The organism is Actinomadura rupiterrae (assembly GCF_024172125.1).
Taxonomy (GTDB): domain Bacteria; phylum Actinomycetota; class Actinomycetes; order Streptosporangiales; family Streptosporangiaceae; genus Spirillospora; species Spirillospora rupiterrae.
In genome coordinates this window covers 111998-168795 of sequence record NZ_JAMZEA010000008.1, presented here as the reverse complement: position 1 = coordinate 168795, position 56798 = coordinate 111998, and the positions used below count along the sequence as shown (strand labels likewise).

48 protein-coding genes and 1 pseudogene are annotated in these 56798 nt (G+C 73.1%); 27 read left to right on the top strand and 22 right to left on the bottom strand.

Annotated elements, in window-relative coordinates:
• Positions 1–129 precede the first annotated feature (129 nt).
• Positions 130–414, bottom strand: a pseudogene (locus FHU30_RS47725) (DEAD/DEAH box helicase); the annotation flags it as partial.
• A 255-nt stretch (positions 415–669) separates the two neighbouring features.
• On the opposite strand from FHU30_RS47725, the gene FHU30_RS28200 reads away from it, so the two are divergent.
• Together FHU30_RS28200 and FHU30_RS28195 are read left to right on the top strand one after the other, a co-directional pair.
• On the top strand, positions 670–1023 hold the full coding sequence (locus tag FHU30_RS28200) for an STAS domain-containing protein (RefSeq protein WP_026412268.1): 354 nt from the start codon (positions 670–672) through the stop codon (positions 1021–1023).
• A gap of 16 nt (positions 1024–1039) precedes the next feature.
• Positions 1040–1486 carry an ATP-binding protein gene (locus FHU30_RS28195; protein WP_253879786.1) on the top strand — a complete coding sequence of 149 codons (447 nt, stop codon included), beginning with the start codon at positions 1040–1042 and terminating at the stop codon, positions 1484–1486.
• 83 nt (positions 1487–1569) lie between these two features.
• On the opposite strand, the gene FHU30_RS28190 is transcribed toward FHU30_RS28195, so the two are convergent.
• From FHU30_RS28190 to FHU30_RS28175, 4 genes are read right to left on the bottom strand one after another with little or no spacing between them, the layout of a single operon-like run.
• Positions 1570–2877: an ABC transporter permease gene (locus FHU30_RS28190; protein ID WP_253879785.1), complete on the bottom strand. Its 1308-nt coding sequence runs from the start codon at positions 2875–2877 to the stop codon at positions 1570–1572.
• Positions 2874–3689: an ABC transporter ATP-binding protein gene (locus tag FHU30_RS28185; protein WP_253879784.1), complete on the bottom strand. Its 816-nt coding sequence runs from the start codon at positions 3687–3689 to the stop codon at positions 2874–2876. The genes FHU30_RS28190 and FHU30_RS28185 overlap by 4 nt, the downstream gene beginning before the upstream one ends.
• Positions 3686–4780, bottom strand: coding sequence for a peptidoglycan-binding domain-containing protein (locus FHU30_RS28180; RefSeq protein WP_253879783.1), 1095 nt, complete (start codon positions 4778–4780; stop codon positions 3686–3688). The genes FHU30_RS28185 and FHU30_RS28180 overlap by 4 nt, the downstream gene beginning before the upstream one ends.
• A 14-nt stretch (positions 4781–4794) precedes the next feature.
• Positions 4795–5343 carry a hypothetical protein gene (locus FHU30_RS28175; RefSeq protein ID WP_253879782.1) on the bottom strand — a complete coding sequence of 183 codons (549 nt, stop codon included), beginning with the start codon at positions 5341–5343 and terminating at the stop codon, positions 4795–4797.
• Between the two features lie 183 nt (positions 5344–5526).
• On the opposite strand from FHU30_RS28175, the gene FHU30_RS28170 reads away from it, so the two are divergent.
• The 4 genes from FHU30_RS28170 (at position 5527) to FHU30_RS28155 (ending at position 11409) form a co-directional block, all read left to right on the top strand.
• On the top strand, positions 5527–6183 hold the full coding sequence (locus FHU30_RS28170) for a response regulator transcription factor (RefSeq protein ID WP_253879781.1): 657 nt from the start codon (positions 5527–5529) through the stop codon (positions 6181–6183).
• Positions 6180–7667, top strand: a complete 1488-nt coding sequence (locus tag FHU30_RS28165; RefSeq protein ID WP_253879780.1) for a sensor histidine kinase — start codon at positions 6180–6182, stop codon at positions 7665–7667. Before FHU30_RS28170 ends, FHU30_RS28165 begins: the two co-directional genes overlap by 4 nt.
• A 490-nt stretch (positions 7668–8157) precedes the next feature.
• Positions 8158–10638, top strand: a complete 2481-nt coding sequence (locus FHU30_RS28160) for a sodium-translocating pyrophosphatase (RefSeq protein ID WP_253879779.1) — start codon at positions 8158–8160, stop codon at positions 10636–10638.
• Positions 10639–10920: 282 nt separating this feature from the next.
• Positions 10921–11409, top strand: coding sequence for a SixA phosphatase family protein (locus tag FHU30_RS28155; protein ID WP_253879778.1), 489 nt, complete (start codon positions 10921–10923; stop codon positions 11407–11409).
• Positions 11410–11426: 17 nt separating this feature from the next.
• Here the strand turns inward: FHU30_RS28155 and FHU30_RS28150 are convergent, their stop codons facing one another.
• From FHU30_RS28150 to FHU30_RS47265, 5 genes are all read right to left on the bottom strand, one after another.
• Positions 11427–13781 (bottom strand): FUSC family protein, encoded by a 2355-nt coding sequence (locus FHU30_RS28150; protein WP_253879777.1) that lies wholly within the window; start codon positions 13779–13781, stop codon positions 11427–11429.
• 229 nt (positions 13782–14010) lie between these two features.
• Entirely contained in the window at positions 14011–15216 is a 1206-nt protein-coding gene (gene serB, locus FHU30_RS28145; RefSeq protein ID WP_253879776.1) for a phosphoserine phosphatase SerB, read from the bottom strand.
• 124 nt (positions 15217–15340) lie between these two features.
• On the bottom strand, positions 15341–16363 hold the full coding sequence (locus FHU30_RS28140) for an S-adenosylmethionine:tRNA ribosyltransferase-isomerase (RefSeq protein WP_253879775.1): 1023 nt from the start codon (positions 16361–16363) through the stop codon (positions 15341–15343).
• A 106-nt stretch (positions 16364–16469) separates the two neighbouring features.
• Positions 16470–18011 carry an MFS transporter gene (locus tag FHU30_RS28135; RefSeq protein ID WP_253879774.1) on the bottom strand — a complete coding sequence of 514 codons (1542 nt, stop codon included), beginning with the start codon at positions 18009–18011 and terminating at the stop codon, positions 16470–16472.
• Positions 18008–19231 carry an SDR family NAD(P)-dependent oxidoreductase gene (locus FHU30_RS47265; protein ID WP_253879773.1) on the bottom strand — a complete coding sequence of 408 codons (1224 nt, stop codon included), beginning with the start codon at positions 19229–19231 and terminating at the stop codon, positions 18008–18010. The genes FHU30_RS28135 and FHU30_RS47265 overlap by 4 nt, the downstream gene beginning before the upstream one ends.
• 189 nt (positions 19232–19420) lie before the next feature.
• Between FHU30_RS47265 and FHU30_RS28125 the strand changes: the two genes are divergently transcribed.
• The 6 genes from FHU30_RS28125 to FHU30_RS47260 all read left to right on the top strand — a co-directional run bounded on the left by FHU30_RS28125 (position 19421) and on the right by FHU30_RS47260 (position 24218).
• Complete coding sequence (locus FHU30_RS28125) at positions 19421–19564, top strand: hypothetical protein (RefSeq protein WP_253879772.1); 144 nt, start codon at positions 19421–19423, stop codon at positions 19562–19564.
• 166 nt (positions 19565–19730) lie between these two features.
• On the top strand, positions 19731–20897 hold the full coding sequence (locus tag FHU30_RS28120; protein ID WP_253879771.1) for a GAF domain-containing sensor histidine kinase: 1167 nt from the start codon (positions 19731–19733) through the stop codon (positions 20895–20897).
• A complete protein-coding gene (locus tag FHU30_RS28115; RefSeq protein ID WP_301323779.1) occupies positions 20894–21577 on the top strand; it encodes a response regulator in 684 nt (227 codons plus the stop codon). The genes FHU30_RS28120 and FHU30_RS28115 overlap by 4 nt, the downstream gene beginning before the upstream one ends.
• 40 nt (positions 21578–21617) lie before the next feature.
• Positions 21618–22409, top strand: a complete 792-nt coding sequence (locus FHU30_RS28110) for a PP2C family protein-serine/threonine phosphatase (protein ID WP_253879770.1) — start codon at positions 21618–21620, stop codon at positions 22407–22409.
• Positions 22410–22979: 570 nt separating this feature from the next.
• Positions 22980–23429 (top strand): DUF2752 domain-containing protein, encoded by a 450-nt coding sequence (locus FHU30_RS28105; RefSeq protein ID WP_253879769.1) that lies wholly within the window; start codon positions 22980–22982, stop codon positions 23427–23429.
• Between the two features lie 90 nt (positions 23430–23519).
• Positions 23520–24218 (top strand): RDD family protein, encoded by a 699-nt coding sequence (locus FHU30_RS47260; protein ID WP_253879768.1) that lies wholly within the window; start codon positions 23520–23522, stop codon positions 24216–24218.
• A gap of 125 nt (positions 24219–24343) precedes the next feature.
• Here FHU30_RS47260 and FHU30_RS28095 read toward each other — a convergent pair whose 3' ends face one another.
• Positions 24344–25213 (bottom strand): Rv1486c family protein, encoded by an 870-nt coding sequence (locus FHU30_RS28095; protein ID WP_253879767.1) that lies wholly within the window; start codon positions 25211–25213, stop codon positions 24344–24346.
• 89 nt (positions 25214–25302) lie between these two features.
• Here FHU30_RS28095 and FHU30_RS28090 point away from each other — a divergent pair, with 89 nt between their 5' ends.
• The 3 genes from FHU30_RS28090 to FHU30_RS28080 all read left to right on the top strand — a co-directional run bounded on the left by FHU30_RS28090 (position 25303) and on the right by FHU30_RS28080 (position 27372).
• A complete protein-coding gene (locus FHU30_RS28090; protein ID WP_253879766.1) occupies positions 25303–26091 on the top strand; it encodes an ABC transporter ATP-binding protein in 789 nt (262 codons plus the stop codon).
• Between the two features lie 196 nt (positions 26092–26287).
• The gene (locus FHU30_RS28085; RefSeq protein ID WP_253879765.1) at positions 26288–27052 is read left to right on the top strand and encodes a sulfite exporter TauE/SafE family protein; all 765 of its coding nucleotides are present in this window, start codon (positions 26288–26290) and stop codon (positions 27050–27052) included.
• A gap of 77 nt (positions 27053–27129) precedes the next feature.
• Complete coding sequence (locus FHU30_RS28080) at positions 27130–27372, top strand: DUF8836 family protein (RefSeq protein WP_253879764.1); 243 nt, start codon at positions 27130–27132, stop codon at positions 27370–27372.
• 269 nt (positions 27373–27641) lie between these two features.
• Here FHU30_RS28080 and FHU30_RS28075 read toward each other — a convergent pair whose 3' ends face one another.
• Positions 27642–28289 (bottom strand): MarR family winged helix-turn-helix transcriptional regulator, encoded by a 648-nt coding sequence (locus tag FHU30_RS28075; protein ID WP_253879763.1) that lies wholly within the window; start codon positions 28287–28289, stop codon positions 27642–27644.
• A gap of 75 nt (positions 28290–28364) precedes the next feature.
• Between FHU30_RS28075 and FHU30_RS28070 the strand changes: the two genes are divergently transcribed.
• On the top strand, positions 28365–29060 hold the full coding sequence (locus FHU30_RS28070; RefSeq protein ID WP_253879762.1) for a hypothetical protein: 696 nt from the start codon (positions 28365–28367) through the stop codon (positions 29058–29060).
• A 106-nt stretch (positions 29061–29166) separates the two neighbouring features.
• On the opposite strand, the gene FHU30_RS28065 is transcribed toward FHU30_RS28070, so the two are convergent.
• Positions 29167–30087 (bottom strand): Rieske (2Fe-2S) protein, encoded by a 921-nt coding sequence (locus FHU30_RS28065; RefSeq protein WP_253879761.1) that lies wholly within the window; start codon positions 30085–30087, stop codon positions 29167–29169.
• Positions 30088–30547: 460 nt separating this feature from the next.
• Positions 30548–33511: a molybdopterin-dependent oxidoreductase gene (locus FHU30_RS28060; protein ID WP_253879760.1), complete on the bottom strand. Its 2964-nt coding sequence runs from the start codon at positions 33509–33511 to the stop codon at positions 30548–30550.
• 713 nt (positions 33512–34224) lie between these two features.
• Between FHU30_RS28060 and FHU30_RS28055 the strand changes: the two genes are divergently transcribed.
• From FHU30_RS28055 to FHU30_RS28045, 3 genes are all read left to right on the top strand, one after another.
• Positions 34225–34683, top strand: a complete 459-nt coding sequence (locus FHU30_RS28055) for an NfeD family protein (protein ID WP_253880350.1) — start codon at positions 34225–34227, stop codon at positions 34681–34683.
• Positions 34680–35759 carry an SPFH domain-containing protein gene (locus FHU30_RS28050; RefSeq protein ID WP_253879759.1) on the top strand — a complete coding sequence of 360 codons (1080 nt, stop codon included), beginning with the start codon at positions 34680–34682 and terminating at the stop codon, positions 35757–35759. The genes FHU30_RS28055 and FHU30_RS28050 overlap by 4 nt, the downstream gene beginning before the upstream one ends.
• Before the next feature lie 429 nt (positions 35760–36188).
• The gene (locus tag FHU30_RS28045; RefSeq protein ID WP_253879758.1) at positions 36189–37166 is read left to right on the top strand and encodes an alpha/beta hydrolase; all 978 of its coding nucleotides are present in this window, start codon (positions 36189–36191) and stop codon (positions 37164–37166) included.
• Between the two features lie 42 nt (positions 37167–37208).
• On the opposite strand, the gene FHU30_RS28040 is transcribed toward FHU30_RS28045, so the two are convergent.
• On the bottom strand, positions 37209–38669 hold the full coding sequence (locus tag FHU30_RS28040; protein WP_253879757.1) for a catalase: 1461 nt from the start codon (positions 38667–38669) through the stop codon (positions 37209–37211).
• Positions 38670–38963: 294 nt separating this feature from the next.
• Here FHU30_RS28040 and FHU30_RS28035 point away from each other — a divergent pair, with 294 nt between their 5' ends.
• The 4 genes from FHU30_RS28035 (at position 38964) to FHU30_RS28020 (ending at position 43908) form a co-directional block, all read left to right on the top strand.
• On the top strand, positions 38964–40103 hold the full coding sequence (locus FHU30_RS28035) for a CapA family protein (RefSeq protein WP_372503966.1): 1140 nt from the start codon (positions 38964–38966) through the stop codon (positions 40101–40103).
• A 52-nt stretch (positions 40104–40155) separates the two neighbouring features.
• On the top strand, positions 40156–40938 hold the full coding sequence (locus FHU30_RS28030) for a MerR family transcriptional regulator (RefSeq protein WP_253879755.1): 783 nt from the start codon (positions 40156–40158) through the stop codon (positions 40936–40938).
• Complete coding sequence (locus tag FHU30_RS28025; RefSeq protein WP_253879754.1) at positions 40935–41477, top strand: GyrI-like domain-containing protein; 543 nt, start codon at positions 40935–40937, stop codon at positions 41475–41477. The genes FHU30_RS28030 and FHU30_RS28025 overlap by 4 nt, the downstream gene beginning before the upstream one ends.
• A 70-nt stretch (positions 41478–41547) precedes the next feature.
• Positions 41548–43908, top strand: a complete 2361-nt coding sequence (locus tag FHU30_RS28020) for an SDR family oxidoreductase (RefSeq protein WP_253879753.1) — start codon at positions 41548–41550, stop codon at positions 43906–43908.
• A 493-nt stretch (positions 43909–44401) separates the two neighbouring features.
• Here the strand turns inward: FHU30_RS28020 and FHU30_RS28015 are convergent, their stop codons facing one another.
• Complete coding sequence (locus tag FHU30_RS28015; protein WP_253879752.1) at positions 44402–44635, bottom strand: hypothetical protein; 234 nt, start codon at positions 44633–44635, stop codon at positions 44402–44404.
• A gap of 1014 nt (positions 44636–45649) precedes the next feature.
• Here FHU30_RS28015 and FHU30_RS28010 point away from each other — a divergent pair.
• Positions 45650–46645, top strand: coding sequence for an LCP family protein (locus FHU30_RS28010; RefSeq protein ID WP_253879751.1), 996 nt, complete (start codon positions 45650–45652; stop codon positions 46643–46645).
• 547 nt (positions 46646–47192) lie between these two features.
• Here FHU30_RS28010 and FHU30_RS28005 read toward each other — a convergent pair.
• A complete protein-coding gene (locus tag FHU30_RS28005; RefSeq protein ID WP_253879750.1) occupies positions 47193–48632 on the bottom strand; it encodes an MFS transporter in 1440 nt (479 codons plus the stop codon).
• 71 nt (positions 48633–48703) lie between these two features.
• On the opposite strand from FHU30_RS28005, the gene FHU30_RS28000 reads away from it, so the two are divergent.
• Together FHU30_RS28000 and FHU30_RS27995 are read left to right on the top strand one after the other, a co-directional pair.
• The gene (locus tag FHU30_RS28000; protein WP_253879749.1) at positions 48704–49699 is read left to right on the top strand and encodes a GlxA family transcriptional regulator; all 996 of its coding nucleotides are present in this window, start codon (positions 48704–48706) and stop codon (positions 49697–49699) included.
• 102 nt (positions 49700–49801) lie between these two features.
• Complete coding sequence (locus FHU30_RS27995; RefSeq protein ID WP_253879748.1) at positions 49802–50425, top strand: TetR/AcrR family transcriptional regulator; 624 nt, start codon at positions 49802–49804, stop codon at positions 50423–50425.
• A 131-nt stretch (positions 50426–50556) separates the two neighbouring features.
• Here the strand turns inward: FHU30_RS27995 and FHU30_RS27990 are convergent, their stop codons facing one another.
• The 5 genes from FHU30_RS27990 to FHU30_RS27970 form a co-directional block, all read right to left on the bottom strand.
• Positions 50557–51663, bottom strand: a complete 1107-nt coding sequence (locus FHU30_RS27990; RefSeq protein WP_253879747.1) for a CE1 family esterase — start codon at positions 51661–51663, stop codon at positions 50557–50559.
• Positions 51654–52259: a response regulator transcription factor gene (locus FHU30_RS27985; protein WP_253879746.1), complete on the bottom strand. Its 606-nt coding sequence runs from the start codon at positions 52257–52259 to the stop codon at positions 51654–51656. The genes FHU30_RS27990 and FHU30_RS27985 overlap by 10 nt, the downstream gene beginning before the upstream one ends.
• Positions 52256–53467: a sensor histidine kinase gene (locus FHU30_RS27980; RefSeq protein ID WP_253879745.1), complete on the bottom strand. Its 1212-nt coding sequence runs from the start codon at positions 53465–53467 to the stop codon at positions 52256–52258. The genes FHU30_RS27985 and FHU30_RS27980 overlap by 4 nt, the downstream gene beginning before the upstream one ends.
• Before the next feature lie 62 nt (positions 53468–53529).
• Positions 53530–54270, bottom strand: a complete 741-nt coding sequence (locus FHU30_RS27975) for an ABC transporter permease (RefSeq protein WP_253879744.1) — start codon at positions 54268–54270, stop codon at positions 53530–53532.
• 20 nt (positions 54271–54290) lie between these two features.
• Positions 54291–55178 carry an ABC transporter ATP-binding protein gene (locus tag FHU30_RS27970; protein ID WP_253879743.1) on the bottom strand — a complete coding sequence of 296 codons (888 nt, stop codon included), beginning with the start codon at positions 55176–55178 and terminating at the stop codon, positions 54291–54293.
• Positions 55179–55405: 227 nt separating this feature from the next.
• On the opposite strand from FHU30_RS27970, the gene FHU30_RS27965 reads away from it, so the two are divergent.
• Positions 55406–56512: a ferritin-like domain-containing protein gene (locus FHU30_RS27965; RefSeq protein ID WP_253879742.1), complete on the top strand. Its 1107-nt coding sequence runs from the start codon at positions 55406–55408 to the stop codon at positions 56510–56512.
• The last annotated feature ends 286 nt before the right edge of the window (positions 56513–56798 follow it).

The following is a 56798-nucleotide window of genomic DNA, read 5'->3' as shown; positions in this document are numbered from 1 at the left end:
GTGGCCGGCGGGGGTGCGCTCGCGTCCGGTTGCGGTGTCCTTGCGGGCGGCGGGGGGGAGTGCGGGCGGGGTGGTGGTTGCGGTGGGGGTGCGGGGGGAGGGGATGGGGGTGGTGGGGTGGAGGGCGGTTAGGGCGGGGAGGAGGTAGGCGAGGGATTTGCCGGAGGCGGTGCCGGTGGCGATGATCACAGAGTGGCCGGAGTGGGCGAGGTCGGCGGCGCGGGCCTGGTGGTGCCAGGGGGCCTCGATGCCGGCGGCGGCGAGGCGGTCGAGCAGGACCTGCGGGGCCCAGGCGGGCCAGGGCGCGCGACGGCCCTGACGTGCGGGGACGCGCTGGACATGGGTGATCCGCCCACGCCGGGTGGGGTCGGCCAGGAGGCGGTCCAGGGGTGATGAAGATCTTTGGCCGGACATGAGGTTTTCAGTGTGCCAGCCGGGGGACAACCATTGGAACGCCCCGCCGCCGGGGGCCGGCTCCGCCGTGCCATGACCGGCAGATCACCAGGTCAGACCCGATGGCGCGAACTTTCGTCCCAGTAGGCGATAACCTGCCTGTAGGGCGGCGGAGCGTGGTTGAATCTCGACGGAGTTCCGCCGTTCCGAAACCGGCCGTCACCGGGGGATCGGGGCGTGCGGAGTGCTAGTTCGCTGCACGGCGCTGGAGGACCTGTGGACCTGAAGGTGAACGACTACACCACCGATGACGGCCTGACCGTCATCACCGTGGAAGGCGAGATCGACGTCTACACGGCCCCCAAGCTTCGCGAGAAGCTGATCGACCTGGTGAACAAGGGCAAGTTCCACCTGCTGGTGGACATGGAGAAGGTGGAGTTCCTCGACTCGACCGGTCTCGGCGTCCTGGTCGGCGGTCTGAAGCGGGTGCGCGCGCACGACGGCTCGCTGGAGCTGGTCTGCACCCAGGAGCGGATCCTCAAGATCTTCCGCATCACCGGGCTGACCAAGGTCTTCGGCATCCACAAGACGATCGCCGAGGCCGAGGAGAAGCGCAAGGGCGCGAAGTAGGCGGCCTGTCAACCCGATGGCGACCGTCGAACTCTCTTTCAGCGCCCTGCCCGTCCACGTCCGGACGGCCCGCCTGATCGTCACCGCCGTCGCCCGCCGCAGCGGGGTCGACGAAGCGATCATGGACGAGGTCCGGCTGGCGGTCGGGGAGGCGTGCTCGCGGGCGGTGGAGGCCCACCGCCTGCACTGTCCCGATGAACCGGTCCAGCTGGAGCTGACCGAAGCGGCCAACCGCTTCCAGGTGATCGTCAGCGACTCGGTCCCGGCCGACGACGCGGCGGGCGAGCCGCCCTCGGCGCCGGGCCCGGACGACGGCCTGGAGCTCGCTCTGGCCGGGGACGCCGACCTCGGTCTCGCCGTCATCGCCGGACTGGCCGATGACGTCGAGTTCTCGAACTCCCCCAAGGGCGTCCAGATCCGGATGAGCTGGCCGGCCGAGCACCCAGCGGCTCCCGCGAACTGACCGGCGGCGACCCCCCGGACCCGGAGAACGCGAAACGTGAAAGGCCCCGTCCCGCAAAGGGACGGGGCCTTCCGCTTCCGCGTTCAGGGGGTGGTCAGGGCTTCGGTTGGGGGGAGGCGGGCGGCTCGGATGGCGGGGTAGAGGCCGGCGATGGCGCCGATGACGAGGGTGGCCGCCAAGCCGCCGACCATGGCCCAGGGCGGGACGACCGTGGGCCAGCCCTGGGCGACCGCGAAGCCGAAGGTGACCAGGGCGCCGAGCGCCACGCCGCCCAGCCCGCCCAGGGCGGCCAGCAGCTGCGACTCGGTCAGGAACTGGAGCCTGATCTGGCCCCGCGTGGCCCCGAGGGACCGACGCAGGCCGATCTCGGCGCGGCGTTCGAGGACCGAGATGACCATGGTGTTCGCGACGCCGACACCGCCGACCAGGAGGGCGACGCCGCCGAGGCCGAGGAGCAGGGCCGTGAAGGTCTGGTTCGCGGCGTGCTCGGCGGCCAGCGCGTCGGACGGCCGGGACACCTCGATCTCGTTCGGCGACTCCGGGTTGGCGGTCGCGGCGAGCAGGCCCTGCGCGCGCTCGACCGATCCCTTGTTGGCCCGGGTGTAGACCGTGGTGGCGTGCCCGTCGAAGCCGAGCCGCGCGACGGCGGCGTCCCAGCCGATGAGGGCGGCCGAGTCCAGTTCGGGGGCGAGCTCGTTGGTGTTGAGGACGCCGACGACGGTGAACCAGCGTCCGCCCAGCCACACCTGGACGCCCGCGCCGGCCACGCCGAGCCGGTCGGCGGCGGCGGAGCCGAGCACGACGGCCGGGTAGCGGCCGGTCGCGGCGTTCAGCCAGGTCCCGGAGCGCAGGGTGAGGCCGATCGTCTGCGGGAGCTTCAGGTCGGCGGCGAGCACGCTGATGCCGCCGGTCTCCTCGGGGTCCATGTGGTCGTTGCGGTAGACGTGGGTGTCGGTCACCTTGCCCGTGGCGGCGGCGGCCGAGACCTCCGGCATCCGCGCGATCATGCCGGGGGCGGCGAGCGGGAGCTGGGCGTTGCTGCCGAAGAAGTCCTTGCCGGGGGTGACGGTCAGCAGGTTGGTGCCGAGCCGGTCCAGGGTGGCCTGGAGCTGCGCCCGGCTGGACGTCGAGATCCCGACGACGCCGATCATCGCGGCGATGCCGATCGCGATGCCCAGCGCGGACAGCACGACCCGCAGCGGCCGCGCGCGCAGCCCCGCCGCCCCGACCCGGACCACGTCGCGGGCGCCGAGCCGGCCGACCCGCTCGACCCGGCGGCCCCGCTCCTGCTTCCGGCGGCCTCCGCCCCGGCTCCGGAGCAGCCGCGCCGGGCGCAGCCGCGCCGGGCGGTCCCGGGCAGGGCGGTCTTGCGGGGGGCGGGTCTCGGTCATGGGCGGGGCTCCGCGGTGTCGTTGACGACGCGGCCGTCCCGCATGGTGATGTTGCGCGGGACGCGGGCGGCGATGTCGCGGTCGTGGGTGATGAGGACGACGGTGGTGCCGCCGCCGGACAGCTCGCGCAGCAGGTCCAGGACGACGGTGCCGGACGCGGTGTCGAGCGCGCCGGTGGGTTCGTCGGCGAGCAGCAGGGCCGGGTCGCCGAGGACGGCGCGGGCGATGGCGACGCGCTGCTTCTCGCCGCCGGACAGCTGGTGCGGGCGGTGCCCGAGCCGGTGCCCGAGGCCGACCCGCTCCAGCGCCTCGCGGGCCTGCTCGCGGCGCCTGGCCGGCGGGACGCCCGCGTAGAGCAGCCCGTCCGCGACGTTGTCCAGCGCGGTGACGCCCGCGGCGAGGTGGAACTGCTGGAACACGAACCCGATCCGGCGGGCGCGCAGCGCCGACAGCCGCCGGTCGGACAGTTTCGACACGTCCCGGCCCTCGAACAGGACCGTCCCGGAGCCCGGGAGGTCGAGGGTGCCGAGCAGGTGCAGCATGGTCGACTTGCCCGAGCCGGACGGTCCGACCACGGCGGCGAACTCGCCGGGCGCGATCGTCAGCGACACCGAGTCGAGCGCGGTCACGCCGCCGGGGTAGGACTTGGTGACCTCGCGGAGCTCCACGACCGCGAAGCCCGCCCCGCCCGGTTCGGGGGACGCGCCGTCGACGGCCAGGACGGCCTCGTCCGCGATGGGGGCGAGGCCGCCGGCCGCGAGCGTCGCGTCCGGCGCGGTGTCCAGGGACGAGGGGTTGGTGTGCGGGCTCATGTGGGGACGACCACCTTCGTGCCCTCGGCGATGCCGGACCCGGACACCTCGACCTGCCCTTGGGCGAAGACGCCCGTCTCGACCTTGACCGTCTTCAGGGACGAGGCGGTCGCCGCGGCCGAACCGGGCACGACCTGGACGCCGTAGCCGCCGCCCGGCAGGGCGACGAGCGCGCCGACCGGGACGGCCAGCACGGACGCGTGCTTCGACGCGGTCAGGTAGACGTCCACCGGGGCCTTGTCGTAGCTGCCGAGCGCCTGCTGGCGGCCGACCTCGACGGTGACCTTGACGGTGGTCGGGTCGTCGGCCTTGGCCTGGGTGGCGACCTTGCCGACCGAGCTGATCGTCCCCTTGGTGGTGCCGCCGCCGGGCAGCTCGATGGACACGGGCGCGTCGACCTTGGCGAGGCTCTGGTACTTGACGTCCAGGTCGATGCTCACGACCCGGGTGGTGCCGGTGTAGGTGAGCAGCGGCCCGGACGCCTTGTCGCCGACCTGGGCGCGGCGTTCCGCGACGCGGATCTCGTCCCGCGCGATGACCACGCTGCCCGCGGTGACCTCGCCGGTCTTGGCCATGCCGAGGTCGTCCTGCCATTCCTTGACGGCGTAGGCGGTCGCGGACGAGTAGTCCTTGTCGACGTCGAAGCCGCCGTAGCCGAGCGCGGCGAGGTTGCGTTCGAACTGGAGGACGTCCGAGCCGGAGACGCCGGGCTTGAGCGTGCGGTAGAGCGGCAGCTTCCCGTACAGCAGCGGCACGGGACGGTCGTCCACGCGGTAGGCGGCCTCGCCGCGGGAGATCTTCGTCCCGGGCGAGGGCAGCCAGGTGATCGTCCCGGATCCGGACCCGGACCCCGAACCGCCCTTGCCGCCGCCCCCGCCTCCGCCGGACGACCCGGCCGACAGCGACGAGGTGTCGCCGTAGCCGAGCGTGCCGGACACCTTCTGCGTCTCGGTCAGCGTCGTCCGCTCGACGGACGCGGTGGCGGGCACCTTCGGCCCGCTGGACGGCCCGGACCCGCCCCCGCCGCCGAGCCCGGCGGACGCGAGCCCGACGCCGCCGACCGCGGCCATCGCGAGGACCCCCAGCGCCATCGCGCGGGCTCGCCTCACTTCGGGCCCCCGGGCTGGAACTGCTTGCAGGCGTCCTGCGCGGCCTTGAACTTGGGGTCGGAGTCGGGGCCGCCCGCCGACAGCTTCTGCCCCGCGCCGCCGCCCGGGCCGGCGCTCTGCTTGATCGTGATGCCCCCGTCCGCGTTGGGGTCGGGCATGTTGATGCCGTGGTCGCGCATGCACCTGGCGAACTTGCGCATCTTGTCGAGCTCGGCCGCGGTCGGCTTCTTCGGCTTGCCGCCGTTCGGCATGAGGTGCTGGCACGCCTTCTGCGCGGTCTGCATGCCCGTGTCGTTCTCCGGGCCCTTGCCCGCGCCGGGCTTGCCGGTCATGCGCATGGTGACGTGGCCGTCGCCGTCCGGGTCGGGCATGTCGACCCCGTGCTCGCGCATGCACTTGGCGAAGTTGCGCATGGCGGTCGCCTCGTCGGCCTTCTTGGCCGTCTGCGAGGCCAGTTTGTCGCCCGAGTGCCCGTTGCCGCAGGCGGCGAGCCCGAAGGCCAGTACGGGCACCAGCAGCAGACCGGTGAGCCGTGAGGTGCGCATGGTCGTCTCCTCCTCCGCGCCGGGGCCTTCCCGGCGATCGGGGAGAAGTCCAGCGGTCGGCCGATAACCGTGCCGTAACCGCAATGCGTTATGCGGACATTATGGGCTCTGCACGACGCTCGTCCCCGACGGGACGAGCGCCGGAAGCGGCCCGGCGCCGGGCGAATGGGAGGAGGACGGGTCGTGCGGGTACTGGTGGCCGAGGACGAGCGGATGCTCGCGGACTCGATCGCGGAGGGGCTGCGCGCCGAGGCGATCGCGGTGGACGTGGCCTACGACGGCGACGCCGCCCTCGAACGGCTCGGCATCCACGACTACGACGTGCTGCTTCTCGACCGGGACCTGCCGGTCGTGCACGGCGACGAGGTGTGCCGCGCGGTCGTGGAGTCCGGCTCGCAGGTGCGGGTGCTGATGCTGACCGCCGCGTCGTCCGTCCCGGCGCGGGTGGAGGGGCTGAGCATCGGCGCGGACGACTACCTGTCCAAGCCGTTCGCGTTCGAGGAGCTGCTGGCCCGCGTGCACGCGCTCGGCCGCCGCGCCCGTCCGGCGGATCCGCCGACGTTCGAGCGCGCGGGCATCCGGCTCGACCCGGCGCACCGCGAGGTGTTCCGGGACGGCCGGTACGTGCACCTGGCGCGCAAGGAGTTCGCGCTGCTCGCCGAGCTGCTCCGGGCGAACGGCACGGTCGTGTCGGCCGAGCGGCTGCTGGAGAAGGTGTGGGACGAGCACACCGACCCGTTCACCAACACCGTGCGGGTGACCCTGATGAAGTTGCGGCGCAAGCTCGGGGAGCCCGCCGTCATCGAGACCGTCCCGGGAGTGGGGTACCGAATTCCATGAGGCCGACGATCCGCGCGCGACTGACCCTGCTGTACGGCGGCATGTTCGTCGTCGCCGGCCTGGTGCTGCTCACGCTGACCTACGTGCTCGTCCAGAACAGCCTGCGGGGGCCGCGAGGCGATCTCGTCAACCAGCTCGTCACGTCGGCGCAGGTCCCGAGCCCGCAGGGGCAGCAGTCCAGCGAGACGGACCCGCTGACGCTCCTGCGCACCTCGCCGGGAACCAAGCTCATCCCCCAGTCGCCCGCCGGCAAGCAGCCGACCGACACGCAATCCACCGGCAAGCAGCCGACCGACACGCAATCCACCGGCAAGCAGCCGACGGACATGCAGTCCACGGGCAAGCAGCCCTCCGACACCGAGCGCTTGGGCAAGACGCCCACCAAGCTCCAGACGCCCGAGGGGAACACGGGGGCCGGACCGCAGGTGCGGGTCATCACGCCCGGCGAGGTGCCCCAGGGCACCGTGCTCGGCGGCGGGGTGAACGGGAGCAAGGCCGGGATCTTCTTCCAGAAGCAGAAGGTCGGCGGGGCGGCGGCGGACTTCCAGAAGGCGACGCTGAACTCGGTGCTGACGCAGGGCGCGATCGCGCTCGGCCTGGTGGCGCTGGCGGCGCTGGGCCTCGGCTGGCTGATGGCCGACCGCGCGCTGCGGCCCGTCCAGCGGATCACTGAGACGGCCCGGCGGGTGGCGCGCAGCCACGACCTGACCGAGCGGATCGGCTACACCGGGCCGCGCGACGAGGTGCGCGAGCTGGCCGACACCTTCGACACCATGCTCGGCCGGCTGTCCCGCTCGTTCGACGGGCAGCGCCGGTTCGTCGCGAACGCCTCGCACGAGCTGCGCACGCCGCTGGCGATCAACCGGACGCTGGTGGACGTGGCGCTGCGGCGCAAGGGCGCGTCCGAGGACGTCCGGCGGCTGGGCGAGTCGCTGCTGGTGGTGAACGAGCGGCACGAGCGGCTGATCGACGGGCTGCTGACCCTGGCGGGCGGCGAGAACGAGGTGACCGAGCGGCTGCCGGTCGATCTGGCCGACGTCGCCCGGCACGTGGTGGACCTGGCGTCCGCCGAGAACGGCGAGGCGGCGGGACGCGAGGTCACGGTGCGCGGCGAGCTGAGCCCGGCTCCGACGGCGGGCGATCCGGTGCTGCTGGAGCGGCTCGTGCAGAACCTGGTGGAGAACGCCGTCCGGCACAACCACTCCGGCGGGACGTGCCGGGTGATGACCGGCGTGCACGACGGCTGGACGGAGCTGACCGTGACCAACACCGGCCCGGTCGTGCCGGGCTACGAGACCGAGACGATCTTCGAGCCGTTCCGCCGGCTGGGCGCGGAGCGGGTGCGGTCGGACCGGGGCAGCGGGCTCGGCCTCTCGATCGTCCGGGCGGTGGCGGTCGCGCACGGCGGATCGGCGGTGGCGTCGCCGAATCCGGGCGGTGGTCTCCGCGTCACGGTGCGGTTGCCGAATTCGGGGCCGGTGTGAAGGGCGGTACCCCTGTGACTCGCGGGGAGAACGGTTATGAGATCGTTCCCTGGACGATCTTCCTGCCGTCTTCCCGCCGTTCGATATCGGTCAAAGATCAATTACCGATTTCGGATGTCTATAACTGGGACGGCTGCGGCCCCTGGGAAGAGCGTGACGCAATTATAGCTTTGAGGTAAGAGAAATCTTACCCTGGCTGACCTGCCCGGACGGACGGAGCGGGACGGACGGCGGCAAATCCCCGGGCCCCCGGACTTGCATTTCCGACACGCGCCCGGGCGGCGCCGGACGGTCTTCTCAAATGCTCCGCCACCTGCGTAGACTCCCGGCACCCGCGTAGCCGCGCGCAGTGACTGATTCGGCGTTGCCGCCGAGGGGTGCAGGGGGCCCGTCCCTCCTCGGAGACATTGAAACGGCCGCTCGCGGGGTACGCGGTAAAGATCGTCCGTTTGGGCGATCCGGATCGCCACGCCCCTGTCGAGGAGGACGGATGTCTGGGCTTTCCCTGTCAAGCCCGGCCGTTGCGAAAGGCGCGGATGTCAATCTCGGCGGCGGCGACCTCACCCTGGTCGTCGTCGTCGCCGTGGTCGCGCTGCTGGCATTGGCCGTCGCCGCAGGACTGGTAAGAGAGGTGCTGGCCGCAGGCCAGGGCACCGAGAAGATGCAGAACATCGCGCGGGCCGTCCAGGTCGGCGCGCTCGCCTACCTGAAGCGCCAGTTCCGCACGGTCGCCGTTTTCGTTGTCGTCATCCCGTTCCTGCTGCTCCTGCTTCCCGCCGACAGCACCGGCGAGCGGATCGGCCGGTCGGTCTTCTTCGTCGTCGGGGCGCTGTTCTCGGCGGTGACCGGCTTCACCGGCATGTGGCTGGCGGTGCGCGGCAACGTGCGCGTCGCCGCCGCGGCCCGCGACCCGCAGGGCGGCGAGAAGACCGCCATGCGGATCGCGTTCCGCACCGGCGGCGTCGCCGGCATGTTCACCGTCGGGCTCGGCCTGTTCGGCGCGGCCGTGGTCGTGCTCGCCTACAAGGGCGAGGCGCCGAAGGTGCTGGAGGGCTTCGGGTTCGGCGCCGCGCTGCTCGCCATGTTCATGCGGGTCGGCGGCGGCATCTTCACCAAGGCCGCCGACGTCGGCGCCGACCTGGTCGGCAAGGTCGAGCAGGGCATCCCCGAGGACGACCCGCGCAACGCCGCGACGATCGCCGACAACGTGGGCGACAACGTCGGCGACTGCGCCGGGATGGCCGCGGACCTGTTCGAGTCGTACGCGGTCATGCTGGTCGCCGCGCTGATCCTCGGCACCAACGCGTTCGGCAACGAGGGCCTGGTGTTCCCGCTGCTCGTCCCGATGATCGGCGTGATCACCGCGGTGATCGGGATCTTCGCGGTCGCGCCGCGGGCCCGGGACCGGTCCGGGATGTCGGCGATCAACCGCGGCTTCTTCATCTCCGCGATCTTCTCGGCCGTGCTGGTCGCGATCGCGGCGTTCGCCTACCTGCCGTCCTCGTTCGCCGACCTGCACGGCGTCACCGACGCCAAGATCCGCGGCCTGGACGCCGACCCGCGCTGGGTCGCGCTCGGCGCCGTGCTGATCGGGATCGTGCTGGCCAGCGCCATCCAGCTGCTCACCGGCTACTTCACCGAGACCAACCGGAAGCCGGTCAAGGAGGTGACCGGAAGTGCCCGCACCGGCCCCGCGACCGTGATCCTCTCCGGGATCTCGCTCGGCCTGGAGTCGGCCGTCTACACCGCCCTGGTGATCTCCGCCGCCGTCTACGGCGCGTTCCTGCTCGGCTTCGGCAACACCACGGTCGCGCTGTTCGCCGTGGCGATGGCCGGGACGGGCCTGCTCACCACGGTCGGCGTGATCGTGTCCATGGACACCTTCGGCCCGGTCTCCGACAACGCGCAGGGCATCGCCGAGATGTCCGGCGACGTCCAGGGCGAGGCCGCCGCCGTGCTGGAGCGGCTGGACGCGGTCGGCAACACCACCAAGGCGATCACCAAGGGCATCGCGATCGCGACCGCCGTGCTCGCCGCGACCGCGCTGTTCGGCTCGTTCCGGACGACCGTGGTGAACGCCCTCGACCACGCCTCGCCCTCGGCGAAGGACGCGCTGGGCAACTTCAAGGTGTTCTCGCTGTCCATCGACAACCCGAACGTGCTGATCGGGCTGGTGATCGGCGCGGCCGTGGTGTTCCTGTTCTCCGGCCTGGCGATCATGGCGGTCGGCCGCGCGGCCGGACGCGTCGTGGTGGAGGTCCGCAACCAGTTCCGGACCAGGCCCGGGATCATGGACTACACCGAGGAGCCCGACTACGACCGGGTCGTGTCGATCTGCACCCAGGACGCGCAGCGCGAGCTCGCCACTCCGGGGCTGCTGGCGATCATGACCCCGATCGCGGTCGGGTTCGCGCTCGGCTACGCGCCGCTCGGCGCCTACCTCGGCGGCGCGATCGCGGCCGGGGTGCTGATGGCGGTGTTCCTGTCCAACTCCGGCGGCGCCTGGGACAACGCCAAGAAGCTGGTCGAGGAGGGCCGGCTCGGCGGCAAGGGCTCCGAGGCGCACGCCGCGACCGTGATCGGCGACACCGTCGGCGACCCGTTCAAGGACACCGCGGGCCCCGCGATCAACCCGCTGATCAAGGTGATGAACCTGGTCGCGCTGCTGGTCGCGGACGCCGTCGTGCGCTACGCCGGGAACACCTGGCTGCGCGTGGTGGTCGCGCTCGTCGCGGTCGCCGTCGTGGTCGCCGCGATCGTGGTCTCCAAGCGCCGCGCCGACCCGATCGGCTCGATCTCCGACGTGGAGGCCGCGCCGCCGGTCGGGTCGTCCGCGCCGGGCTCCGCCGCCGCCACCGTGACCGTCCCGGCCGAGGCGGAGGCTCCCGCCATCGAGAACGCCGAGCCCGCCGCCACCGCACCGGAGGCCAACGGCACGACCCGCACCGCCGACCCCACCAAGAAGGAGTGAGGCCCCGCCCGCGACGCCCCTGACGGCGTCCCGAGCAACGCGCCCCCGCCCGGCCCGTCCGGACGGGGGCGCGCGTGCGTGCGGTGGCCCTGGATACGGGGCATGCGGGGGCGGCCGTACGCTTGTACGACACACCACGACATGCGGGAGGCGCGGCCTTGAGCGGCGAGAAGTCCACCCTGTCCGGCCCGAAGGGGTTCGCCCTCGTCCTCGCCGGAATGCTGGCCATCATCGGCGTCCTGTTCCTCATCGCCTACCTGGCCGCCCCGTAGGCTGCCGGGCATGCCGACTCTGATCGTGCTGCGGCACGCCAAGGCCGAGGACGGGTTCGGGAAGGCCGACGCCGACCGCGAGCTCACCGCCCGCGGACGGCGGGACGCGGCCGCCGCCGGGGACTGGCTGCGCACCCACGGCCACGCGCCCGGCCAGGACGACCTGCCCGGCCTCGTGCTCTGCTCGCCCGCCGTCCGCACCCGGCAGACGGTCGCCGAGCTGGGGCTCGACACCGCCGTCCGGTACGAGCCGCTGATCTACGGCAACGACGCCGAGGAACTGCTCGGGCTCGTCCGGGAGGTCGGGGACGAGGTCGCGGCGGTGCTGCTCGTCGGGCACAACCCGTCGGTGCACCAGCTCGTCCACGACCTGGTGCCGAACGCCGCGCCGCCCGGCTTCCCGACCTGCGCTCTCGCGATCATCGCCGTGCCGGACGCCTGGAGCGCCGTCCGCCCGGGCATCGGCGACCTCGTCGCCTACCACGACCCCAAGAGCTGAACCCCCGGGCTGCCCGGTCAGAGAGGTGGGGGCGGCAGGTTGATGGGGGTGTAGGGGATGTCCTTCGGCGCGCGCGGGGGCTCGGGGATCTCGGGGGGCGGGACGTCCTGCAGCGCGGCCTTGAGCGAGCCGCTGATCAGCATGTCGGTGTCGCGGCGCAGCGAGCGCAGCGCGTAGCGGGTGCCGGACACCTGGAGCAGGGCGTGCCGGAGCGGGGTGTACTCGTCGTGGTCGACGCCGCCCTCGACCTCGTCCCGGCGGCTGCGGGCGATCGACGACAGGTGCTCGTCCAGGTCGGCGAACTCCTCTTCGAGCCGGTCCTCGACCGACGGGCCCTCGGCGGCGCCCAGGCTGGAGACCGGCTCGGACAGCACCTCGGCCGCCTCCTCCAGCAGGTCGGCGACGCGGTCCAGGATCTCCGGGACGGGCCCGGAGTCGACCGACTCGTCCTCGCGGGTCATCCGCGCGATCGTGATCAGGTGGTCGCGGAGCCGGTGCGCGGAGTCGACCGCCTGGCCGAGGTCCTGCGCGCGCAGGTCGTCCGGGACGCGCTCGTGGCCGAGGCTGGTGCGCGCCTCGGCGACGGTCTCGGCGCTCCGCTCGGCGCTGACGATCATCTCGTACGGCAGCTGCTCGCGCTCGCCCTGGACGACCTCGGCGGCGACCCGGACCAGCTCGGCGTGCGCGGTCAGCAGGCGGCGCAGCTGGCCGGGCAGCCGCTCGACGTGCCCGGCCGGCCACAGCAGCCGGATCGCGAGCAGGGCCAGCGCCCCGCCGAGCAGGGTGAGGACGATCCGCTCCCCGGCGGCCGTCCAGTCGGACGGCGTGGAGAAGTCCAGCGTCATCATCGCCAGCGGCGTACCGAACAGGAACCAGTAGGTGATGTTGACCGGGCGCATGGTGAACCCGGCCACGGCGAACACGAACAGGATCAGCGCGGCGGCGATCTGGCCGGGCGCGAGCGCGAGCAGCACCGCCGCGATCACCGAGCCGACCGCGGTGCCGCCGATGCGCTCCAGGATGCGGTCGATCGTCTCGCCGTAGGTGCCGCGCAGGCTGAGCATCGCGGTGATGACCATCCACTGCCCGTGCGGCATGTCGAACGCGGCGGAGATCGACATCGCCACCACGGCCGTGACGTAGACCCGCATCGCCAGCCGGAACGTCGGCGACCGCGTCCGGACGGCCCGGACCACCCGCTCCCAGGTGGACATCGGATGCGGCGTCGGGAGCTTCGGCGGGCCGACCCCGAGCCGCAGGCCGCCCTTGACCAGCCGCCGCGCGGAGTCCACGCCGCCCGCGATCCGGTCGATCGCGCGCCGGATCTGGCTGATCAGCGCGACCGCGACCAGGTCCTCGTCCCCGGCGAGGCCGGCGCGGCGGATCTTGTCGCTCTGCCGGGCCAGCCGCCGGATCGCGGCCGAGTCCATGTCGCCGAGCGGCGCGCCCAGCGGGGACTCCCCGGCGGTGCGGATCGCGCCGGACAGCAGCCGCAGCCGGGAGGCGAGCGCGGCGATGGCGACGTGCGCCTCCAGCTCCCACTCGCGGTTGCGGTCCGGCGGGCGGCGGCGCTCGGCCTCGACCAGGGCGCGCAGCGCGACCGTCTCGTGCAGGATACGGGACAGCGCGTCGATCAGCCGCTCCGGACGCGTCGGCTCGACCTTGCTGCGGGCCGTCCGGTACTGGGCGTAGGTCTCGCGCGCCTCGGTCAGCGCCTCGGCCGCGGCGCGGCGCTGCGCGTCCCAGTCGACGGTGTGCACGACCTCGGCGAGGTCCGGGTTCGTGATGTGGACGGCGTTGAGGGCGGCGGGGTCCTGGCCGCCGATCTCCTGCGCGACCGCGTCGAGCGCGCCGGCGACCTCGTCCGCCGCGTCCGCCAGGGCCTCCTGGAGCGGGCGCAGCCGCCGTGCGGGCCACGGCGCGAGCACCAGCACGCAGAACAGGAGGCCGCCCAGCAGCTCCAGCGTGCCCATGGAGACCAGGTCGTGGGGGTGCGGCCGGATCGCGGTCATCAGCACCGCCATCCCCGCCGTGGAGCCGATCCAGTTGACCGCCGAGCCGATCGCCACGATCGGCGGGACGGCCGCGACGGCGATCCAGGTGTGCCCGCTGAGCAGGCCGCCGACGGTCGCGCCGAGCGCCACGATCAGCACTGCGCTGCCGAGGTCGCGGGCCCGCGCGCCGTACGGCCCCTCGGGCGCGCGCTGGGCGACCAGGTACGCGCCGAGCGAGATCACCGAGCCCGGGCCGGCGTGCCCGGTCAGCGCGCCGACGATCAGCGGCAGGGCGATCGCGAGAGCCGCCGAGAGCCCGAAGAAGGGCGTCGGCTCGCCCTCGACGTAGGCGAACGACTGCCGCACCCGCTCCAGCACCCTGGCCTCGCCTCCCCGCTCACTCCGGACCGCTGGGGTATACCCCGTCCCGGCCCCGGTGATCACTATGCCCGCACGTCACCTGCGTCACCGGTGTCCGTTTCCGCGAACGCGGGAGCGAGCCCCGCCGGGAAGCGGCGCGAGGCCAAGCGCAGCGAGGTCAGGCGCTGAGGGCAGGCGGCCAAGGTCAGGCGCTGCGAAGGCAGGCGCTGGGGCGGGGCGGCTGGGGTCAGGCGATGGAGGGGTCGGCGGCGTCGGCCGCCTCGATCTCCTCGCGGGAGATGCCCATCAGGAACAGGATGGTGTCCAGGTAGGGGACGTTCACGGCGGTGTCGGCGGCCTGCCGGACGACCGGCTTGGCGTTGTAGGCGATCCCGAGCCCGGCGGCCTGGAGCATGTCCAGGTCGTTCGCGCCGTCGCCGATCGCGACGGTCTGGCTGACCGGGATGCCCGCCTCGCGGGCGAAGCGTTCCAGGGCGGACGCCTTGCCCGCCCGGTCGATCACCGGGCCGACGACGCGTCCGGTGAGCCGTCCGCCCTCGACCTCCAGGGTGTTGGCGGCCGAGTAGTCGATCCCGAGGTCGCTCACCAGCGCGTCCGTGATCTGCGTGAACCCGCCGGACACGATCGCGAACTTGTAGTCCAGCCGCTTCAGCGTGCGGACCATCGTGCGCGCCCCGGCGGCCAGCTCGATCCGGTCGCGGACGACCTCCAGCGCGCCCGCGTCCAGCCCGGCGAGCAATGCGACCCGCTCCCGCAGCGAGCCCTCGAAGTCCAGCTCGCCGCGCATCGCGGCCTCGGTGACCTTGGCGACCTCGGGCAGGCAGCCCGCCTGCTCGGCGAGCAGCTCGATCACCTCGCCCTGGATCAGGGTGGAGTCGACGTCCATCACGATCAGCCGCTTCGCCCGGCGGTGCAGCCCGCCCGGCTGGACGGCCACGTCGACCTGCCGCTCGGCGGCCTCGCGGGCCAGCGCGGCGCGCAGGCCGGCCGCGTCCGCGCCCGAGACGTCCAGCTCGATGCAGGTGACGGGGTAGCTCGCGAGCCGCTCGATGCGGTCGATGTTCGCGCCGTTCGCCGCGATCTGGCCGGCGATCCCGGCCATCGCGGCGGGCAGCAGCGGCGCGCCCAGCACGGTCACGTGCAGCCGCCCCCGGCGCCGCGGGACGGCCCGGTCGCGCCCGGTGGACAGCTCGATCTCCATGTCCAGGTCGGTGGCGACGCGCTCGGCGGCCGTCCAGACCCGTCCGATGTCGGCGCCGTCCGCGTAGGCGACCAGGACGCCGAGGACGAGCCGGCCGCGGATCACGACCTGCTCCACGTCGGCGACCGTTACCGGGAATTCGGACAGGGTGCCGAAGAGCCGCGACGTGACCCCTGGGCGGTCGCGGCCGGTGAGCGTGATGAGCAGCGTGCGCTGTGCTGTGCCGTCCATGCTGCTCACCACGGTACCGGCCGCGCCGGGACCGCGTCTGTGACGTCCACCATGCGGACGCCGAGCGTTCAGCGCGTCCCATCGGGGGTTCATGCGCCCGTAGACCAGGACGGGCCGATCCGTCCTAATCGGCCAGAATCAGGTTGAGGTCCCCGAACTCGTGCCAGAGGTAGCGCTCGTCCAGGGCGGCGGCGTAGAGGGCGGAGAGCAGCGGCCGGCCGGCGATCGCGGTCAGCATCATCAGGTGGGACGACCTGGGCTCGTGCAGGCCCGTGAGCAGGCCGTCCACGGCCGCGACGCCGCGCTCGGGGGTGACCACGTGCTCGGTCCAGCCGGAGAGCGGACCGCCCGCCGCGACGGTCTCCAGGGCGCGGACGACCGTGGTGCCGACGGCGACGACGCGTCCGCCGTGCTCGCGGACGTGCCGGACCAGCTCCCACGTCCGCTCCGGGACGCGGTACCGCTCGGCGTAGGGCGGCTCGTGCGCCTCGGGCGACGCGACGCCGGTGTGCAGGGTCAGCGGCGCGACCAGGACGCCGCGCGAGACCAGCCCGGTGACCAGCTCGGGCGTGAACGGGCGGGCCGCGCTCGGCATCTCCGCGCCGCCGTCGTCCCGGTCGAAGGCGAACGCGGTCTGGTAGGCGGCGGTCGGCCAGTCCCGCCGGACGTACCCGTACCTGATCGGCACGCCGTTCCGCCGCAGGTAGGGGACGACGGGGACGCTGAGCCGCGCGTGCCACAGCCGCTCGGTGTGCCGCCGGACGAGGGTCAGGGTCGCGCCGTCCGGCATCGGGATCCACTCGCCGGGCGAGCCGCCGTCGTACGGGAGGCTGCCCTTGCCGGACCGGCGCCGCAGCTCGACCAGCCAGTCCCGGTCCTCGCCGCCGCCGCCCGGGACGGGCGTGGAGAAGTGCACGGCGAGCCGGTCCAGCCGGACGGCGGCGGGCAGCGTCGCGGACGTGTTGACCACAAGCAGGTCCCCGGGCCGCAGCAGATCGGGCAGGTCGCGGAACTCGTGGTGGCTCACCTCCCCGGATGCGGACCGTCCGACCAGCAGCCGGACGCCGTCCCGCGTCCGGCCGCGCGCCTCGGGCGGCTCGTGCGCTTCCAGCTCGGCCGGGAGGACGAAATCGAGGGTTTCGGTCATGACGAACTCCAGACTCGGCCCCGGCAGCGGGGTCGGAAGAAGGGACGGACGGATCCGGCCCGCGAGAGCCGGGCCGCTCAAGAGCCGCGAGGCGTGGACGGGTCGGTCAGGGAGTGGTGAGGCGGGTGGAGGCGAGGACGCCGACGGCGGCGAGGGCCGTGAGCAGGACGCCCGCGACGGCGAGACCGGTGCCGAGGTGGTCGGTGCCGAGGGCGGCGACCAGCGCGCCGGACGCGCCGACGAACAGCGAGGAGCCGAGGTTGTCGGCGATCTGCAGGGAGGCCGAGTTGACGCCCTGCTCCGCCTCGGGCGAGCCGTTCAGCACCAGGACGCTGACGCTGCTGATCGCGAAGCCCATGCCCGCGCCGCCCAGGATCCAGGCGGGCGCGGCGGCCCAGCCGTTCAGCTGGACGGCGACGGCCGCGGTCGCGATCCCCGCGGTGACCAGCACCGCGCCGAGCCGGATGAAGAACTGCCGGGACCGCTTGGACCGGCCCTGGATCTGCGACGCCGCCGACCAGCCGAGCCCGCCGAGGGTCAGCACGACACCGGCCTCGGCGGCGCTGAACTTGTGCAGGCTGGTCAGCGCGAGCGGGATGAACACGTCCATCCCGAAGAACGCGCCGGACAGCATGCCGCGGACCAGGACGGCGCTCGGCAGCCCGCGCCGGAACCGCATCGTCCCGGCGGGGAGCATTTTCGGCAGCCCGAAAGCCAGCCCGGCCAGCCCGGCCGCCACGCCGACGGCCATCACGATCCCGGGGTGCTGGAGGCCGTACAGCAGCACGCCCGCGGCGCCCGCGACGGCGACCGCCGCGACGTACCGGACCGCCTTGGGACGCGCCGCGGGCCGCTCGGCCGGACGCATGTCCCGCAGCGCGGGCACCAGCAGCGCCGCCGCCGGGGCGACCAGCGGGATCAGCCCGAGGAACACCCAGCGCCAGCCCGCGTGCTGCGCGACGAGCCCGCCGATCGCCGGGCCGATCAGCGACGGCAGCACCCACGCCGCCGACAGCGCGGCGAACACCCGCGGCCGCAGCTCCTCGGGGTAGACCCGGGCGATCAGCACGTACACCGCGACCAGCGCGACACCGGAGCCGAGGCCCTGCAGGGTGCGCGCGCCGATGAAGATCCACATGGTCGGCGCGGCCCCGGCCGCCGCCAGGCCCGCGACGAACACTCCCAGCCCGGTCAGCAGCGGACGGCCCGGGCCGGAACGGTCCACCCAGCCGCCGGACAGCACGGTGGTCAGCAGGCTCGCGATCAGCGTCGCGCTGAACCCCCACCCGTAGAGCGAGAGCCCGTGCAGGTCGCGGGCGGTCAGCGGCATGACCGTCCCGACCGCCATCGCCTCGAACGCCAGCAGCGTCACGACGAGCACGATGCCGAGCGTCGGCACCAGCAGCCGCCCGCTCCACACCCCGCGCGCCCGCGGCTCATCGCCGCCGGTCTCGGCCTCGTCCTGAACTGCGGTCTCGTCCTGGACGAGGGTCTCGGCGGCGGTGAGGGGTTCTCCGGACGAGGCGTCGGCGGCGATGAGGGCGTCTCCGGACGAGGCGTCGGCAGTGATGAGGGGCTCTCCAGGCGAGGTGACGGGCGCGATGAGGGGGTCTTCGGGTGGGGTGTCGGGGTTCAGCACGGTCGTCATTGTCCGTCCCCTCGCGGGGAGGTGGGTCGCGCGAGGTCGTCGGCGCGGTAGCGGCCGCTCGGACGGCGGTCGGAGACCAGGGAGAGCAGCGCGGCGGCGACCGTCGCGGGCTGCGGTGCGGCGTCCGCGTCCTCGCCCGACGCGCGCAGCATGTCGGTGTTCATCGAGCCCGGGTCGGCCCACCAGACGGCGACGTCCGGCTCCTCGGCGGCGAGCACGTGGGAGAGCTGTTCGAGCGCGGCCTTGGTGGAGCCGTAGCCGCCCCACGTCTGGTAGCCCTCGACGGCCGCGTCCGAGGTGATGTTGAGGATGGCGCCGCGCCGTGCGCGCAGGTCCGGAAGGAACGCCTGGACGAGGGCCAGCGGCGCGGTGACGTTCGTCCGGAACGCGTCCTGGAGGTCGTCCAGCGGCTGGTCGGCGAGGAGCGGCAGCGGGGTCGTGCCGAGCGTGCCCGCGTTGTTCACGAGCAGGTCCAGCCCGCCCGCCGCCTCGACGGCCCGGACGAGCGCGTCCCGGTGGGCGGGGTCCGTCACGTCCCCGGGGACCGCGACGGCGTTCGGCCCGATCTCGGCGGCGGCCTTGGCCAGCTCGTCCGCCGAGCGCGCGTCGATGACGACCGTCCAGCCGTCGCGGGCGAGGTCGGCGGCCAGGGCGCGGCCCAGGCCCTTGGACGCTCCGGTGATCAGTGCGGTCTTCGACATGCCGACGACGCTATTTCGGACGCCCGCGAGGCACATCGGCCGCGCGGGCGCACGAGGATCAGCCCTTGGTCCTAGGGCTCCCGGCCGGATTCCGCAGATCCAGGACTTCCGGCCCGTTTCAGTGGCCGGGACGGTAAGACGCCACGGCCGGCGCGGACCCGCTACCGGACGACAGGGAACCGCCGAAAAGGAAGTTCCCGATCCGCGCAGCGCGGTCGCGCCCCACGGGTCGTACTCGCGTCCGGCGAGCTTCGCCGGGATCATGTCGACGTGCCACTTGCCCGACGCGGCCCGGTGGTACAGGACCGTGCGCTCGCGGTACTTGGGCGGCGTGTGCTCGCCGATCGACATGCCCATGACCACCAGCTCGCCCCGGTCGGTCAGCAGGGGCACGGAGGCCATGGCGAGGTGGCTCGCGTAGGGGATCCGCTCGCGGTGCCAGCCGCGGCGGTCCTTGAAGAAGGCGTAGCTCTCGTCGCCGATGCCGCTGCCGATCGCCCAGACGCGGTTGCGGTCCACGGCGACGTCGTCGAAGAAGACACCCCCGGCCGGGATCGGAACGCGCTCGCGCTGCCAGCGGCGGCCGTCGTAGTGCAGGACGACGGGCCGTCCGTTCCCGGAGCCGTCGAAGCCCGCCGCCCAGACGTCGCGGGACGACCGGAACGCCAGGGACGAGATGCCGCTCCGGCCGAGCGTCCGCGTCGCCAGGTGGCCTTGGTGGACGCGTGTGCGGGTGCGGGGGCGACCGCGAGGGCGGTCGCCGCGGCGGCGGCGAGGGTGCTCGCCGACCGGAGGGAACGGTGCAAGGAATCCCCGATCATAGAGATCATGAAAATCGCCGAATCATACTGAAAGCCGGGCATACCGCTGGCGGGGGAGCGCCCGGATCCGGCGCGTCGTCCGGGCGGACGACGCGCGCGCCGCGGAGCCCGGTCCACGGGCTGATTCGCCCCGCGCCGTACACCGAGTACGGTCTTCACAGGCGGGCGCTTCCCGCCCCGAGAACGGGGAGTCGCGGGTGGACGTGGACGACGGCGAAGGGGCGGCGCTGCACGCCGTGAGCTCCGCCGTCCTCGCGGTCACCCGGCACCTGTCGGTGCGCGAGGTGCTCCAGGTGATCGTCCGGGCCGCGGCGCGGCTGCTGGACGCCCGCTACGCAGCCCTCGGCGTCCCCGACGACCAGGGCTCGTTCGCCGAGTTCGTGGTCGAAGGTGTCAGCGACGAGGACTGGGAGAAGATCGGCCCGCTGCCGCGCCAGCACGGGATGCTCGCCGCGATGCTCCGCGACAACGAGCCCAAGCGGCTCGCCGACATCCGCCGCGAGCCCGAGTTCGAGGGCTGGCCGTCCGCGCACCCCGTCCTGAAGGACTTCCTGGGCGTCCCGATCCGCGACGGCGGCGAGGTCCTCGGCATCATCTTCCTCGCCAACCGCCGCCATTCCTCGCCTTCCGCCGCGGAGCGGGGGTTCACGCGGCGGGACGAGGAGCTGCTGACGCTGTTCGCGGCGCACGCGGCCATCGCGATCACCAACGCGCGGCTGTACGAGGCGAACCGCGAGCTGACCGTCGTCGCCGAGCGGAACCGGCTGGCGCGCGAGCTGCACGACGCCGTGGCGCAGAAGCTGTTCTCGCTGCGGCTCACCGCGCGGGCCGCGTCCGCGCTGGCCGAGCGGCACCCGGCGCGGGCCGTCCAGGAGCTCGACCAGGTCGAGCGGCTCGCCGCCGACGCGCTCGCCGAGCTGCGCGCGGTGATCTTCGAGCTGCGGCCGGCGGACCTGGCGGACGGCCTCGCCGCGTCCCTGCGCAAGCACGCCGAGGTGCTGGACCGCGCCTACGACGCGCGCGTGCTGTGCGAGGTGGACGGCGCGGCCGACCTGTCCGAGGAGCAGGAGACCGTGCTGTTCCGCATCGCGCAGGAGGCGCTCTACAACGCGCTGCGACACGCCGGGGCGCGGACGGTCCGCGTCCGCCTCGCGGGCGCGCCGGACGCCGTGGCCCTGGAGATCGCCGACGACGGCAGCGGCTTCACCGCGACCAGCCCGTCCGGCGACACGCCCGGGAGTAGCGGCGGGAACGGGCTCGGGCTCGTGTCGATGCGGGACCGTGCGTGCTCGATCGGGGGCACACTGTCGATCGACACCGCGCCAGGCAGGGGCACGGTGGTGCGAGTGGAGGTGGCCCTTTGAGCGGCGCCGGCAGCGGGACGGGCGGGGACGCGGCGATCCGGGTGCTCATCGCCGACGACCATCCGGTCGTCCGCCAGGGGCTGCGCACCTACCTGGGGATCCAGGACGACATCGAGGTGGTCGGCGAGGCCGCGGACGGCGTCGAGGCGGTGTCCATGGCCGAGCGGCTGGAGCCCGATATCGTGCTCATGGACCTGAAGATGCCGGGCGCGGGCGGCCTGGCCGCGCTCACCGAACTGCGCGCGCGCGGGGTCGCGGCGAGGGTGCTGGTGCTCACCAGCGTCACCGAGCGGGGACACGTGCTGCCGGCAGTTCAGGCGGGCGCGGCTGGGTATCTGTACAAGGACGTCGATCCGCGGGCGCTCGTCCAGGCGATCCGGGCGGTCCACGACGGACACGTGCTGTTCGCGCCGGACGCGGCCGAGGCCGTGCTGGGCGCGGACGCGGCCGGCGGGGACGGACGGCACGACGACCGCGGCCTGGCCGCGCTGACCGACAGGGAGCGTGAGGTGCTCGTGCAGATCGCGCGGGGCAGGTCCAACCGGGAGATCGCGCGCGTCCTCGCGGTCTCCGAGAAGACGGTCAAGACGCACGTCAGTAATCTGCTCATGAAACTGGGAGTGCAGGATCGGACCCAGGCCGCGCTGTACGCCGTCCGGCACGGCCTGGTCGCGGACTGATAGAACAACTTCCACTGACAGGATCGTCATCGAAAACGGTATGAACGTAGCAATCAGGTACGCAGCAGGCAGCGACATCGGGTGCAGCCGGGAGAACAACGAGGACTCCGGCTACGCCGGGTCGCGGCTGATCGCGGTGGCGGACGGTATGGGCGGCTATGCCGGCGGCGAGGTGGCCTCCTCGACCGTCATCGGATCGCTGCGCTCGCTGGACGCCGAAGCCCCCGCCGAGGACCTCGCCCAGGCGCTCGGCCGCGCCGTCGCCGAGGCGAACGAGAAGCTCCGGATCGTCCGCGAGGAACGCCCCGACCTGTCCCGGATGGGCACCACGCTCACCGCCATGCTCTGGGACGGCTCGCGCGTCGCCCTCGCGCACATCGGCGACTCGCGCGGCTACCTCCTGCGCGACAACGAGCTGTTCCAGATCACCCAGGACCACACCATGGACGAGCTGCTCAAGGCCGAGGCCGAGCAGTCCGGCCAGACCCCGGACCCGGCCGAGACGTCCCGGCTGTCGCACGTCCTGTACCGCGTGCTCGACGGGCGCGAGGACCGCGAGCCCGACCTCCGCCTCCGCGAGGCCCGCCTCGGCGACCGCTACCTGCTCTGCTCGGACGGCCTGTCCAACGTCGTCGACCCGCAGACCGCCTACGAGGTGCTCGCCGCCGAACCCGACCCGGCCCGCGCCGTCCACCGCCTCATCGGCCTCGCCCGCGACGGCGGCGGTCCCGACAACATCACCGCGGTGATCGCCGACGTCGTCGAGGCCGACCACCTGGCCGCCGCCCCTCCGACCACCCCCCTGACCGTAGGCGCCGCCGCGAACTCCTAACCCCCCAAACCCCCCGAACACCCCCCTTCGCACCGCGCGCCGCTGCCCGCCCCCGCGCCTCGTGCCTGAACGTTCCTTGCGCACGCTCGCTCGCTCGGTCGCGTCCCCGTCACGCGTCCTTGAGCCCAGCGCATTCATGACACCCGCGCATTCATGACCCCCGCGCTTCCACCGCCGCGCGTTTCCGCTTCCGCCGCTCACGTTTCCGCTTCCGCCGCACGCGTTCCGCTTCCGCCGCCGCGCGCTTCTCGATTCCGCGCCCCGCACCCATGCGTTCCGGACGCGTCCTCACGCTGTTCACCTTGGGGTTTCGGGGGTTTCGGTGCGGGGTGTGGCGGGTGCGTACGTTCTGTTACGCTGTCCGACCGGTTGCGGGCTGACCTGCTACGTCCTATCCCGGCAATCGTGCACTCCGTTGTGGCGAAATGTCCTACCCTGCTGCCAGGGTGGGGACGGTCACGGGCCAGGTAACGGTCGCATCGCGGATGCCTGTCCTGGCTTGACCCACCTCGGGGTGGACCCGATATATGGGTCACCTGGACAAAAGTGTCATTGAGGCGGAGGAAATCGGTGGGGGGAACGACCGGACCGACGGTCACCGGCGCGCCACAGGGCGCGCTCGGCGGCTTCGTCGACCGGAGCCTCGTCGCCGCGCGTCGCGGCCCCCTGGGCGTTGCCCTGCGGGTCGCCGCCATGGCCACGGCGGCGGTCGCCGCGGCCTGGGTCCACCGCGTCCACGACCCCGGCGTGCTCTGTCCCCTCCGGACGGTCACCGGGATCCCCTGCCCCCTGTGCGGGGGCACCACCGCGTTCATCGAGCTCGGCGCCGGCCGCCCCGGCCACGCCGTGCTCGCCAACCCGGTGGCGCTCACCGGAGCCGTGGCGCTCGCCCTGGCTCCGCTCGGGCTGGGAGCCCGGTGGTGGGAGCTGGCCCCGGAGACCCGCCGGCGGGTCCTCGGCGCCGCACTCGTGGCTTCGGAGCTCTGGCAGCTCGTCAGGCTCGGCGTCCTGCGGGTCTGAGCAGGCGTCCGTCGTCGGCCAGATCCGTGGAGCCCTCCCGGTCCGGCGGACGTCACAAACACCACAGGGTCAATCAATCAAGGAGCGAGTGTGGGCAACCCCTACGACCCGTACGGCCAGCAGCAGCCGGGGTACGGCCAGCAACCCGGCTACGGGCAGCAGCCGCCGGCGCAGCCCGGCTACGGCCAGCAGCCCGGATACGGCCAGCAGCCGCCCGCGCAGCCGGGTTACGGCCAGCAGCCCGGTTACGGTCAGCAGCAGCCCGGCTATGGCCAGCAGCCCGCGCCCCAGCCGGGCTACGGCCAGCAGCCCGGCTACGGCCAGCAGCCCGCCGCGTACGGTCAGCAGCAGTACTACGGCGGCGCGCCCGCCGGTGGCGGCCAGCTCGCCGAGTGGGGTTCCCGCGTCGGCGCGACCTTCATCGACGGCCTCATCCTCGGCGCGCCCGTCGGCATCCTCTACTTCATCGCCGCCGCCCTGGCCGCCAAGGTCCCCGTGCTCGGCCTCCTGCTCATGCTGGTGGTCTGGCTGGGCGCCCTCGGCGTGTCCCTCTGGTTCATCTACCAGGAGGGCACCACGGGCCAGACGATCGGCAAGCGCCAGATGGGCATCAAGGTCGTCAGCGCCGACACCGGCCAGCCGATCGGCTTCGGCATGGCGTTCCTGCGCCGCATCTGCCACGCGGCCGACACCTTCGCCTGCTACGTCGGCTACCTGTGGCCGCTGTGGGACGAGCGCAAGCAGACCTTCGCCGACAAGATCGTCAACACGCTCGTCGTGCGGGCCTGATCTCCGGCACCTGCCGGCGGGGCGTCCTCCACAGGAGGCGCCCCGCTTCGCGTTCCCGGGCCTTCGGCCCACGCTCGTCCCGGGGCCCTCGTCGTCGGGTGTCGGGTGTGGCCGGGCGCGCGGTGTCAGCGGTCGACGGGGTCGAAGACGCTGTCGCAGGCGGCGATCATGGCGCGGCGGACGGCGCGGTCGAGCAGCCGGAGGGCCTCGTCGCGGCGGCGCATCTGCGGGGCGTCCAGGCCGCGGGCCTCCATCCGGCGCGCGAGCCGGACGACCGTCGCGAGGTGGACGGCGCGGGCCGCGGTGCGCTGGGCGCGCGGCGGGTAGCCCGGGGCGAGCGGCGGTTCGTCCGCGCCCGCCGAGCGCAGGCCCATCAGCTCGTCCGCGATCTCCGGCGGGACGGACGCGACGTCGCTCACCGTGAGCAGCGCCTCGGTGGCCTCGCGCATCGCCATGGTCAGGTCGCGGTCGGCCTCGGGCAGGGACGGCACGTCGGGCCGTCCGGTCGAGGCCGCCGACGGCTCCCAGCGGACGCCCGCGTAGGACGAGCCGCGCAGGTCCTCGTGCGGGACGAGCCCGACCGCGCGGTCGGCGAGGACGGCGACGACCGCGCTCCCCGCCGCGATCGCGGCCCGGTTGAACGCGGCCGGACCGGTCAGCCCGAGCGGGTCGCCCGGCACCGGCACCGCCAGCCGCAGCGCGCTCATCCCCTCGACCCGCAACTCGCCGAGCGCCCGCCGGAGCGGAACATCTCCGGACAGCCCGGGCAGCGCGTCCGGCGCGTCCGGTGCGCGCGGCGCGCCGGTCCCGGTCGTCCCGCCGAGCACGCTCGGCTCGGCCGCGGAAAGGCCCACGACCTGCGGTCCGGCGGCGCGCTCGACCGCGTCGACCGCCTCGTCCAGACCCACGTGTCCGGCCAGCCAGGCGTTCCCCCACGCGGTGAGCGCGGTCGCCGCGTCGCCCGTCGAGCCCGTTCGGTCAGCGCCTGCGTCCATGCCGACCACCATAAGCGCTGCGAATCGCATAGGTTCTTTGTTGCGAATCGGATCGCCTGAGAACGCGAGATTGGGGACAAAGGCGCGCGATGGCCGGCGAGGTACTGCAACTCCGGGGAGTCGGCGTCAGGCGCGAGGGGGCCACCCTGCTGCGCGACGTGACGTGGACGGTGAACGAGAACGAGCGATGGGTGGTCGTGGGCCCGAACGGCGCGGGCAAGACCACGCTGCTCCAGGTCGCCGGCGCGCTGCTGCATCCCACCGAGGGCTCGGTGGAGATCCTTGAGGAGGAGCTGGGCCGCACGGACGTGTTCGAGCTGCGGCCGCGCATCGGGGTCGCGAGCTCCGCGGTGGCCGAGAAGGTGCCGACCGGGGAGACCGTCCTCGACCTGGTCCTGACCGGTTCGTACGCGATCCTCGGCCGCTGGCAGGAGGAGTACGAGTCGACCGACCTCGCGCGCGCGATCGAGCTGCTGGAGGCCCTCGGCTGCGCCGACCTGGTCAAGCGGCGGTTCAGCACGCTGTCGGAGGGCGAGCGCAAGCGCGTCCAGATCGCCCGCGCGCTGATGCCCGACCCCGAGCTGCTCCTGCTGGACGAGCCCGCCGCGGGCCTCGACCTGGGCGGGCGCGAGGACCTGGTGCGCCGCCTCGGCATCCTGGCCGACGACCCCGCCGCGCCGACGACGGTGATGGTCACCCACCACGTCGAGGAGGTCCCGGAGGGGTTCACGCACGCCCTGCTGCTCCGCAAGGGCCAGGTCGTCGCGTCCGGCAAGGTGGACGAGGTCTTCACCCCGGAGCACCTCACCGAATGCTTCGGCGTCCCGCTGTCCATCGACCGCCAGAACGGCCGCTGGTACGCCCGAGCCGCCTACTAGACCGCGGCTACGCGCCCGCACCGCGCGCCGCCTTCCGGCCCGCGCTCGGCGTGCTGCTGGGCCGTGCTCGGCGTGCTGCGAGGCCGCGGTCGGCGTGTCTCAGCATGTGGGCGGACGACCCCGGCCAATCCGGTGATCTCGGGCTTCCCTAACATCGGGGGACTGCTGGAGGCTCCGAGCACGGGACGGGACGAACGTGGACTTGCTTGACGCGGGCGCGGTGTTCGCCGCGGGGATCGCCGCGGGCGGGATCAACGCCGTGGTGGGATCCGGCTCGCTCATCACGTTCCCGACGATGGTGGCGCTCGGATTCCCGCCGGTGACGGCGAACGTCTCGAACAACATCGGCCTCGTCCCCGGCTCGGTGACCGGCGCGTACGGCTACCGCGACAAGCTCAAGGGGCAGCGGGGGCGGCTGCTGCGGCTCGGCAGCGCGTCCGTGCTGGGCGCCGCGGTCGGCGCGCTGCTGCTGCTGGCGCTGCCCGCCACGGCGTTCAAGGTGATCGTCCCGATCCTGATCGTCATCGCGCTGGTGCTGGTGGTGTTCCAGCCGCGCCTCCAGCGCTACCTGCGCGGACGCGAGATGCAGCGCGAGCACGGCGGGCCGGCGCTGTGGTCGGGCGTGTTCGGCGCGGGGATGTACGGCGGCTACTTCGGGGCCGCGCAGGGCATCGTCCTGATCGGCCTGCTCGGGACCGCGCTGAACGAGGACCTGCAGCGTGTCAACGCCGCCAAGAACGTCCTGTCGGCGCTGGTCAACGGGACCGCCGCCGTCGTGTTCATCGGGTCCTGGGCGCTCGGCCGGACCGACATCAGCTGGCTCGCCGTGCTGCTCGTCGCGGCCGGTTCCACATTGGGCGGACTGCTCGGCGCGAAGGTCGGGCAGCGGATTCCCGCGCCCGTGCTGCGCGGCGTGATCGTGCTCGTGGGCCTCGCCGCGCTGTACAAGTTCCTGGCCTGACCTGCGCTTTCGACGGTTGCCGACCCTTTGATCCGGGTATAAGTCGAATATATGTTCGACTGCGCGAGGGGTGTCCGATGAAGGGCGACAGGGTCGAGATCGTCATCGACGCGGGCGGCGAGGGCGTCCGCACCTACGAGGTCGCCGCGACGCGCGCCGGCCGCCGCGTGGAGATCGCCAACCGGCGCGGCGTCGTCGAGGTCAGCGAGGTCACCCGCACCGGAACCCCCGTCCGCACCGCCCGCTTCATGGCCAGCCGCGTCCTGGCGCTCGTCGAGTACCCCATCGCCGACGACCACCCCGAACCCCCTGACTCCTGACCCCGCGAACAGCCTCGCACGGCCTGGTGGTCTGGTGGGCGCAGACGGACCTGCGCGGGCGGCCTGGTGATCTAGCGGGCGCGGGCGGGCCTTCACGGCGGCCTGGTGGTCTGGTGGGCGCGGGCGGGCCTTCAGGGCGGCCTGGTGGTCTGGTGGGCGCGGACGGACCAGCGCCGACGGTCTGGTGATTTAGCGGGCGCGGACAGGTCTGCGCGGGCGGTCTGGTGGCCTAGCGGGCGCGGACGGGGCTGCGTGGGCGGTCTGGTGGCCTAGCGGGCGCGGACGGACCGGAAATCGGGGTGGACGCCCGGGGTGAGGCCGCGTTCGTCGGCGATGCGCCGGAGAAGCTCCGTGAGCTGCTGGTGCTCCCCGGGTGAGAGCGCCGAGGTGAGGTCCGTCTCGTGCTCGATCGCGATGGGGATCAGCTCGCCCAGGAGCGATTCGCCGGCCTCGGTCAGGTAGAGCGCATGGAGGCGCCGGTCGTCCGGGTTGCGGCGGCGCTCGACCAGTCCGCGCTGCTCCATCTTGTCCACGAACGGGACGAAGCGGCTCGGCGGCATGCCCAGGCGGTCGGCGAGCTCGCGCTGGCTGCCTCCGGGATTCGCCTTCAGCATTCGCAGGAGGCCGGCCTGGGGCGGCGTCAGGTCCAGCACCTTGATCCGTTCCGCGAACACGCCCGCCGCATGCGCCCCCAACTGCGCCAACAAGAACGCAGCCCCAACCGGCCCCCCGCCGCCGTGCCCGACCGCGCCCTGCCCGACCGCGCCTTCCTCGGCCGCGCCTTGCCCGGCTGCGTCTTGCTCGGCCGCGCCTTGCCCGGCCGCGCCTTGCCCAGCTGCGTCTTCTTCAGCCGTGCTCTGCCCGGTCGCGCTCTGCGCGGGCGCTGGGACGGGCTCCGTCGGCTGTTCGGTCGTCATGGACGAGATGATACACGATTGACAATCGTTCAGATCTGTAATCATTATCGAGTAGAACGATTTCGAGGAGCTGACATGACCACCGCGTCCCACCACGTCCACCCGTCCGCCGTCACTCGGCGTCGCGCTCAGCTGGGCCCGCCGCTGCTCGTCCCCGTGCTGGCCTATGTGGCGCTGACCATCGCGTATGTCGCGGTGAACGCGTCCACGCCGCAGCCCACCGCGTCCGGTGCGGAGGTGCTGCGGCACGACCTTGACCACGCCGCACAGATCAAGGCCGGCGCGTTCCTGCTGTTCGCCTCGGCGTCGCCGCTCGCAGTGACCGCCGCCGTTCTCTACCGGCGGTTGCGCACCCTCGGCGTGACGGCGCCGGGCGGCGCGATATCCCTGGTGGGCGGCGTGCTCGCCGCGTCCGCGCTGGCCCTTTCGGGCATGTTCGCCTGGACTGGGGCGCGGCTCGCCTCCGACGCGTCCCCGGCGCTCGCTCGCGTCCTCGCCGACCTGTCCTTCGCCGCCGGAGGGCCGGGCTTCTCGGTGACGTTCGCCCTGCTCATCGCGGGTGTGTCGGTGCCCGGTCTGCTGGCCCGGCTGCTACCGCGCCCGCTCGCCGTGATCGGCCTGGTGATCGCTGTCGTCGGCGCGCTGTCCTCGCTGACCTTCGCGGTCTACGGCTTCACGTACCTGGTTCCGGTCGTCCGCTTCGGCGGGACGCTCTGGCTCATCGCTACGGCCGCCCTCCTCCCGCGTACCCGCCGTCCCGCCAACGACTAGGGACGCCCGGACGCGTCCGGCAACGAGGCAAGACGCTCGGGCCGTTCGCGGACGTCCGGGAAGCGCAAGAGCCGGGCGGCCTCGCGGTGCCCGGCTCTTCGTGAGGTCAGCTGAGCGGACGGACCTGGACGATTCCGTCCTCCGTCACGCGGGTCTCGAAGGCGGGCTGGCGGCCGGTGGCGGGGCCGTGGACGACCGATCCGTCCGCCACGCGGAACTCGCTGCCGTGCCAGGGGCAGACGACGCAGGTGTCGCCCTCGTCGTCGATGGTGATCCGGCCCTGGTGGAGCGGTCCGCCGAGGTGGCTGCAGCGGTCGGCGAGCGCGTACACCTCGTCCTCCTCGCGCAGGACGAACAGGCTGATATAGCCCAGCGTGCGGCGGACGGGCCAGCCGTCCGGAAGGTCCGCGGCGGGGCAGAGGTCGTGCCAGCCGAGCGGGACGAGGTGGGAGACCTGGTCGGCGTGGTTCGCCCCGGCGGCCTGCCGGAAGGCGAGGTGTCCGCCCAGGTAGCCGCCCGCGAAGAGCGCGCCGAGTCCGGCGAAGCCCAGGGCCCGGCCTGCGGTGTCCCGGCCGCGCAGCCGCGCGATCAGAGATGCCGCGTAGAGGGTGCTCGCGGCGGCCGTCCCCATCGCGTGGACGAGGCCGACCCGCTGCTGCTCGCGGTGCAGCGCGGACCAGTCGGCGATGCCGGTCAGCGCGGTCGGCACGGCACCGGCGAGACCGGCCGCGACCAGCACGGACGAGGCCCGCTCGGTGCCGGGGATCAGGTCGAGGACCGCCGAGGACATCCAGCAGCCCATCGGCAGGTCGGTGAGCGGCGGATGCGCCGGATGCCCGACCGGGACGCCGTGCAGCGCGTCCTTGACCGGGCCGGGAGGGAGCGCCCGCCGGACGCCGCCCGAGATGACCCGGATGGCGCGGTCCAAGACGCTCGCCTGCTCCAGGCCCTCCGCCATGTCCACCGGATGCGGCCCGACCTGCGGCCGGGGGCCGCGCCGGAAGATGCTGCTCGCCCGTCGGTTCAAGGTCGTCCCTCCTCGGGTGCGTGCCTCCGATCCGGTTCCGGACGGCTCCGGTCCCGGAAGGCTCCGGTTCCCGACGCCGAAACTGGACGCTCGATGGCGACCCTAGCCGCCGTCCCGTCCGCGCGGCCACCCGAGGTGAGCAGCCGGACGGACCCGTCCTGCGCCGTCACGCTCCGTCCACGCCGAGGAATACCTACCAGCGGGTAGGGAACCCTAAACCCGGCTTCGGACAACCACTATCGGCACTACCCCGCCCGGAACCGGTTGAACACTCCCGGTAAGGGCCGCGGGACCGGAGCCCGCCTCCAACGTCCGCCCGCCGCCCGACCGGGAACCGAAGAATCTTGGAACCGGACCCCAACGTTTCGTGGCCGCCGGACGTTTTACAGGGGTGAGTGCGAGAGGCCCTCTCCGGAAGTACCGGCGAGGCGGACTTCTCCGGGAGCCCCGGCGGGGGCTCCTACAGAAGCCTGGGCGAGGAGGACTCTTGCAGGGGCCCAGGCGAGCCGGACTCCTGCCGAGGCCCGGGCGTGGACGGCTCCTGCAAGGTCGCGGACGAGGAGGATTCCTGCAGAAGTGCGGACGAGGAGGACTCTGCCGTCGGCAAGGGAACGGGAGTGGAGGACTTCTGCGAGGGCGTGGGGGCCTCCGTTGCCGGCGGGGGTGAGGGCAGCGGTGTCAGGGTGACGGGCACGCCGTTGAACGCGGCATTGCCGGAAAGGGGGTCGATGAACTGGTCGTCGGTGATCGCGTTGACGCTGACGCCGGGGTCCGCCGAGGCGACCCGGGTGCGCGTGCCGGGGAGACCGTGGCCCCAGCCGTGCGGGAGGCTGACGACGCCGGGCATGACCGTGTCCGTGCGGGCGGCGACGGCCTCGACCGTGCCGGTGCGTGACGCCACGCGCACGCGTGCGCCTTCGGCGATGCCCAGGCGGTCGGCGTCGGCGGCGTTGAGCTGGAGCGTGCACGTGTTCGAGCCGCCGCGCAGCTGGGGGATGTTGTGCAGCCAGCTGTTGTTCGAACGCAGCTGCCTGCGTCCGATCAGCACGAGATCGGGACGCGGCGCGTCCAGGGCGGCGGCGAGCCGGTCGGTGTCGGCGGCGAACGCGGGCGGGCACAGCTCGATCCGTCCGGACGCGGTGCACAGCACCTCGTCCAGACGCGGCTTGAGGGGGCCGAGGTCGATGCCGTGCCGGTGCCCGTCCCGCAACCGCGCGAGCGTCAACCCGTCCGGGTTCGCCCCGAACCCCTCGCCGTAGGGCCCAAGCCGCAACATCATGTCCAACCGCTGCTCCACCAGCGGAACCGCACCGCCAACCCCACCCGGCCGCGCCCCGTCACCAGACGCTCCACCCGGCCCCGCCTCGACACCCGGCGTCCCGCCCTGGCCGCCCGACCCCATCCCGGCACCCTGCGTCTCGTCCTGGCGACTCGGCCCGCTCTCGGCACCGGGCGACTCGTCCGCCTGGGCGGCGTACGAGCTGCCTGCGAGGTGCTCACTGCGCGCGGCGGGACCGGAGATGCCGGGGAGTTCTCCGGCTGCGCCGTCGGAGGACGCCGGGTCGGCTGCGGGTGCCTGCTGGGGAGGCGTGGGGCTGGCCGGATGGGCGGTGGACGAGCTGTCTGCGAGGGGCTCGCTACGTGCGGCGGAGCCGGAGATGCCGGGGAGTTCTCCGGCTGCGCCGTCGGAGGACGACAGGTCGGCTGCAGGTGCCTGCTCGGAAGGCCTGGGGCCGGCCGGATGGGCGGTGGACGAGCTGTCTGCGAGCGGCTCGCTGCGTGCGGCGGAGCCGGAGATGTCCGGGAGTTCTCCGCCTGCGGCGTTGGAGGACGACGGGTCGGACGTGGGGGCGGTAGGGCGGGCGAGGAGTTTGCGGAGGTCGGCGGGGTCGCGGCCGTGGACGGGGGAGCCGGGGGCGGCGACGGCGCGGCCGAGCGTGGTCATGATGATCAGCTCGTCCAGGTCGGCGGGGGTGGCGTCGGTGCCGGCGGCGATCGTCGCGAGCCGCGCGATGATCTCCGTCTCGGCCGGGCGGCCGTCCGGGAGGGGGACGGCCGGCGGCGAGTACCGGGCGTAGTCGCGGACGGCGAACGCCAGCAGCGCCACGTCGTAGTGCGGGGTCTGCGCGGGACGCGGCGGCGGCAGCACGACGTGCGCGTGCCGGGTCGTCTCGTTCAGGTACGGGTCCACGCTGACCACGAGATCGAGTGAGGGAAGGAGGCGGTCGAGACGGGCGCCGTCCGGAGCCGAGAGCACCGGGTTGCCGCCGATGGTGATCAGGGCGCGGATCTGCCCCTCGCCGGGGGTCTCGATCTCGTCCGCGAGGGTCGCGACGGGCAGCTCGCCCATGGTCTCGGGCAGCCCGCGCACCCGGCTGCGCCAGCGGCCCGTGGTGAACGGGCGCCGCCGCCGGTACACCGGCATGTGCGCGGGCCGCGGGAACATCGCGCCGCCCGGCCGGTCGAGGTTGCCGGTGAGCACGTTCAGCACGTCCACGAGCCAACTCGCGAGCGTGCCGAACTCCTGCGTGCAGGTGCCGATCCGCCCGTACACGGCGGCGCGCTCGGCCGCGGCCAGGTCCCGAGCCGTCCGGCGGATCACCGTCGCCGGGACGCCCGTGACCGGCGCGACCCGCTCCGGCGAGAACCCGACGGCCAGCGCACGCAGCTCGTCCAGGCCGTTCAGCGGCAGGTCCTCGGGGACCGACGCCAGCTCCTCGGCGAACAGCGTGTGCACGAGCGCCATCAGCAGGTGCGCGTCCGTGCCCGGCCGGATGAAGAGGTGCTCGTCCCCGAGCGCGGCCGTCCGCGTCCGGCGCGGATCCACGACCACCACGCGCCCGCCGCGCGCCCGGATCGCCTTCAGCCGCCCGCCGAAGTCGGGCGCCGAGCACAGCGACCCGTTCGACTCCAACGGGTTCGCGCCGAGCATCAGCAGGTACTCGGTCCGGTCGAGATCGGGCACCGGGATCGCGAGCGGATCGCCGAACACGTGCCCGCAGCTCACATGCTTCGGCATCTGGTCGGCGGTGCTCGCCGTGTACACGTTCCGCGTGCCCAGCGCCTTGATCAGCGCCGACCCGTACAGCGGCCCCGCGACCGAGTGCGCGGTCGGGTTCCCGACGTAGATCGCGACCGCGTCCCGCCCGTACCGCGCGACGACCCCGGCCAGCTCGTCCCGGACGGCCGCGAACGCCTCGTCCCACCCGACCGGAACCCCGTGCACCAGCGGCGCGTCCAGCCGGTCCGGGTCACCGTCCAGCCGTCCGAGCGTCGCGCCCTTCGGACACAGGAACCCCGCGCTCAGCGGATCCTCCCGGTCCCCGCGCACGCCCGTGACCGCGCCGGCCGCGTCCAGCGTCAGCTCCAACCCGCACAGCGCCTCACAAAGCGGACACGTCCGCCAAGCCGTCCGCCCGCCCATGGCCGCTACTCCTCGTCGCCGCCGACACCGCCCCCATGATGACCCGCCCCCACCCCCCACCGCCACCAACCCCGCCAGGCCGCCCCGACTAGCCAGGCGGACGCCCCGCATCGCGGCCACGCCGCGCCTTCCGCCTGCCCGCCGCCGGGTCCCGGTCGTGTGCTTTGCCCGCGTGCTCTGGGCCGCGTGCTCTGGACGTGTGTGTGCTGCCCGGTCTCGGCTACTGGCCGTGCCGCGCACATGATCGGCCTTACGGCGTTCCCGCCTGCCGAATTTGGTCGCACGCCCTCGTCTAGCGGGTGCGTTGCGCCGCGCTTGGCCAGCCCCGTTGCCCCACTGCGACCGCGTGCCCGTGCCCGGGGGCGTTCTGCTGGTGTTGCGGGTCGGCCGTGCCGGGCACGTGATTGGCCTTACGGCGTTCCCGTCCGGTGGGCTTGGTCGTATGCCCCGTATTACGGGTGCGGTGCGCCGTGTCCGTGCCGTGTGCATGTCGCCGTGCCTGGGTGCCGTGGCTGGTGCCGTGCTGGGGGTGGGTGGATTTGGGGGGTGGCCTTGGGGGTGGGGGGTTTGTGTTGCGGGTGGGGGTGTTTTGGGGGTGGGGGGTTGGTTGGGGGTGTTTCTGCGGGTGGGTGGGGGTGGGGGATGTTGAGTGGGGGTGTGGGCGGAGTTAACTTGGAAGGGAGGACATCGACCGCCTCTGGGAGATGACGCGCATGGAGGCGTGGGTCGCCTGGCTGCTGGTCGCGGCGTTGCTCGGGGTCGCCGAGCTGTTGACGCTGACGCTGGCGCTCGGGTTGCTCGCGGTAGCGGCGCTCGCGGCCGGGCTGACGGCCGCGGCCGGGCTTCCGGTCGTCCTCCAGGGGGTCGTTTTCGGGGTGGTCGCGGCCGGGGGGATCTGGGTGGTGCGCCCGGTCGCGCGGCGGCACGTCCGGCAGCCTCCGGCGCTGCGGTCCGGGACCGCCGCCCTGATCGGACGCGAGGCCCTCACGCTCACCGAGGTCAGCAGGACGGGCGGCCGCGCGCGCATCGGCGGCGAGGAGTGGACGGCCCGTCCGTACGACCCCGAGCTGGTCATTCCCGCCGGGTCCACCGCCGACGTGCTCGCGATCGAGGGCGCGACGGCGGTGCTCTATCCGGTCGGGGTGGCCCGGACACCGGAGGTGGGACCATGACCGATATCGCCATCGCGCTGCTGGTGGTGCTGCTCGGGGCGATCGCGGTGCTCGTCACCGCGACCATGCGGACGGTCTGGATCATCCCGCAGGCGCGGGCCCGGAACGTGGAGCGGCTCGGGCGCTACCACCGGACGCTGGAGCCGGGTATCAGCTTCGTCGTCCCGTTCGTGGACCGCGTGAAGGCCCTGATCGACCTGCGCGAGCAGGTCGTGTCGTTCAAGGCGCAGCCGGTGATCACCGAGGACAACGTGGTGGTGCACATCGACACCGTGCTGTTCTTCCAGGTCACCGACCCGCGCGCGGCGGACTACGAGATCGTCAACTACATCAAGGCGATCGAGCAGCTCACCGCGACCACGCTGCGGAACGTGATCGGGACGCTGGACCTGGAGGCCACGCTGACCTCCCGCGACAGGATCAACACCGCGCTGCGCGGCGTGCTGGACGACGCGTCCGGCAAGTGGGGCATCCGCGTCACCCGCGTCGAGATCAAGGCGATCGAGCCCCCGACGTCCATCAAGGACGCCATGGAGAAGCAGATGCGCGCCGAGCGGGAGAAGCGCGCCGCGATCCTGAAGGCGGAGGGCGCCCGCCAGTCCAACATCCTGACCGCCGAGGGCGAGAAGCAGGCCGCGATCCTGCGCGCCGAGGGCGGGAAGCGGGCCGCGATCCTGGAGGCCGAGGGCCAGGCCACCGCGATCCACGAGGTCTTCACCGCTGTTCACCGCGCCGACCCCGACCCGAAGCTGCTCGCCTACCAGTACCTCCAGACCCTCCCGAAGCTCGCGGAAGGCGAGAACAGCACGTTCTGGATCATCCCGGGCGAGGTCACGTCCGCTCTGGACGCCATCAAGCGCGCTTTCACCGGGGGTGCGGACGCTGCGTCTCCGCGCTCCGAGCCGGATGAGGAACGGGAATCCGGGGCCGACGAGGCGTCGCGGGCGCTGGACGCGCCTGCGGAGGACGGGCGGCAGCCCGCGCTGACCTCGGCCGCAAAGCCGGACGATCGGGCGAAGGTCCCCAGCCCCGGGAGCAGGAACGCCGATTCCCCGCAGGGCGCCCAGAAGCGGTAGTCCGAGAAGGCGACCGAACGGCGCTGTTCCGGTGCCCGGACGCGCCGTTCCTCCCAATGTTTGCGCCGTCCCGGTGCCCGGACGCTGTCCTTACGTCGCTCGTCGAGCCTTGCTGTCCCGGCTGCTAGGTGATCTTTCGCGGTGTGGCGTGCACGGGGAGTGATGAAGGCAAGGAAGATCAACAGGGGTTGCGGCGCGGGGGCGGAACGTGAGCGGGATTCAGGTGTTGGGGGAATCGGCCGGGGGAATTGGCAGGTTTTCTGGTGCTTTTGCGGGAGCGGGCCGCTATCGTCGCGCTGGTCCCGTCCGGTATCGGACGGGGCTTCGCGTTGTTTTCGGCCTTGCGGTGCGGGGCCGGGCGGGTATCGGAGCGTGAGCATGCCGCGTGGCCTTCGTCTGGCCGGTGGGCTGTTGGGGACGTCCCTCGTTATGGCCGGTGGGCTCGCGGCCCCAGCGGACGCGGCCGGAGGGCTGCGCAAGGCGGACACCGGGGCGTCGATCGTGGCGCAGAAGCGGGTGGACGCGCGGACGTTCGACGTGTCGGTGAAGTCGCCGTCGCTGCGGCAGACCGTGAGCGTCCGGGTGATCACGCCGAAGGGCTGGTCGCGGACGTCGGGCCGGACGTGGCCGGTGCTGTACGCCTACCACGGCGGCGCCGACCACTACGAGTCCTGGACGCGCAGCACCGACATCGAGCAGGTCGCCTCGGGATGGGACGCGATGGTCGTCCTCCCGGAGGGCGGCCTGGACGGGTCGTACACCGACTGGTTCAACTACGGGAAGGGCGGTTCGCCCAAGTGGGAGACCTTCCACACCCGTGAGGTCGTCCAGCTGATGGAGCGCAACTTCCGCGCCGGGACGAACCGGGCCGCGATGGGCATCTCGTCCGGCGGGCAGGGTGCGGTCACCTACGCGGCGCGGCACAAGGGCCTGTTCAAGTACGCGGCGTCCTTCAGCGGGATCGTGCACCTGACGCAGCCGGGCATCCCCGCGGTGCTGATGGCCCTGGGCTACGCGTTCGGCCCGAAGGGCGACGACCCCTTCCGGATCTGGGGGCCGCCGACCGGCGACATGGCCAACTGGAAGGCGCACGACCCGTACGTCCTGGCGAAGAACCTGCGCGGCGTCGGGCTCTACCTGTCGTCCGGCACGACCGGCGAGCCCGGTCCACTCGACCCGCCCTTCAAGGACTGGGACTACGTCAAGATGCGCCTCGCGGGCGGGGTGAGCGAGCAGACGGCGGGCGCGACCAACGTCTCGCTGGCCGCCCGGCTGAAGCAGCTCAAGATCCCGGTGACCACGCACATCTACGGCAACGGCTGGCACCAGTGGGCGTACTGGCAGGTCGAGATGCACACCGCCTGGCCGCTGATGATGCGTTCCATCGGGGCCCACAAGACCGCCTAGGACGCGTCCGCACCAGACCCGCGCGGTCTCCCTCGGCTTCGGTCAGGACGTGCCGTTCACGCCGAGGCCCTTGGCGACGCGGTCGCCCAGGTCCTTGTGGACGTTGCGCCAGTACTCGACGACGCGCTTCTTGGTGTCGGAGGTGACCTCGGGCGCCGAGGCGTGGCCGACGATGTTGGTGACGAGGTGCTCGCGGTCGGTGTCGGTCATGACGCGTTCCCACAGGGCGCGCGGCTGGGAGAAGTCGTCGTCGTCGCGGTGCAGGTCGTAGGCGTGCCGGACGATCTCGCCCGCGACCTCGTAGGACTCGCCCCACCAGGTGGACGGGTCGGCCGCGACCGGGCCGCCGGCCGAGTTCGGCGCGTACACCGGGTCGGTCGGGTTCTCGTAGGTCATCGGGCCGTCGAAGTTGTAGGTGTCGACCCGGCTCTTCGGGCGGTTCACCGGGAGTTGCAGGTAGTTCGCGCCGATGCGGTGCCGGTGCGTGTCCGGGTAGGAGAACAGTCGGCCCTGGAGCATCTTGTCCGGGGACGGCCCGATACCCGGCACGAACGCGGACGGCTCGAACGACGCCTGCTCGATCTCGGCGAAGTAGTTCTCGGGATTCCGGTTCAGCGTCCACTTCCCGATGGTGATCTCGGGGTAGTCGGAGTGCGGCCACACCTTGGTGAGGTCGAACGGGTTGAACCGGTAGCCGGCGGCGTCCGCGAACGGCATGACCTGCACGTTCACCGTCCAGGACGGGTACTCGCCGCGGTCGATCGCCTGGTGCAGGTCGCGGATGTGCACGTCCGGGTCGGTGGACCGCATCTCCTGGGCCTCGGCGTCGGTGAAGTTCCGGATGCCCTGGTCGGTCTTGAAGTGGTACTTCACCCAGAACCGCTCCCCGCCGGCGTTGTACCAGAGGAAGGTGTGCGACCCGAAGCCGTGCATGTGCCGCCAGGACATGGGCGTGCCGCGGTCGCTCATCAGGATGGTGACCTGGTGGGCCGACTCGGGGGACAGCGTCCAGAAGTCCCACTGCATGTTGTTGTCGTGCAGGTGCGTGTCGGCGCGGCGCTTCTGGCTGTGGATGAAGTCGCTGAACTTCTGCGGGTCGCGGACGAAGAAGACCGGCGTGTTGTTGCCGACCAGGTCGTAGTTGCCCTCGTCCGTGTAGAACTTCATCGCGAAGCCGCGCGGGTCGCGCATCGAGTCGGCCGCGCCCATCTCGCCCGCGACCGTGGAGAACCGCACGAGCGACTCGGTGCGGGCGCCCTTCTGGAACAGCCCGGCCTTGGTGAACTGGCTGACGTCCTCGGTGATCTCCAGGACGCCGTAGGCGCCGCCGCCCTTGGCGTGCACGACCCGTTCCGGCACCCGCTCCCGGTTGAAGTGCGCCATCTTCTGGATCAGGTAGTGGTCCTGGAACAGCAGCGGGCCGTTCGGGCCGACGGACTGCGAGTGCTCCAGGCTGGGCGCCGGGTTGCCGGTGTCGTTGGTCGCGATGCGCTTGTCGGACATGGGCGCGCTTCCTCCTTGCTCTGCCGGATCGTCGGATCAGGGCCACTACCCGTGAAGGGTTCTGCGGAGCGGCCGACCCTGGAAAAGGAACCACCAAGAGGTGTGAAGGGCTCCCGTCGTGCCCCTGGATGTATGCCCTCGATGGGCGGTTGGTACGGGTCCGTGCCGCTGATGTTTCATGTGGAACCAGGTAAAGGAACGGTCGCGGGAGGTTCGATCGCCAGGCCGAAACGGGCGGAGCATCCGGCCCCGCATGCCATCCTTGGCCGAGCCGATCAAGGAGGTGCGGGCGCGATGCGTGACGGACACCCTGCGTACAGCCAGATTTCGCGTGCTCGGAGGACGAGGGCCTTGGCGCTCGCGGCGGTCGGTTGTGCGGTCGCGCTCGCCGCCTCCGCCTGCGGGGACGGCGGGAACGACGCGTCCGCCGACAGCAAGGGCAAGCCGTCCGCGTCCGGGACGGCCCCCAAGCCCGGTGCGGGCCAGCAGCCCGGCGCCGGACGCCAGCCGATCACGATCGCGTTCGGCGGCGACACGCACTTCGAGGGCTCCCTCCGCGGACGGCTCGCCTCCCCCTCCACCGCGCTCGGCCCGATCGCGAAGACCTTGAAGGCCGCCGACTTCGCCATGGTCAACCTGGAGACGGCGATCACCACCGGCGGGACGAAGGCCCCGAACAAGGAGTTCACCTTCCGCGCCCCGCCCTCGGCGTTCACCGCGCTGAAGGCCGCCGGCGTCGACGCCGTCTCCATGGCCAACAACCACGGCATGGACTACATGGAAGGCGGCCTCCGCGACTCGCTGCGCGCGATCAAGAAGAGCGGCTTCCCCGTGGTCGGGATCGGAAAGAACGCCGACGAGGCGTACCGTCCGGCGCGCTTCACCGTGAAGGGCAACCGGATCGCGGTCGTCGGCGCGACGCAGGTGATGGACGACCACCTCATCCAGGCGTGGACGGCCACCGCCGACAAGGGCGGGCTCGCGTCCGCGAAGGACGTCCCGCGCCTCGTCCAGGCCGTCAAGGAGGCCCGGCAGGGGTCCGACTACGTGATCGTCCACCTGCACTGGGGCCAGGAGATGCGGAACTGCCCGCTGCCCCGCCAGCAGGAGCTCGCCAAGGCCCTGGTCGGGGCGGGCGCGGACGTCGTGGTCGGCGGGCACGCGCACGTCCCACTTGGCGGCGGCTACATGCGCGGCAAGTACGTCCACTACGGGATGGGTAACTTCGTGTTCTCGTCGGCGAGTGGGGCGACGGCGAACTCCGGCGTCCTGACGCTGCGCCTGGACGGCGGGAAGGTCGCCAAGGCCACCTGGAAGCCCGCCCACATCTCCGGCGGCATCCCGACCCTGATGACCGGGCAGGCCGCGACCGCCGAGCTCAAGCGCTGGAACGGCCTCCGCGCCTGCACCGGCCTGACCGCCAAGCCTTCTTAACCTGCACCCCTCCGCTGGACTCTCCCATTGAGGGAGGCGGGACAGTGTGGGGGTGAGCGAAGATCTCCTGCCGATCGGCCGGTTCGCGAGGCTGTGCCGGTTGAGCGTGAAACGGCTGCGGCACTACGACGAGCTGGGGCTGCTGACGCCCGCGCACGTCGATCCCGAGTCCGGCTACCGGTACTACCGGCCCGGGCAGGCGCGGGACGCGCTGGCGATCGGGCTGCTGCGCTCGCTGGACGTCCCGCTGCCGATGATCGCGCGGACGCTGGCGGAGGACGACCCGGCGGCGCCGCTCGCGCAGGTCCGGGACCGGCAGGCCGCCGAGCTGGCGCGCCGCCGCCGCGCCCTGGACGTGCTGGAACGCCTGCTCGTCGAGGGGCTGCCCGCACCGCCGGTCACCGTCGTGGACGAACCCGCCCGGACGGTCGCCGTCGCGCGGGACACCGCGCCGTTCGAGGACATCGGTCCCGCGATCGGACGGTGCGCCGCGCGCCTGTCCGGTGTCGTGCCCGCCGAGCCCGCGATCGGGCTGTTCCCGCTGGACCCCGCCGAGGAGATCCCCGTCGCGCTCGCCTTCGTCCTGCCGGACGGGGCGGACGCGCCGGCGGGGACGCGCCGCGAGGTGCTCGGCGGCGGGGCGTTCGCGACGGCCGTCCACGTCGGGCCGTTCGACCAGGTGGGCCTCGTCGTGCACGGGCTGCTGGCCTGGTGCGCCGACCACGGCCACACCCCCGGCGGGACGACCCGGGAGACCTACCTCGCCGACCCTAACCACACGCCGCCGGAAGCGCTGGTGACGCGTGTGCAGATCAGACTGGAGGACGAACGATGACCGATGCCTGGTATGCGGCGACCGACGAGCCTGCCCTGGTGGAGCTGGGCACCGCCCGCGGCCTGTCCGTCAGCGGGCGCGGCGAGCCCGGAGGCCCGGAGCACGCGGCCGCCGTCGAGGCCCTGTACGCGGTGGCCGGAGCCGCCGGCGCGGCCGGTGCGCCGCTCGAAGGACGCTGGTGGGTCGAGGACGAGCGTCCGCCCCTGGAGGTCCCGCGCGCCGAGTGGCGCTGGCACGTGTTCCTCAAGGTGAACGGCGATCTCGGCGCGGAGCGGGTGGAAGGGGCGCTCGACGCCGTCCGGCCCAAGCTCCCGGCGGCCGCGCGGGTCCAGCTGACCGAGTTCGCGGTGGGACGGTGCGTCCAGGTGCTGCACCACGGCGACTACGCGGACGAACCGGCCACGCTCGCCCGCATGGACGCCTTCATGGCCGAGCGGAACCTCGTCCGGCGGGGCCTGCACCACGAGGTCTACCTGAGCCTCGGCGAGCTGACCGTCCTGCGCCAGCCCGTCGCGGCGGCCGGTCCCGGCGGGGCGTGAGGGTCGCTCCCGGAGGGCTGCGGGCGTAGGTTCGCGGAAAGGGCACCCTCCGACGGAGAAGGTGATCGCGGTGCGGGATCACAGGGTGAGGTCGGGCGAGGTCGAGCTGGCCGTGCGCGAGCGAGGGGAGGCGCACCGGCCGACGGTCGTGCTGCTGCACGGCTATCCGGACACCAGCGCCGTGTGGGACGAGGTCGCGGAGATGCTCGCGCAGCGCTTCCGCGTCCTCGCCTACGACGTCCGCGGCGCCGGCGCGTCCACCACGCCCGAGGACCCGAACGACTACCGGATGGAAGCGCTGCTCGGCGACCTCGCCGCCGTGCTCGACGCCGTCGGCGGCGACGCGCCCGTCCACCTCGTCGGCCACGACTGGGGCTCCGTCCAGGGCTGGGCCGCCGTCACCGACGACCCGGCAGGCCGACCCCTCTGGGGACGGATCGCGTCCTTCACCTCGATCTCCGGCCCCGACTGGCGACACGTCGCCCAGTGGGTCCGCCGCGAGACCGCCCGCACCCCGGCCGACCCGCCGGGCCGCGCCTACGTTCCCCAAACCCGAGCCCACGAACGCCCCGCCCGAGAAGCCACCGACCTAGCCGAGGCCCGCAAAGCCGCCAGCGCCACCGCGCCCGGGGCTGACAGCGCTACCGCGCGCGAAGCTGACAGGACTACTGCGCGCGAGCCCGAAGGTACCGCCACGCACGAGGCCGATAGCTCCACCGGGCGCGACTCGGCCAGCGCCGCCGCGCGCGGGGCCGGCGGGGCCGGCAGGGCCGCAGAGGGTGAGGCCGGTGGCGCTGGCGCGTACGGGGCTGGACGCGAGCGAGACCGCGAGGGCGGGCCATACACGGGCCGCGGTGCTGACCGCGCGTCTGAGCAGGCGTCCGACCGCGCAGGTAGGCGCTGGGACGGCGGTCGCGGTGCCAGCCGTGCCTTCGAGCGCCTGGCCGGGCGCGCAGGCGCAGGCGCGGGTGGGCGTGAAGGAGCGCAGGGGGTTGCCTGGCAGGTGGTCGGGCGGGCTCGGGAGGTGGCCGAGCGGACGCGCGGGCTGCGTGAAGGGGCCGGACGGGCGCGGGACAGGGCTCGCCGGACACGACGCGTCCTCGATCAGGCGCGGCGCAGCGCCTACATGCCGGTGTTCGCGGCCCCCGGGACGGGCGAGGCGCTCGCCCGGATCGTCTCCGCGACGTTCGCGCGCGGGCTGAAGCGCGCTGAGGGCGGCGAGCCGCGGCCCGGGCATCCGGCGCCGACGATCGGCCGGGACGCGCGCAACGGGCTCGGCCTGTACCGCGCCAACATCATGCGGCTTTCGTCAGGACAGGGGACGGCGCGCGTGCCGGTGCAGCTGATCGTCCCCACGCGTGACCGGTACGCGACGCAGGACGTCCTCCTGTCGGCGCGCGGTCACGCCGACCCGCTGTACGTCCGGCGCCTCCCGGCCGGGCACTGGGCCGCGCGCACGCACCCGGACCGCATCGCGAACTGGGTCACGGAGTTCATCGACCACCTCGCGGGCGGCCCGGACACTCCCGACCTCATGCGCGCGCGTGCTGCCGGACGTCCCGGAGGCGAGTACACGGGACGGCTCGTCGTGGTGACGGGTGCGGGTAGCGGCATCGGCCGCGCGACCGCCCGCGCGTTCGCCGCCGAGGGCGCGTCGGTCGTGGTCGCCGACATCGACGAGGGCGCCGCCAAGCGCGTCGTGGACGAGATCTCCGGCACCGTGCCCCTCGGCGAGGCGCACCCCTACGGCGTGGACGTCGCCGACCCTGACGCCATGGAGCGTTTCGCCGGATACGTGAGCGAGACCTTCGGCGTCCCGGACGTCGTGGTCAACAACGCGGGCATCGGCATGGCGGGACCGCTGCTGGAGACCGGCGAGCACGAATGGGCCCGGATCCGCGCCGTGAACCTGGACGGCGTGTACCGGGGCTGCCGCCTGTTCGGCGCGCAGATGGTCGCGCGCGGCGAGGGCGGGCACCTGGTGAACCTGGCGTCCATGGCCGCGTTCGTCCCGGGCGCCGACGTGGCCGCGTACTCGGCGACCAAGGCCGCCGTCCTGCAGCTCAGCGAGTGCCTGCGGCAGGAGCTCGCGGACGAGGGCATCGGCGTCTCGGCGATCTGCCCGGGTGTGATCAACACCGAGATCCCGCGCCGCACCCGCTATGTCGGGGTGTCCGCCGAGACCGCCGACGAGCTCCGGGAGTCCGCGGCGCGGGCGTTCGCGCTCCGGGGATACCCGCCCGAGCGAGTTGCGCAGGCGATCCTCCAGGCCGTCCGGCACAACCGCCCCGTCGTGCCGGTGGCCGCCGAGGCCCGCGTGGGACGGACGATCTCCCGCCTGGCCCCGTCCGCGAACCGCGCACTGGCCCGAATGCTCCGCCGCGCAACCGACCGCCACACCCCCCGCCTCCCGGAGGCCCCCTCCACCTAACGTCCCCCAACACGAGCACCCACCGGAGCAAGCGCCCACGGAATGAGCGCCCGCCAACGCGAGCCCCCGCCGAAGCGAGCACCACCCGAAGCGAGCGCCCGCCGACGCGGGTGCCCGCAGAGCGAGCGCCTGCCAACGAGAGCGTCCGCCGACGGAGTGCCCGCCGGAGCCAGCGCCCGCCAAGGCAAGTGCGCGCCAACGCGAGTGCCTGCCGGGGCGAGTGGCCGCCGACGCGAGCGCGCGCCGGAGCCAGTGCCGGATGACGGGAGAGAGCGCCGAGGCGGGTGCCCGCCGGAGTGAGCGCCTGCCCAGGCGAGCGTCCGCAGAGTGAGCGCCTGTCGAGGCGAGCGTCCGCGGGGCGAGTGCCCGCCGAGGCCAGTGCCCGCTGACGCGTGCGTCCGCTGGGCGGGCGTTCAAGGCGCGGCAGGCGAGCAACCGGGCTCCGCGCGCGGATCTTGCGCCGCCGTCCAAGAGCTTGGGCGGCGGCGCCTTGCTATGCGTCCGGGAAGCGGCGGTTCTTGGCGACGTCGAGCAGGACCAGCAGGACGCCCGCGGCCACGAGGGCGGCGGTCGCGACGATCCACCAAGCGGGCGAGGGCATCCAGGACGGCAGTGACAGCACCGGCGTCCAGCCGAAGTACTTGGCGGCGAAGGGCAGCAGCCCCTCGTAGAAGCCGGCGAAGAACACCATTGACTGCAACCCGTCATAGACCTTCGGATCGTTCATGCTGACCAGCTTTGCCGCAGGTCAGGACGGGTACTAGCGACCAAGGTCGATGATCGCGCCGCTTTGGGCGACCGATCCCGCCTGCCCCTTTCGGAACAGCGGGCATGTCCGGATCGTTGTCAGGACGGGCGGCGAGGACGCCGCCGTTCTGGAGCGGCGCCCAGCGGGGGCGGGCGCCGACCGGATGCCCGGTCGTGCCTGTGCCGCGACCGGATGAGCCGCCGTCCGCGACCGCGGACGTCCGCCCGAAGCCTGGTGGCAGCGCTCGGACCGCTGCTCAGAGCCGTCCTGGACGCGCCGGGCCGAACACAAGGGAACCTGATGAGCAGCCACCGGGCCGGGCGACCACGCCCGGAATCAACCGAAACATCCCCAGACGCCCTCCCACGCGCCAACACCGGCGCCTGGGCCCAACCCCCCACACCGCCCACAACCGACCCCGCCGATCCGGCCGCCTCGTCCGGCGACACCGCGCCGCCCGCTGACTCGTCCGGCGCCGCCCCGCCCGGCGCCGCCCCGCCCGGCGCCGTCGCGCCTACCGGGCCGCGCGCCGACTCCTCCGGTGCCACTGCGCCTGCCGAGCCGCCCGCTGGCTCGCCTGGCGCCTTCGCACCTGCCGAGCCGCCTGCCGGTTCGACCGGCGCCCCTGGGCCTGGGGGGTCTTCCGCTGACCCGTCCCGTGCCGTCGCGCCTGCTGGCCCTGCCGTCGGCTCGCCTGGCATCACCGCGCCCGCAGGGTCTTCCGCTGGCTCGCCTGGCGCCTCCGCATCTGCCGAGCCGCCCGCCGGTTCGACCGGCGCACCTGCGCCTGCGGGGTCTTCCGCTGACCCGTCCCGTGCCGTTGCGCCTGCTAGCCCTGGCGTCGGCTCGCCTGGTGCCGCTGCGCCTGCCGCGCCTGCCGGGGCTATGGCCAGCCCGTCTCGGGGCTTTGGGGCTGCTGGGCCGGTTGGTGGGGCGTTTGGTGCCTTCGCGGTTGGTGAGGGGACCGGTGCGTCGGGGCGAGAGCAGCGGCAGGTGGAGTTCGGGGGGCCGGACGAGGGTGGTGGGCGTGGGGCGGGCGGGTATCGGTCGCGGCGGTTGCGGCGGCGTCGGCGGGTGCGGCGGCTCGTTCCGCTCGGGGTGCTCGCGGCGCTGCTCCCGCTCGCTGGTTACGGGCTGTACACGCAGGTCAACGGCAACATCAAGCATGTCAGCGCGGAGGACCTCGGTCCGCGTCCGGCCAAGCTGACCCGCGCGGAGAACATCCTGGTCGTCGGCTCGGACAGCCGGGACGGCGCGAACGCCGAGTACGGCAAGGGGCAGCAGGGCGCGCGCACCGACACGATGATCCTCTTCCACGTCCCGAAGGACGGGAAGGACGTGCGCGGGGTCAGCCTGCCCCGCGACTCCATGGTCCACGTCCCGGCGTGCCGGGGGCCCGGCGGCGCGTCCGTGCCCGCCCGCACCGACCTGATCAACTCGGCGTTCAACGAGGCCGGGCTCGCCTGCGCGTGGAAGACCGTCGAGTCCGCGACCGGCATGCGCGTCGACCACGCCCTCCAGATCGACTTCACCGGCTTCAAGTCCATGGTGGACGCGCTGGGCGGCGTCGAGGTGGACGTCCCGGCGAAGATCGACGACCCGAAGGCGCGGCTGCACCTGAATCCCGGGCGGCAGAAGCTGAGCGGCGAGCAGGCGCTCGGGTACGCGCGCGTCCGCTACAGCGTCGGCGACGGCTCCGACCTGGGCCGGATCAAGCGGCAGCAGCAGCTCATGACGGCGATGGCGGACAAGGCGCGCGGCCAGCTCGGCAACCCGGCCCGGCTGTACTCCTTCCTGCGCGCCGGGTCGAAGTCGGTCACGACGGACGACGGGCTCGGGCTGAAGCGGATGTTCGACCTGGCCAACAGCGTCGGCGACACCGGGAAGATCAACTTCAACACCGTCCCGGTCGGGCCCTACCCGTCCGACCCGAACCGCGTCCAGTGGACGGAACCCGCCGCCGCGCAACTCTTCCAGTCCCTCCGCTGATCCCAGGCCCCCGCCAACCCCAATCCCTCCGCCAACCCTGTGCCGTCCGCCAACCCCGCGTCGTCCGCCAACCTCGCTCCCTCCGCCAACCCCGCGCCGGCCGCTGGTCCGCGTCGGCCGCTGGTCTGCGCCGACTGCTGACCCACGGCCTCCACCGACCGCGGCCTCTGCCCCCGCGCGCGCCTGATCTGCGCCCTCCGAGCTGCCCCGGCCTGAGCTGCGCCCTTTGAGCCGCGCCCGCCTGTCCTGCGCTGGCCTGAGCTGCGCTCGCCGGAGCTGGACCCTCTGGGCCCGAACGCCTGAGCTGGGCCTGGCGCAGCCGCGCGGGCGGCGAGCGACACGCCCCAGCCGGACGCGCCGACCAGCATCATCGGGCCTGGACGGTCGAGGCGGGTGAACGTGCCCGACAAGGCGGACGCCAGGATGCCGCCGCATGCGAGGGCCTGAGCTGCGCCCGCTTGAGCTGCGCCTGCGCCAGATGCGCCGGGCCGTGCTGCGCTTGTTTGGCCTGGGTGTTTGAGTTGCGTGTGGTTGATGTCCGTGCGGGTTAGTCGCGGCGGAAGGCTAGGCAGGCTGCGGCGGCGGCTATGCCTGCGGCGGCCATGAGGGTCCAGCCGAGGCGGTAGTCGGCGTCCAGTGGACGGGTGCCCAGCACGAATGTGAGGACGGCCACGCCCAGCGCGGATGCGATCTGCCGTGTGGTCATCAGGACGGCCGAGCCGAGCGAGATCTGGTCGCCCGGCAGGGCGGTGGACGCGCCGAAGAGCGGTGGCTGGAGCAGTGCCGTGCTCGCGCCGAACAGGATCGCGCCGGGCAGGTAGCCGAGCGCGTATCCGGCGCCGATGCCGGTTGCCCACCAGGCCGCGCCGACCGCGAGGGTGAGCCCGCCGAGGACGGCCGAGACGCGTCCGCCGATGCGCGCGACGACGCGTCCGGAGAAGGGGGACAGCGTCATGCAGGCCAGCGGGACGGGCGCGAGGGCCAGCGCCGCCGTGACCGCCGACCAGTGCAGAACTTGCGTGAAGTACAGGGTCGTCGAGAGCAGTCCGGCCGCGAAGGCGAGGTAGTACAGCCAGACTCCGGTGACCGCGATCGCGAACGTCCGGTTCCGGAACAGCGCCGGGTCGATGATCGGGTCGCGCGCCCGCATGAGCCGCGCCGCGAGCAGCGGCACGAGCACGGTGAGCAGCGCGGCGCTGAAGATCGTCGGGACGGACGGGTAGCCCCAGCCCGTGCCCTGCGTGAGCAGCGCGGTCAGCGTCCCGGCGGTCGCGAGCAGCAGCGCCGCCCCTTGCAGGTCCAGCGGCCGCCGTTCCGGGGCGCCTCGTTCGCGTCCGTCCGGGGTGGTGGGGTCGGGTCGTTCAGGGGTGGTCGGGTGGTCGGGGGTTAGGAGGCGGCGGCCTAGGGCTAGGGCGGCCAGGGTTACGGGGAGGTTGATCAGGAAGATCCAGCGCCAGCCGGCGAGGAGTAGCAGGCCGCCTAGGACGGGGCCGCAGCCGGCGCCGGCCGCGGCGACCGCCGTCCAGATGCCCATGACCGTCGGGTGCTCGCGGCGCGGGAAGGCGGGTAGCGCGAGGCCGAGCGATGTCGGGATCAGCAGGGCCCCGGCCGCGGCCTGGACGACGCGGGCCGCGATCAGCAGGCCGAGCGTCGGGGCCGCCGCGCAGGCGACGGACGCCGCGCCGAACAGGGCCATGCCGATCAGGAAGACCCGGCGCCGTCCGGCGTCGTCCGCGATCCGTCCGGCAGGGACGAGCAGCGCGGCCAGCACGATCGTGTACGCGTTCAGCACCCACGAGACGTCCGCGAGGGAGGCTCCGCCGAATCCGTCCCGGAGGGCGGGGAAGGCGATGTTGACCGCGAACAGGTCGAGGATCGCCAGGAACTGGGCCACCGACGCGACGCCGAGCACCCACCACCTCCGGCCGGGGGAGGCGGTCTCGGGAGGGGCCGGGACGGCGGGTGCCCCCGCCAGCGAAGTGTTCATGATCCAAGCCTCGGGTCGGCGCACGATCACGGACGAGTGGCAGAAATGACACGATGCGCTAGATTCCTGCCATGCGGGTTCTCGCGATCGTCGTGATGGACGACATGCCGGTGTTCGAGGTGGCCATCCCGTGCCAGCTGTTCGGCACGCCGCCGCCCGGGCACCAGGGCCCCTGGTACGACCTGCGGGTCTGCGCGGAGGGCGGGCCCCGGCACGTGCCGATGCGCGGCTCGTCCGGGCACCACGACCTGCCCGGCCTGTTCGGCGTGCAGGCATCGCACGGCCTGGACGCGTTGCGCGAGGCGGACACGATCATCGTTCCGGCGACCGCCGACGTGTCCCGCGACCCGTCCGAGACGCTGCTCGGCGCGCTGCGCGAGGCGCACGGGCGCGGCGCCCGGATCGTCTCGCTGTGCTCCGGCGGGTTCGTGCTCGCCGCCGCCGGGCTGCTGGACGGACGCGCGTCCGCCGTCCACTGGAAGCACGCGGAGACGCTGGCCCGCCGGTTCCCGCGCGTGATCGTCGACCAGTCCGTCCTGTACCACGACCACGGCGACCTGCTCACGGGCGCCGGCAACACCGCCGGGATCGACCTCTGCCTGCACCTGATCAGGCACGATCTGGGCGCGGAGGCGGCCACGGCGGTCGCGCGGCAGATGGTCGTCCCGCCGCACCGGTCCGGTGGGCAGGCGCAGTACGTCGAGGCGCCGATCCCGCGCGCACGCTGCGCCGACGGCCTCGGCCCCGTCCTGGACTGGGCGGTCGAGCGGCTGCACGACCCGCTGACCATCGCCGACCTCGCGTCCCGCGCGGGGCTGACCGTCCGGACGCTGCACCGGCGCTTCCACTCCGAGCTCGGCATGACGCCGCTGCGCTGGCTGCTGACCCAGCGCGTCCTGCGCGCCCGCGAGCTGCTCGAACGCACCGACCTGCCGGTGGACGCCGTCGCCGCCCGGTGCGGCCTCGGCAGCGCCCCGAACCTGCGCGCCCACTTCGCGCGCGAGATGGGCGTCTCCCCGAGCGAGTACCGCCGGGCCCACCGCACCCGCGAATCGGTCCCGGCATGAACGGGGATAGGGCCTGACCGCGTCGGCGAGAGCGGGCTTCCGCGGCGACGGATCATCACGTCGGGATGACCGGGCACCGCGCGGACGAGAGAGAATGGGGACGTGACCGAGATCCGAACGCCGCTCCGCCGCCGCCCCGCCCAGCGCCGAAGCGCCGAACGCGTGCAGCGCATGCTGGACGCCTGCGCGGAGATCCTCGACGAGGACGGCTACGACGGGCTCACCACGACGCGCATCGCGCAGCGCGCCGAGGTCGCGATCGGCTCGGTCTACCAGTTCTTCCCGGACAAGCGCGCGGTCGCGCAGGCGCTCGCCCTCCGCAACCTGGAGGAGTTCGAGCGGCGGGTGTCCGAGCGGCTCGGCCAGGGCGGCTTCGACGACTGGTCCGACACGGTCGGCGCGATCATCGAGATCTTCGTCGGCATGCACCGCTCGGTGCCGGGCTTCCGCGTCCTGCGGTTCGGCGACGTCGCCGACGTCCGGCTGCTGGACGAGGCGGCCGAGAACAACTCGGTCGTCGCGGCCCGGCTGCGCGAGCTGATCGTGGAGACCTTCGGCGTCGCCGAGACGCCCGGCCTGGCCACCGCGCTGGCCATCGCCGTCGAGGCCGCTGATGCCGTGCTCAAGCTCGCCTTCCGCCGCGACCCCGCGGGCGACCCCGCGATACTGGCCGAGGCCGAGCGGCTCATCCACGGCTACCTCGCCGACCACATCACCGCCGGCTGACCCACCGCCCGCCCGCGACGTCCGGCTTCGTGGCGTCTGGCTCCGCGAACGTCCGCCTCAGCAACGTCCGCCTCAGCAACGTCCGCCACGCAAAGTCCGCCCTCGCGGCGTGCGGCCTTGTGGCCAGCGGGTCAGGGAGTTGTGGCGGTGTAGGGGGAGCGGTCGCCGTTGGCGCCGGTGATGTCGGGGCTGGGGAACTCGTGGCGGCCGTGCCAGCGGCCGGTGCCGGTGGCGAAGGCGTCCAGGGTGACGGCGGTCGCGTCGATCTTCTTGGTGGACGCGCCGGCCCCCACGGCGAACGAGCCCGGCCAGGCGTGGCCCGCGCCGGAGACGGTGTAGAGGTCGACGCGGGCGTCGCGGCGGCAGCCCGTCCAGGAGCGGCGGCGGACGCCGGACGCCGCGTCCGCCGAGGTCGAGGTGGCGCAGCTGAACGCGCGTCCCCAGGCCGCCGCCGCGGACGCGACGGACGGCAGGTCGAACGAGCCGTCCGAAGGGGCCATCCAGGACGGGACCTGCGCGCGGTTCCCGCCGAACGGTTCGCCGCCGTCGTACGGAACGACCGGGTCGTCCGTGCCGTGGAAGGCGACGATCGTCGTCGGCGCGGGACGCGGGCAGGGGCGGGCCAGGTTGAGGCCGGAGACGGCGGCGACGCCGGCGAGCCGCCCGCCGAGGCCGCAGACCAGCGCGGCGGCGAGGCCCGCGCCGTTGGAGAAGCCCGCCGCGTACTCGCGGCGGCGGTCCAGGCACAGGCCCTTCTCCAGGTGGTCGAGCAGTGCGCCCACGTAGCCGATGTCCGCGTCGCCGTCGGCCATGCCGGGCAGCTTCCAGCCGGCGCGGCCGGACGCGCTGTCGGGCTCGACGACGGTGAAGCCGCGCGCCGCGCCCGCGTCGGCGAGCCGCCCGTAGACCGCCTGCTCGAACCCGGACGAGTTCAGCCCGTGCAGGTCGAGGATCAGCGGCGCGGGGCTCTGGTCCTGCGGGTCCTGCGGCTCCTGCTTGGGCTGGTCGGGCGTCTTCACCAGGAAGTCGCGGCCCTGGAACCGGTGCCGTCCGGTGGTCAGCGTCCCGCCGGTGCAGCCGATGCTGGCCCAGCGCGGGACCGGCGGGGCGGGCCCGACCGGCTCGGCCTTGATCGTCCCGGGGTCGCCGTGGCATCCGGCCGCCAGCACGCCGAGCGCGCACAGCAGCGCGATGGCGCGGGAGGGCCCGCGCGGCCGGGCTCGGGGGGTCAGAGCCATCCCTGCGCCCGGGCGGTGTGGACGGCTTCGATCCGGTTGCGGGCCCCCACCTTGGTGATCGCGGACGAGAGGTAGTTGCGGACCGTGCCCTCCGACAGGTGCAGGCCGGACGCGATGTCGGCGATGGTCGAGCCGTCCGCGCCGGCGGTCAGCACGTCCCGCTCGCGGGGCGACAGCGGGTTCGGGCCCGCGCTGAGCGCGGCGGCGGCGAGGTTCGGGTCGATCACGCGCTCGCCCGCGACGACGCGGCGGATCGCGGCGGCGAGGTCGCTCGCCGGGCTGTCCTTCACCAGGAACGCCGAAGCGCCGGCCTCCATGGCGCGGCGCAGGTATCCGGGGCGGCCGAATGTGGTCAGGATCATCACCCGGCAGGACGGCACGGCGGCGCGGATCTCCGCCGCCGCGGCCAGGCCGTCCTTGCCGGGCATCTCGATGTCGAGGAGAGCGACGTCGGGCCGCTCGCGCTCGGCGACCAGCACCGCCTCGGCGCCGCCCGCGGCCTCGGCGACCACCTCCAGGTCGTCCTCCAGGCCGAGCAGCGTGGCCAGGGCGCCGCGCACCATGCCCTGGTCTTCGGCCAGCATCACCCGGATCACGACGCAGACCCTACTGCCGGTCGGGTGCCCCCGCCGCCGCCGGACGAACCGGGTTCGGGCGCCGCGCCCGCCGCGTCGGCAGGGGAGAGCGGGAGCCGGACGGCCACGCCGAACCCGCCGGACGGGCGCGGCCGTGCGGTCACCGTCCCGCCCGCCGACTCCATCCGCTCGGCGAGGCCGGTGAGGCCGTTGCCCGGCGCGAAGGACGCCTCGGTCGCCGTCCCGTCGTCGGTGACGGTGAGCACGGCGGCGTCCGGCTCGCGGCGGACGTCGATCTCGCAGCGGCGGGCCCGCGAGTGCCGGACGACGTTGGTCACCGCCTCCCGGACGGCCCAGCCGAAAAGGCTGTCCGCCTCGTCCGGAAGCGGGGTGCCGGAGGTGCGGACGACCGGCTCGATCCCGGCGGCGGTGAGCACCGCCCGGGCGCCGTCCAGCTCGCCGGTCAGGTCCCGGCGCCGGTACCCCGAGATCGTCGCGCGGACGTCGCGGAGCGCCTCCCGCGCCACCGACTCGATGTCGTTCACCTCGGCGATGGCGCGGTCCACGTCGCGCGGCGCCATCCGCCGGGCCAGCTCGCTCTTCAGCACGATCAGCGACAGGCTGTGGCCGAGCAGGTCGTGCAGGTCGCGGGCGATGCGCAGCCGCTCGTTCGCGGCGGCGAGCCGGGTGGTCTCGGCGCGCGCCTCGCGCAGCTGCTGGACGAGCGTCCGCGCGTGCCGGAAGGCGAACATGAACAGGCCGATGGACAGCGCGGTCATGGTGATCGTGAGCAGTCCGCCGCGGCCGACGTCCAGCAGGAGGCACTGCGCCGAGCCGAGCAGGGCCGAGGCGGCGATCGCGTACGGGACGACCCGCAGCGGCAGCGTCATCGCGGCGATGATGGCCAGGTAGATCGGCATCCCGACCCACTCGTGGCCGAACGCGAGCGGCAGCCCGGCGCACAGCGCCGCGAAGACGCCGAACAGCACGTAGGTGCGGCGGCTCGCCGGGAGCATCCAGCTGGACATGGTGAGCGGAGTCGCCACGTAGACCGCGACGAACAGCACGAGCGCGAGGACCGCCAGGACCAGCCGCGACCCGTGGTACCCGGCGATGACCTTGACCAGCGGAACGATGTAGACCAGCCCGAACGCGGCCCAGAACGCGCGGCGCAGCCGGGACCTCCCCGGGTCCTCGCCGTCGATCGTCTCCTTGAACAGCCGGTTCATCGCTCGCTTCCGTGGTGGGTATCGCCTGTCATGTCCAGTATTTCGTGCTGCGCTCCTCTCGCTCAGCTCGCCCGCATGGTACGTCGGTACGCGGGGACCGCCAGCCCGACCAGCCCGGCCGTCCAGCCCGCGAGCACCAGGCCGGTGGTCGCGGACGGCACGTGTCCGGAGACCAGCGTCCAGCCCAGCGACCCGAACCGGTTGGACGGCGTCCAGCCCGCGATCGCGCGCAGCCCGGACGGCAGCCGGTCGGTCGGCATCCACAATCCCCCCATGATGGACAGCGCGAAGTAGCAGCCGAGTGTCACCGGCTGCGCCGCGTCCGGGCCGACCAGGCTGCCGATCAGGATGCCCAGCGCGGCGAACGGCAGTGCCCCGAGCCACATCAGCGCGACCATCGCCAGCCAGTGCAGCGGGTCGACCCGCACCCCCTGGAAGGCCACCGCGACCAGGCTGACCAGCAGGATCGCGGGCAGCGCCAGGACCATCGCGGCGACCGTCCGGGCGGCCACCACCGCCGTCGGCCGCAGCGGCGTGGTCCGCAGCTGGCGCAGCCAGCCGGACGCGCGCTCGGCCGCGAACCGCTGCCCGGTCGACGACAGCGCCGCGCCGATCGCGCCGAACGAGGCCATCGACACCATCAGGTAGGTCCGCGCGTCCAGACCGGTCGCCGGGTCGCGGCCGCCGTCATCGAAGACGTTCGCCCACAGCAGGTAGAAGGCCACGGGGACGGCGAGCGTGAAGAACGTGAAGCGCCGGTCGCGGAACATCCGCACGATCTCAAGGCGCAGGTAGGCGAGCATCGAAAGATCCCTTCCGGTGGTCAGGAGTGGTCGGGGGAGGTGAGGTCGAGGAAGGCGGCTTCGAGGCCCGCGCCGCGGACCTCCAGGTCCCGGACGGCCAGCCCGGTGCGGTACAGCGCGGCGGTCGTCGCGTCGGCGTCGGTGCTGGTCAGGACGGCCGAGGTGCCGCGGATCTCGACGCCGGTGACGCCCGGCAGCCGGTCCAGCCCGGCGGCGGGCTGGTCGCCGAGGGTGAACCGGACGGTCCGGGTCCCGGCGCGGGACTTGATCTCGGCGCCGGAGCCGTCGGCGACGATGCCGCCGCGCGCCATCACCACGATCCGGTCGGCGTTCTCGTCCGCCTCTTCCAGGTAGTGGGTGGCGAACAGGATCGTCCGGCCGCCCGCGGCGTAGGCGCGCATGCTGGTCCAGAACGTGCGGCGCGACCCGACGTCCATCGCGGCGGTCGGCTCGTCCAGGACGAGGAGTCGCGGCCCGCCCGCGATCGCCATCGCGAACCGGACGCGCTGCCGCTGCCCGCCGGAGAGCTTGTCCGCGCGGCGTTTGGCGACCTCCGTGAGGTCCGCGGTCGCGAGGATCTCGTCGAGCGGCAGCGGCTCGGGGTACAGGCCGCGGACGAACCCGACGACCTCCCGGACGGTCAGCCCCTCGACGAGCGCGCCGTCCTGGAGCATCGCGCCGACGCGTCCGCGCGCGACGGCGGTGAGCGGGTCGTCGCCGAAGACCGCGACGCGGCCGGAGTCGGGGCGGGCGAGGCCGAGCAGCATTGAGATCGTGGTGCTCTTGCCCGCGCCGTTCGGGCCGAGCAGGGCGAGCGCCTGCCCGGCCGGGACGGTCAGGTCCAGCGGCGCGACCGCGCGGACCGGTCCGTAGCTCTTCGCGACATCGGTGAGGGTGATGGCGTCCATGCCGTCAACGCTAGAAATGCGCAGGTCATCGGGTTAGTGAAGGTTGTCGCGAGCCCGCGGTGACTTTTGTCATGGCCCTCGCCCGGGTTCCGGGCGGAGTGAATGGGTCTGTTCCCGGCGGGCTTTACATGTTACGAAGGGATGTAAAGCGGTGGGCGGCACCACCCCGCGCCGTCCCGCGGCCGAGCCGAGGCCGGGGGGACGCCTGTCCCGGGAGGTTGGCACGCATGACCTCGTACGACTTCTACGTCTCGTCCGTCCCCAAGGAGACCTGGGACGTGCCCATGTCGGGCGACGCCCGGTTCACCTGGGAGTACGACGACGGGCGCGACCGGCTGCTGAACCTGTACCAGAAGGGCAAGGACAAGCAGTGGGACGCGCAGAAACGCATCGACTGGGACCTGGAGGTCGATCCGAACAACGTCGCGGGGCTGCCCGACCAGTTCAACCCGCTGTTCGGCTCGGAGATCTGGGACCGGATGTCGCAGGCCGAGAAGGACGAGTTCGGACGGCACCAGGGCGCGTGGCTGTTCAGCCAGTTCCTGCACGGTGAGCAGGGCGCGCTGAACGTGTCGGCGCGCATCGTCCAGTCCGTCCCGGACCTGGACTCCAAGTTCTACGCCGCCACCCAGACGATGGACGAGGCGCGGCACGTCGAGCTGTACGCGCGGTTCCTGCGCGAGAAGATCGGCACCTACTACCCGATCAACCAGGACCTGGCGAAGCTGCTCGCCGAGTCGCTGGAGGACTCCCGCTGGGACCTGCCCTACCTCGGGATGCAGGTGCTCATCGAGGGCCTCGCGCTCGCCGCGTTCGGGCTGTACCGGGACATGTCGACCAACCCGCTGGTCAAGCAGCTGCTCGCGTACGTGATGCAGGACGAGGCGCGGCACGTCGCGTTCGGCCGGCTCGCGCTGCGCGACTACTACGCCGAACTCACCACCAAGGAGCGCGCCGAGCGCGAGGAGTTCGTCGTCGAGGGCTGCTACCTGATGCGCGACCGGTTCAAGGGCCGGGAGGTCTTCGAGCAGCTCGGGATGCCGGTCGACAAGTGCATGGAGTACGTCGACAACTCCGACATGTACACCCTCTACCAGTCGCTGTTGTTCAGCCGGATCGTCCCGTGTGTGAAGGACGTCGGGCTGTGGGGCGACAAGGTGCAGGCCGCCTACCTCGACATGGGCGTGCTCGACAACGCCAAGGCCGATCTCGAAGCGCTGATGAAGCAGGACGAGGACATCGCCGACGCCGTCGACCGCGAGCGGTACGAGCAGGAGCTCGCGGCCCGCAGTGCCGAGGTCGACGAGGCCATCGCCCTCGGCGGCGAGGGCTGAGACCGGCGAAGGCAGAGTCCGGGTAAGGACGGTAAAAAAGCGGGGGCGCCGGTCCGGCGCCCCCGCTTCGCTTTTCCTGTCAGAAGTTCGCCAAATGGCCTTGGTGAACCGGGAGGATATGGTGCCGCATGTCCTGGCAAAACGGACGGGCGCCCGGTCCCGCGTCCATTCCTATTGATCTTTTTCGTCGCGGGCAATGGATTTCCGAATTCGCTGTGCGCGGGCTCCGGCTGTACTAACGTCCCCGACCGGAAACCGGTGCACGCCACCGGACGGCACAGCGGCG

Bases quoted from the DNA above. Each gene is read 5' to 3' on its own strand.
- FHU30_RS28195 (WP_253879786.1), top strand. From the start codon at position 1,040: ATGGCGACCGTCGAACTCTCTTTCAGCGCCCTGCCCGTCCACGTCCGG.
- FHU30_RS28190 (WP_253879785.1), bottom strand. From the start codon at position 2,877: ATGACCGAGACCCGCCCCCCGCAAGACCGCCCTGCCCGGGACCGCCCG.
- FHU30_RS28185 (WP_253879784.1), bottom strand. From the start codon at position 3,689: ATGAGCCCGCACACCAACCCCTCGTCCCTGGACACCGCGCCGGACGCG.
- FHU30_RS28180 (WP_253879783.1), bottom strand. From the start codon at position 4,780: ATGGCGCTGGGGGTCCTCGCGATGGCCGCGGTCGGCGGCGTCGGGCTC.
- FHU30_RS28175 (WP_253879782.1), bottom strand. From the start codon at position 5,343: ATGCGCACCTCACGGCTCACCGGTCTGCTGCTGGTGCCCGTACTGGCC.
- FHU30_RS28165 (WP_253879780.1), top strand. From the start codon at position 6,180: ATGAGGCCGACGATCCGCGCGCGACTGACCCTGCTGTACGGCGGCATG.
- FHU30_RS28160 (WP_253879779.1), top strand. From the start codon at position 8,158: ATGTCTGGGCTTTCCCTGTCAAGCCCGGCCGTTGCGAAAGGCGCGGAT.
- FHU30_RS28155 (WP_253879778.1), top strand. From the start codon at position 10,921: ATGCCGACTCTGATCGTGCTGCGGCACGCCAAGGCCGAGGACGGGTTC.
- serB (WP_253879776.1), bottom strand. From the start codon at position 15,216: ATGGACGGCACAGCACAGCGCACGCTGCTCATCACGCTCACCGGCCGC.
- FHU30_RS28140 (WP_253879775.1), bottom strand. From the start codon at position 16,363: ATGACCGAAACCCTCGATTTCGTCCTCCCGGCCGAGCTGGAAGCGCAC.
- FHU30_RS28135 (WP_253879774.1), bottom strand. From the start codon at position 18,011: ATGACGACCGTGCTGAACCCCGACACCCCACCCGAAGACCCCCTCATC.
- FHU30_RS28110 (WP_253879770.1), top strand. From the start codon at position 21,618: ATGAACGTAGCAATCAGGTACGCAGCAGGCAGCGACATCGGGTGCAGC.
- FHU30_RS28095 (WP_253879767.1), bottom strand. From the start codon at position 25,213: ATGGACGCAGGCGCTGACCGAACGGGCTCGACGGGCGACGCGGCGACC.
- FHU30_RS28090 (WP_253879766.1), top strand. From the start codon at position 25,303: ATGGCCGGCGAGGTACTGCAACTCCGGGGAGTCGGCGTCAGGCGCGAG.
- FHU30_RS28080 (WP_253879764.1), top strand. From the start codon at position 27,130: ATGAAGGGCGACAGGGTCGAGATCGTCATCGACGCGGGCGGCGAGGGC.
- FHU30_RS28075 (WP_253879763.1), bottom strand. From the start codon at position 28,289: ATGACGACCGAACAGCCGACGGAGCCCGTCCCAGCGCCCGCGCAGAGC.
- FHU30_RS28070 (WP_253879762.1), top strand. From the start codon at position 28,365: ATGACCACCGCGTCCCACCACGTCCACCCGTCCGCCGTCACTCGGCGT.
- FHU30_RS28060 (WP_253879760.1), bottom strand. From the start codon at position 33,511: ATGGGCGGGCGGACGGCTTGGCGGACGTGTCCGCTTTGTGAGGCGCTG.
- FHU30_RS28055 (WP_253880350.1), top strand. From the start codon at position 34,225: ATGGAGGCGTGGGTCGCCTGGCTGCTGGTCGCGGCGTTGCTCGGGGTC.
- FHU30_RS28050 (WP_253879759.1), top strand. From the start codon at position 34,680: ATGACCGATATCGCCATCGCGCTGCTGGTGGTGCTGCTCGGGGCGATC.
- FHU30_RS28045 (WP_253879758.1), top strand. From the start codon at position 36,189: ATGGCCGGTGGGCTCGCGGCCCCAGCGGACGCGGCCGGAGGGCTGCGC.
- FHU30_RS28040 (WP_253879757.1), bottom strand. From the start codon at position 38,669: ATGTCCGACAAGCGCATCGCGACCAACGACACCGGCAACCCGGCGCCC.
- FHU30_RS28035 (WP_372503966.1), top strand. From the start codon at position 38,964: ATGCGTGACGGACACCCTGCGTACAGCCAGATTTCGCGTGCTCGGAGG.
- FHU30_RS28025 (WP_253879754.1), top strand. From the start codon at position 40,935: ATGACCGATGCCTGGTATGCGGCGACCGACGAGCCTGCCCTGGTGGAG.
- FHU30_RS28015 (WP_253879752.1), bottom strand. From the start codon at position 44,635: ATGAACGATCCGAAGGTCTATGACGGGTTGCAGTCAATGGTGTTCTTC.
- FHU30_RS28005 (WP_253879750.1), bottom strand. From the start codon at position 48,632: ATGAACACTTCGCTGGCGGGGGCACCCGCCGTCCCGGCCCCTCCCGAG.
- FHU30_RS28000 (WP_253879749.1), top strand. From the start codon at position 48,704: ATGCGGGTTCTCGCGATCGTCGTGATGGACGACATGCCGGTGTTCGAG.
- FHU30_RS27990 (WP_253879747.1), bottom strand. From the start codon at position 51,663: ATGGCTCTGACCCCCCGAGCCCGGCCGCGCGGGCCCTCCCGCGCCATC.
- FHU30_RS27980 (WP_253879745.1), bottom strand. From the start codon at position 53,467: ATGAACCGGCTGTTCAAGGAGACGATCGACGGCGAGGACCCGGGGAGG.
- FHU30_RS27975 (WP_253879744.1), bottom strand. From the start codon at position 54,270: ATGCTCGCCTACCTGCGCCTTGAGATCGTGCGGATGTTCCGCGACCGG.
- FHU30_RS27970 (WP_253879743.1), bottom strand. From the start codon at position 55,178: ATGGACGCCATCACCCTCACCGATGTCGCGAAGAGCTACGGACCGGTC.
- FHU30_RS27965 (WP_253879742.1), top strand. From the start codon at position 55,406: ATGACCTCGTACGACTTCTACGTCTCGTCCGTCCCCAAGGAGACCTGG.